This window comes from Lacibacter sp. (assembly GCF_035299325.1).
GTDB lineage: Bacteria > Bacteroidota > Bacteroidia > Chitinophagales > Chitinophagaceae > Lacibacter.
Genome location: NZ_DATGWT010000038.1, coordinates 1 through 57,671, shown reverse-complemented (window position 1 = coordinate 57,671; position 57,671 = coordinate 1). Strand labels below are relative to the sequence as shown.

At 41.1% G+C, this 57,671-nt stretch carries 40 protein-coding genes and 2 tRNA genes (1 of these 42 running past the window's edge); 26 read left to right on the top strand and 16 right to left on the bottom strand.

Annotated elements, in window-relative coordinates; genetic code table 11:
- The 3 genes from infB to VK159_RS20420 all read right to left on the bottom strand — a co-directional run.
- Positions 1 to 2,530, bottom strand: the 5' portion of a protein-coding gene (gene infB, locus VK159_RS20430; protein ID WP_324232024.1) for a translation initiation factor IF-2. Its footprint begins 359 nt before the window's first position; only the first 2,530 of its 2,889 coding nucleotides appear in the window; the start codon lies at positions 2,528 to 2,530; its stop codon lies beyond the left edge, outside the window.
- Between the two features lie 85 nt (positions 2,531 to 2,615).
- Positions 2,616 to 3,863: a transcription termination factor NusA gene (gene nusA / locus VK159_RS20425; RefSeq protein ID WP_324232023.1), complete on the bottom strand. Its 1,248-nt coding sequence runs from the start codon at positions 3,861 to 3,863 to the stop codon at positions 2,616 to 2,618.
- Between the two features lie 49 nt (positions 3,864 to 3,912).
- A complete protein-coding gene (locus VK159_RS20420; protein WP_324232022.1) occupies positions 3,913 to 4,386 on the bottom strand; it encodes a ribosome maturation factor in 474 nt (157 codons plus the stop codon).
- 175 nt (positions 4,387 to 4,561) lie between these two features.
- Between VK159_RS20420 and VK159_RS20415 the strand changes: the two genes are divergently transcribed.
- Positions 4,562 to 4,798 (top strand): hypothetical protein, encoded by a 237-nt coding sequence (locus VK159_RS20415; RefSeq protein WP_324232021.1) that lies wholly within the window; start codon positions 4,562 to 4,564, stop codon positions 4,796 to 4,798.
- A 63-nt stretch (positions 4,799 to 4,861) separates the two neighbouring features.
- On the opposite strand, the gene VK159_RS20410 is transcribed toward VK159_RS20415, so the two are convergent.
- Positions 4,862 to 5,578 (bottom strand): HAD family phosphatase, encoded by a 717-nt coding sequence (locus tag VK159_RS20410; RefSeq protein WP_324232020.1) that lies wholly within the window; start codon positions 5,576 to 5,578, stop codon positions 4,862 to 4,864.
- A 34-nt stretch (positions 5,579 to 5,612) separates the two neighbouring features.
- Between VK159_RS20410 and VK159_RS20405 the strand changes: the two genes are divergently transcribed.
- From VK159_RS20405 to VK159_RS20385, 5 genes are all read left to right on the top strand, one after another.
- Positions 5,613 to 5,686, top strand: a tRNA-Ile gene (locus tag VK159_RS20405).
- A gap of 149 nt (positions 5,687 to 5,835) precedes the next feature.
- Positions 5,836 to 6,579, top strand: a complete 744-nt coding sequence (locus tag VK159_RS20400) for an outer membrane beta-barrel protein (RefSeq protein WP_324232019.1) — start codon at positions 5,836 to 5,838, stop codon at positions 6,577 to 6,579.
- 104 nt (positions 6,580 to 6,683) lie between these two features.
- Positions 6,684 to 7,874 (top strand): GTPase HflX, encoded by a 1,191-nt coding sequence (hflX, locus tag VK159_RS20395; protein ID WP_324232018.1) that lies wholly within the window; start codon positions 6,684 to 6,686, stop codon positions 7,872 to 7,874.
- Positions 7,874 to 8,236 carry a Rieske (2Fe-2S) protein gene (locus tag VK159_RS20390; protein ID WP_324232017.1) on the top strand — a complete coding sequence of 121 codons (363 nt, stop codon included), beginning with the start codon at positions 7,874 to 7,876 and terminating at the stop codon, positions 8,234 to 8,236. The genes hflX and VK159_RS20390 overlap by 1 nt, the downstream gene beginning before the upstream one ends.
- A gap of 142 nt (positions 8,237 to 8,378) precedes the next feature.
- Positions 8,379 to 8,452 (top strand) — tRNA-Asn (locus VK159_RS20385).
- Positions 8,453 to 8,521: 69 nt separating this feature from the next.
- Here the strand turns inward: VK159_RS20385 and VK159_RS20380 are convergent.
- Entirely contained in the window at positions 8,522 to 8,728 is a 207-nt protein-coding gene (locus VK159_RS20380) for a helix-turn-helix transcriptional regulator (RefSeq protein WP_324232016.1), read from the bottom strand.
- A 3-nt stretch (positions 8,729 to 8,731) separates the two neighbouring features.
- Positions 8,732 to 9,280 (bottom strand): DUF2975 domain-containing protein, encoded by a 549-nt coding sequence (locus VK159_RS20375; RefSeq protein ID WP_324232015.1) that lies wholly within the window; start codon positions 9,278 to 9,280, stop codon positions 8,732 to 8,734.
- 229 nt (positions 9,281 to 9,509) lie between these two features.
- Between VK159_RS20375 and VK159_RS20370 the strand changes: the two genes are divergently transcribed.
- Positions 9,510 to 9,947, top strand: coding sequence for a hypothetical protein (locus VK159_RS20370; RefSeq protein ID WP_324232014.1), 438 nt, complete (start codon positions 9,510 to 9,512; stop codon positions 9,945 to 9,947).
- A gap of 28 nt (positions 9,948 to 9,975) precedes the next feature.
- The gene (locus VK159_RS20365) at positions 9,976 to 10,449 is read left to right on the top strand and encodes a thermonuclease family protein (protein WP_324232013.1); all 474 of its coding nucleotides are present in this window, start codon (positions 9,976 to 9,978) and stop codon (positions 10,447 to 10,449) included.
- Positions 10,450 to 10,544: 95 nt separating this feature from the next.
- Here VK159_RS20365 and VK159_RS20360 read toward each other — a convergent pair whose 3' ends face one another.
- The 10 genes from VK159_RS20360 to VK159_RS20315 form a co-directional block, all read right to left on the bottom strand.
- Positions 10,545 to 11,561 carry a WYL domain-containing protein gene (locus VK159_RS20360; RefSeq protein WP_324232012.1) on the bottom strand — a complete coding sequence of 339 codons (1,017 nt, stop codon included), beginning with the start codon at positions 11,559 to 11,561 and terminating at the stop codon, positions 10,545 to 10,547.
- A 124-nt stretch (positions 11,562 to 11,685) separates the two neighbouring features.
- Complete coding sequence (uxuA, locus tag VK159_RS20355; protein ID WP_324232011.1) at positions 11,686 to 12,849, bottom strand: mannonate dehydratase; 1,164 nt, start codon at positions 12,847 to 12,849, stop codon at positions 11,686 to 11,688.
- Positions 12,850 to 12,945: 96 nt separating this feature from the next.
- Positions 12,946 to 14,274 (bottom strand): xylose isomerase, encoded by a 1,329-nt coding sequence (gene xylA, locus VK159_RS20350; protein WP_324232010.1) that lies wholly within the window; start codon positions 14,272 to 14,274, stop codon positions 12,946 to 12,948.
- Between the two features lie 54 nt (positions 14,275 to 14,328).
- Positions 14,329 to 15,807, bottom strand: a complete 1,479-nt coding sequence (locus VK159_RS20345) for a xylulokinase (protein WP_324232009.1) — start codon at positions 15,805 to 15,807, stop codon at positions 14,329 to 14,331.
- 107 nt (positions 15,808 to 15,914) lie between these two features.
- Entirely contained in the window at positions 15,915 to 17,153 is a 1,239-nt protein-coding gene (locus VK159_RS20340) for a hypothetical protein (protein ID WP_324232008.1), read from the bottom strand.
- Between the two features lie 599 nt (positions 17,154 to 17,752).
- Positions 17,753 to 19,828, bottom strand: a complete 2,076-nt coding sequence (locus tag VK159_RS20335) for a thioredoxin domain-containing protein (RefSeq protein WP_324232007.1) — start codon at positions 19,826 to 19,828, stop codon at positions 17,753 to 17,755.
- A 63-nt stretch (positions 19,829 to 19,891) separates the two neighbouring features.
- Positions 19,892 to 23,245 (bottom strand): VCBS repeat-containing protein, encoded by a 3,354-nt coding sequence (locus VK159_RS20330; RefSeq protein WP_324232006.1) that lies wholly within the window; start codon positions 23,243 to 23,245, stop codon positions 19,892 to 19,894.
- A gap of 22 nt (positions 23,246 to 23,267) precedes the next feature.
- A complete protein-coding gene (locus tag VK159_RS20325; protein WP_324232005.1) occupies positions 23,268 to 24,731 on the bottom strand; it encodes a vanadium-dependent haloperoxidase in 1,464 nt (487 codons plus the stop codon).
- A gap of 125 nt (positions 24,732 to 24,856) precedes the next feature.
- On the bottom strand, positions 24,857 to 26,641 hold the full coding sequence (locus VK159_RS20320; protein WP_324232004.1) for a RagB/SusD family nutrient uptake outer membrane protein: 1,785 nt from the start codon (positions 26,639 to 26,641) through the stop codon (positions 24,857 to 24,859).
- Positions 26,642 to 26,659: 18 nt separating this feature from the next.
- Entirely contained in the window at positions 26,660 to 29,818 is a 3,159-nt protein-coding gene (locus VK159_RS20315; RefSeq protein WP_324232003.1) for a TonB-dependent receptor, read from the bottom strand.
- 577 nt (positions 29,819 to 30,395) lie between these two features.
- On the opposite strand from VK159_RS20315, the gene VK159_RS20310 reads away from it, so the two are divergent.
- From VK159_RS20310 to VK159_RS20225, 18 genes are all read left to right on the top strand, one after another.
- Positions 30,396 to 31,424: a LacI family DNA-binding transcriptional regulator gene (locus tag VK159_RS20310; protein ID WP_324232002.1), complete on the top strand. Its 1,029-nt coding sequence runs from the start codon at positions 30,396 to 30,398 to the stop codon at positions 31,422 to 31,424.
- Between the two features lie 36 nt (positions 31,425 to 31,460).
- Positions 31,461 to 32,489 (top strand): LacI family DNA-binding transcriptional regulator, encoded by a 1,029-nt coding sequence (locus VK159_RS20305; RefSeq protein WP_324232001.1) that lies wholly within the window; start codon positions 31,461 to 31,463, stop codon positions 32,487 to 32,489.
- Between the two features lie 19 nt (positions 32,490 to 32,508).
- Positions 32,509 to 34,647 (top strand): alpha-glucuronidase family glycosyl hydrolase, encoded by a 2,139-nt coding sequence (locus tag VK159_RS20300; protein ID WP_324232000.1) that lies wholly within the window; start codon positions 32,509 to 32,511, stop codon positions 34,645 to 34,647.
- A gap of 27 nt (positions 34,648 to 34,674) precedes the next feature.
- On the top strand, positions 34,675 to 35,421 hold the full coding sequence (locus VK159_RS20295; RefSeq protein WP_324231999.1) for an SDR family oxidoreductase: 747 nt from the start codon (positions 34,675 to 34,677) through the stop codon (positions 35,419 to 35,421).
- Between the two features lie 73 nt (positions 35,422 to 35,494).
- Positions 35,495 to 38,056, top strand: coding sequence for a glycosyl hydrolase 115 family protein (locus tag VK159_RS20290; RefSeq protein ID WP_324231998.1), 2,562 nt, complete (start codon positions 35,495 to 35,497; stop codon positions 38,054 to 38,056).
- A 30-nt stretch (positions 38,057 to 38,086) separates the two neighbouring features.
- Entirely contained in the window at positions 38,087 to 39,199 is a 1,113-nt protein-coding gene (locus tag VK159_RS20285) for an endo-1,4-beta-xylanase (protein ID WP_324231997.1), read from the top strand.
- 28 nt (positions 39,200 to 39,227) lie between these two features.
- Positions 39,228 to 40,664 (top strand): MFS transporter, encoded by a 1,437-nt coding sequence (locus VK159_RS20280; protein WP_324231996.1) that lies wholly within the window; start codon positions 39,228 to 39,230, stop codon positions 40,662 to 40,664.
- Positions 40,665 to 40,694: 30 nt separating this feature from the next.
- Complete coding sequence (locus VK159_RS20275; RefSeq protein WP_324231995.1) at positions 40,695 to 41,732, top strand: glycoside hydrolase family 43 protein; 1,038 nt, start codon at positions 40,695 to 40,697, stop codon at positions 41,730 to 41,732.
- Between the two features lie 13 nt (positions 41,733 to 41,745).
- Positions 41,746 to 43,413 (top strand): glycoside hydrolase family 43 protein, encoded by a 1,668-nt coding sequence (locus VK159_RS20270; RefSeq protein ID WP_324231994.1) that lies wholly within the window; start codon positions 41,746 to 41,748, stop codon positions 43,411 to 43,413.
- Positions 43,414 to 43,484: 71 nt separating this feature from the next.
- Positions 43,485 to 46,103: a glycoside hydrolase family 3 C-terminal domain-containing protein gene (locus VK159_RS20265; protein ID WP_324231993.1), complete on the top strand. Its 2,619-nt coding sequence runs from the start codon at positions 43,485 to 43,487 to the stop codon at positions 46,101 to 46,103.
- Positions 46,104 to 46,121: 18 nt separating this feature from the next.
- Complete coding sequence (locus VK159_RS20260) at positions 46,122 to 47,300, top strand: Gfo/Idh/MocA family oxidoreductase (RefSeq protein ID WP_324231992.1); 1,179 nt, start codon at positions 46,122 to 46,124, stop codon at positions 47,298 to 47,300.
- A gap of 43 nt (positions 47,301 to 47,343) precedes the next feature.
- The gene (locus tag VK159_RS20255; protein WP_324231991.1) at positions 47,344 to 48,741 is read left to right on the top strand and encodes a Gfo/Idh/MocA family oxidoreductase; all 1,398 of its coding nucleotides are present in this window, start codon (positions 47,344 to 47,346) and stop codon (positions 48,739 to 48,741) included.
- A 43-nt stretch (positions 48,742 to 48,784) separates the two neighbouring features.
- A complete protein-coding gene (locus tag VK159_RS20250) occupies positions 48,785 to 50,722 on the top strand; it encodes a sialate O-acetylesterase (protein ID WP_324231990.1) in 1,938 nt (645 codons plus the stop codon).
- An 8-nt stretch (positions 50,723 to 50,730) separates the two neighbouring features.
- Positions 50,731 to 52,287 (top strand): hypothetical protein, encoded by a 1,557-nt coding sequence (locus tag VK159_RS20245; protein ID WP_324231989.1) that lies wholly within the window; start codon positions 50,731 to 50,733, stop codon positions 52,285 to 52,287.
- A gap of 17 nt (positions 52,288 to 52,304) precedes the next feature.
- On the top strand, positions 52,305 to 54,767 hold the full coding sequence (locus VK159_RS20240) for a glycoside hydrolase family 95 protein (RefSeq protein WP_324231988.1): 2,463 nt from the start codon (positions 52,305 to 52,307) through the stop codon (positions 54,765 to 54,767).
- A 293-nt stretch (positions 54,768 to 55,060) separates the two neighbouring features.
- Positions 55,061 to 55,981 carry an alpha/beta hydrolase gene (locus tag VK159_RS20235; RefSeq protein ID WP_324231987.1) on the top strand — a complete coding sequence of 307 codons (921 nt, stop codon included), beginning with the start codon at positions 55,061 to 55,063 and terminating at the stop codon, positions 55,979 to 55,981.
- Between the two features lie 88 nt (positions 55,982 to 56,069).
- On the top strand, positions 56,070 to 57,233 hold the full coding sequence (locus VK159_RS20230; protein WP_324231986.1) for an alpha/beta hydrolase-fold protein: 1,164 nt from the start codon (positions 56,070 to 56,072) through the stop codon (positions 57,231 to 57,233).
- 7 nt (positions 57,234 to 57,240) lie between these two features.
- Positions 57,241 to 57,671 (top strand): hypothetical protein (locus tag VK159_RS20225; protein ID WP_324231985.1); only part of this gene is annotated, 431 nt, incomplete at its 3' end.

The window sequence follows — 57,671 nt, the reverse complement described above, 5'->3', positions numbered from 1 at the left end:
CAATCGCATTGTAGATGATGGAGTAGTTCTTGATCTCTACACCTTCCTGCTCAGCCAGACGTGATGCCTGCAATGATGGACGAACGTTAAAGCCGATCAGGATCGCATCAGATGCACTTGCCAATGTTACGTCGGCTTCGGAGATCTGACCAACTGCCTTGTGAACGACGTTCACCGCAATTTCTTCAGTTGACAATTTCTGCAATGAATCGGTTAAGGCTTCTACTGAACCATCCACGTCACCTTTGATGATGAGGTTAAGTTCTTTAAAGTTACCGAGTGCCAAACGACGACCGATCTCATCGAGCGTAATATGTTTCTTGGTTCTGATACCTTGTTCACGCAGGATCTGTGCACGACGGCCTGCAATTTCTTTTGCTTCAGCTTCGTCTTCATACACTTTAAATTTCTCACCCGCCTGTGGTGCACCATTTAAACCAAGTATCTGAACCGGTGTTGATGGACCTGCTTTTTCAATACGCTGGTTGCGTTCGTTGAACATGGCTTTGATGCGTCCGTAGTATTGCCCGGAAACGATCAGATCACCTTGTTTAAGTGTTCCGTTCTGTACCAGGATTGTTGCCACATAACCACGTCCTTTATCCAACGATGCTTCAATGATCGATCCGGTACCTTCCTTATCAGGATTGGCTTTCAGATCAAGCAATTCAGCTTCCAGCAATATTTTTTCGAGGAGCTTATCTACATTCAATCCTTTCTTGGCAGAGAGTTCCTGGCTTTGGAATTTACCGCCCCACTCTTCAACAAGAATATTCATTTGTGATAACTGCTCGTATATCTTTTGCGGATTAGCTCCGTCTTTATCGATCTTGTTTACTGCAAAGATCATTGGTACACCAGCTGCCTGCGCATGGCTGATGGCCTCTTTTGTTTGTGGCATCACGGCATCATCCGCAGCTACAACAATCACGGCAACATCCGTAACCTTGGCACCACGGGCACGCATAGCCGTAAACGCTTCGTGACCCGGTGTATCGAGGAAGGTGATCTTTTTACCTGCAGCATTGGTTACTTCATACGCACCAATGTGCTGGGTAATACCTCCGGCCTCTCCAGATACTACATTTGCATTACGGATATAATCGAGCAATGATGTTTTACCATGATCAACGTGACCCATGATGGTAACAATCGGTGCACGTGGCTGCAGGCTGTCAACATCATCTTCATCATCTTCTTCCTCCATTTCGGCCTGCTTCTCCATATCAATGAACTCTACTTCAAAGCCGAATTCACCTGCCACCAATTCAATCAATTCTGCATCGAGACGCTGGTTGATAGAAACCATCATACCCAAACTAAAACATTTTGCCACAACATCAGTTGCCGATACATCCATCAGGCTTGCCAATTCAGCAGCACTGATGAATTCTGTTACCTGCAGCTTATTGTCTTCGCTACCCTCAGGCATATTATCAGCCATTTCATCACGCTTGAGTTTGCGGTATTTAGCTTTTAAGCTCTTACCACGACCACCCTGGCCTGAAAGTTTGGCTTGTGTTTCACGAAGTTTTTCCTGGATCTCTTTTGCATCAATCACTTTGTCTTCACGACGTGTGATCGCCGGGCGACTACCTGCTCTTTGAGGAGGTCCGATCCTTGATCCGCCTTCTCTACGCTGACCACCACCTTGCTGCTGGCCACCTCTGTTTTGGAAGCCGCCACCCTGTTGACCACCCTGGCCTTGTTGCTGACCACCACCTTGCGGAGGTTGACTGCCTTTCTTATCGATCGGGATACGTTTACGCTTACGCTTTTCTTTATCCTTATCGCTAATTGTTGGCTTAGGTCTTGTATCTGAATTAACAGGAAGTTCAATTTTACCGAGGATCTTAGGTCCTTCAAGTTTATCAGCTTTAATGTTTTCAATTACCACTTCTTCATCTTCTTCCGCTACTGCTTCTTCGGTAACTGCAACCGGCACCACAACTTCTTCTTTTACTTCAGGAACCACCACTTCTTCTTTGGGTTCTTCTTTCTTTTTCTTTTCGATCTTCTTCGGTCTCGTAGAAGAATCGATTTTATCAAGATCTATCTTGGTTATGATCTTCGGACCTTCCACTTCCGGTGCTTCCACCTTCGTTACTTCAGGCTCTGGTTGTGGTTGTACTAATACCTCTTCAACTTTTGGCACTTCTGCCACCACTACTACAGGTGGTTGTTCTACCACTACCGGCGGCTCAACCGGTTTTACTTCTTCAACCTTTGGCTCTTCTTTTACAACCTTCTTTACTTCCTTCCTGATAGAAATGTCCTCTTCTTCTTTTTTCTTCTTCAAATCAGACATACCACCCTTCGGAATTTCAATCTGATCACTTTTTGCTTTCGCCAGTTTATCAGATGAGAATTCTGCCTGCAAGGCACGGTACATTCCTTCCGTAAGCTTTGCAGTGGGCTTAAGATCGTCTTTATTGAAGCCTTTGTTGGCCAAAAAATCAATAAGGGTGTCCTTACCGATATTGAATTCCTTGGCGGCGGCCATTAAACGTGGTGTATTACTTTCTGACATAATGAACTTCCCTTGCCATACCTCAGTACGAGGGAATATCTTGTTTAATTGTTTATATAAATCTTATCTAAATAACTTTTTACGGTTACTCTTTTTCAAATTCTTCTTTCAATACACGACGTACTTCTTCAATTGTTTCTTTTTCCAGATCTGTACGACGCTCTAATTCCTCTGCTGTTAATTCCAATACACTGCGTGCTGTATCGCAACCAATGCGTTTCAACTCATCAATCACCCAACCTTCGATCTCATCTGTAAATTCATCCAGATCAATATCAAATTCGTTGGTTTCTTCTTCTGTATCACGATAAACATCAATTTCAAAACCTGTTAATTCGCAGGCGAGTTTAATGTTTACACCACGCTTACCAATTGCCAATGAAACCTGGTCGGGTTTCAGATACACTTCTGCATGTTTTCTATCCTGATCAATATCCATACTGGTGATCTTGGCAGGCGTTAATGAACGTTGAATAAGCAGGTTGATGTTTGCTGTGTAGTTGATCACATCAATATTTTCATTCTTCAGTTCACGAACGATGCCATGGATACGGCTACCTTTCATACCAACGCAGGCACCCACCGGATCAATACGATCATCAAAGCTTTCAACTGCAACTTTCGCTCTTTCTCCCGGTTCACGCACAATTTTTCTGATAACGATCAAGCCATCAAAAATCTCCGGCACTTCAATTTCGAGCAATTTAGCAAGGAATAACGGACTGGTTCTTGACAAAATAATCACAGGTGCATTATTTTTTAATTCCACCTTCTTGATCACTGCACGGATGTTCTCACCTTTCTTGAAATAATCCTGTGGGATCTGTTCGCTTTTTGGCAGAAGTAATTCATTTCCTTCTTCATCGAGCAACAATACTTCCTTCTTCCAAACCTGGTATACTTCTGCACTCAGAATTTCACCAATACGGTCAGAATATTTTTTTACAAGTACATTCTTTTTAAGATCGCCAATACGGCTTGCGAGTGTTTGCTTTGCAGCAAGAATAGCACGACGGCCGAAATCATGAATATCTACATCTTCATATAACTCTTCACCCACTTCATAATCAGGTTCCAGCTTTACAGCATCTGTATATGCAATCTGCGCTAACGGATCTTCCACTTGCCCATCTTCTACAATGGTACGACGACGCATGATCTCAAGATCACCCTTCTCCGTATTTACGATCACATCGAAGTTATCATCACTGCCATATTTCTTACGAAGCAATGTTTTAAACACATCTTCCAGCACTTTCATCATCGTGGGGCGGTCGATATTTTCCGCATCCTTAAACTCCTGGAAACTCTCAATAAGATTGATACTTGCCATAACTCTTTTTTTTAAATAGTCCGGTTGTTTTCACTGTCAGCAACCGTAATCAGTTAAATACAATTTGAATTTTAGTTGATTTAATATCTGCATAAACCAGGTTGTGTTGTATCACTTCCTGTTTCTTACCTTTTCCTTTTGTTTCTTCCAGCGTTACTTCCAGTTCACCTGCTGCCAGTAATTTGCCTTCAAGTTTGCGGCCATCTTTCATAATTATTTCCACTTGCCGGCCGATATTTTTGAGGTACTGACGATGCAGTTTCAATGGCTCTTCAAGACCGGGTGATGAAACTTCGAGTGCAAAATCACCATCATTAAAAAGAGCAGCCTCTTCAATCTTCTTGTAAAGAGCCCGGTTATACTGGATGCAGCGGCTGATTGGCAATCCGGCATCGGCATCTACAAATACCTGGATATTGTTACCCGGTACCATTTTTATATCTACCAGGAAACAATCAGGATCGTTGCTGATCACTTCCTCCATCATTTGCCTGATGCTTTCTGTCTTTTGTTCTAAGTTCATGTAAGGAAAATAAAGAAGGGAACGTTTTCCGTTCCCTTCCACTGTTTCTTTTATCCGACCGCAAATGTAAGAGAATACAGGGTAATGGAAAAATTTTTTTCAGCCTGTATTCAGCGGCAAGCTTTAGGGGAATCTTCACACAAAGCGAAGCGGTTTAATTTATCTTTGCAGCATCATGTTACTACGTTATTTACTCTACGGACTCCTGATCTATTTTGTGTTCCGTTTTATTTTCAGATTTGTTATTCCTGTAACAAGGGCTGCACGTGATATGAAAAGCAAGATGAATGAATTTCAGACACGTATGCAGGAACAACAACAGCAACAGGCTGCTGCACAACGGCCTCAACCTGTAAAAGAACCGCTCACTCCTAAAGAAGGTGATTATATTGAGTTTGAAGAAGTGAAGTGATAAGGCACAAGATCCAAGGAGCAAGGCACAAGAAGAAGAATCTGATATCAGAAATCATACATCCTACATCAGACTTAGTTCTTCCACTTTCATCCCCGCCTTCAAATGAATTGTTTGCAAACCCAGCTGTTGAGCTGCTTCAATATTATTGATACTATCGTCGATAAATATTGTTTCTGCAGCAATTAACCCATGTTTCTGTAATACATATTCAAAAGCGGAAGCATTTGGTTTGCGATGCCCGATGCGGTGTGAATAATAAGCCGCATCAAACAAATCATCAAACACCTGTCCCGGCCTCCATGCCTCATACCTTCGCTGAAACTCCTGCAAATGAATTTCATTGGTGTTACTAAGCAAGTATAATTCGTACTTATCTCTTAACTGAGGTAATACAGCAACACTTTCAGGTCTGAAATCGAGCAGCAATGCATTCCATGCATCTCTTATCTGTTCATCACTTAATGATAAACCGGTTGCTGTACGCAGATCATCATAAAACAAATCATCCTCCATTCCTGTTTCCAATCGACGGAACAGATCATTACTGTGAAACTGATTGAAAAAATCGGAGAAGTTGGTAACGCCCAACTCCGTAAAAGCTTTTTCGCTCAATTTGAAATCAATATCGAGTAGTACACCGCCCAGATCAAATATGATCGCTTTTGTTTGTTGCATACTGCAAAGAAACAAGACTGTTTCAAATGATGAATCAGGTGCAGAATTTCTTTCTTTTGAAGGCCAAAAAATATCTCTTGAAATTATAGCAGCACGATACATCGATTTTTCTATCTTTGCCCCCGCCCAAAAGGCCGGATCCTTAGCTCAGTCGGTTAGAGCATCTGACTCATAATCAGAGGGTCGTAGGTTCAAATCCTACAGGATCCACGAATAATAAATGCCGGTAAGGCAGAAAGACGGGAGATGAGTTGAACCTAAAATTTACTTCTCGCCTTTCCGTCTTCCCGGCTTTATCATAAAAATGGCTTTAACCTTTGCTTAACCGATAAGCAAATACATTTGCCTCTTTACAAATTATGAAGAAACTAATACTGTTTACGCTCATCCTCGCCACCGGCTTTTCATTGTCGGCCCAGGAAACAGAAAAGAAGAAAAAGAAAGACTGGTCGAAAGTAAGTCTTGGCAACCGTCCGAAAGATCATCTCATTTTTCAAATAGGTTATCTCACCTGGCTGCAAAAACCCGATAGTATTGCTACAAAAGGTTTGGCAAGAACTGTGAATGCTTATTTCTCATTCGACTTCCCTTTTAAAACTGATCCACGTTTCAGCGTTGGTTTAGGTGCAGGTGTTGGTGCCGATAATATGTATTTCGATAAAAATGCAGGACGCAACCTCAACATCATTAACAGTAATTCATTCCAGTTTGCACCTCACCAGGGGAAAGACACATTGAATAAATACAAATCAATGAAACTGGCTACAGTTTATCTTGAAGCACCGGTTGAATTGCGTTTTATGGTTGATCCCACGCAACCTAACAAGAGTTTAAAATTTGCATTGGGTGTGAAAGTGGGTACATTGATCAGTGCCAACGATAAAACAAGATTTACATCGGATGCAAACGGCAATGTTGCTTATGTATCAAAAGAAAAAGACAAAAAACATTTCAATACGTTGCGTTTGGCGGCTACTGCCAGAATCGGCATGGGTAACTTCGCCATCTTTGGTCAGTACCAGTTGAATGATTTTATTAAAGAAGGACAAGGGCCTAACCAGATCCGTCCGGTAACGTTTGGACTTACCTTAACCGGATTATAATACTATCGAAATAGAAATTTGAAAGCGTGGCGGTTTACGTCACGCTTTTTTCTTTACACATGGCAAATAAGTTCAATTACCTTTGCCTTTGAATTTTTAATAAAGTGATTGAACGCAAACAGGAAATACAACAGGAAGAACGAGCCATTATTGTTGGCGTAGTGCAAAAGGGTCAAACAGAATTACAGGTGCAGGAATACATGGACGAATTGGCATTTCTTGCCGAAACTGCAGGTGCAGTTACTGTGAAACGCTTCATGCAAAAACTGCCCCGCCCCGATAGCAAAACATTTGTAGGAAAAGGCAAACTGGAAGAAATCAAAAACTATGTGCAGGGTCACGATATTACACTCGTGATTTTTGATGATGAACTTACCGGTGCCCAGATCATGAATATTGAAAAGGAAGTGGGCATTTACACCATCGACCGAAGTGATCTCATCCTCGATATTTTTGCACGCCGTGCAAAAACAGCACAAGCTAAAACACAAGTTGAGCTGGCGCAATACCAATACATTTTACCAAGATTGAAAGGTATGTGGAAACACCTTGAACGGCAAGGTGGTGGTGTGGGTACAAGAGGCCCGGGTGAAACAGAAATTGAAACGGATCGTCGTATTGTAAAAGATAAGATATCCCTGCTCCGCAAACGTTTAGCTGAAATTGATAAACAGGCCTTCACCCAAAGAAAAGATCGTGGTGAATTTATTCGTGTGGCGTTGGTTGGTTATACCAACGTGGGTAAAAGCACACTCATGAACATCCTCAGTAAACGGGATGTATTTGCAGAAAATAAATTATTTGCAACGCTTGATACAACAACCAGTAAAGTAGTGCTTGAGAACACTCCTTTTTTATTAAGTGATACCGTAGGTTTTATTCGCAAACTACCCCACCATTTGGTGGAAAGTTTTAAAAGTACGCTTGATGAAGTGCGTGAAAGTGATGTGTTACTTCATGTGGTGGATATTTCGCATCCGCAATACGAAGAGCAAATGAATGTGGTGAACAAAACGCTACAGGATTTGAAATGTCATGATAAGCCGGTGATTACCATCTTCAACAAAATGGATCTGTACGAAGAAAAGCATTTCGATGAATGGCTGGGCGATGATATAAAAGAAACCATTCTAAAGGAATTGAAAGAACGTTGGGAAAACGAGACGCAGGGCAACTGTGTGTTTATTGCAGCAACAGAAAAAAGAAATATCCCTGAGCTACGTGACCGGTTGCTCGATCAGGTTCGAACAAATTATAAAATACGTTATCCTTACAAAACAGAATTTCTGTATTAATGGCTGCTGAAAAGAAATACAATTGGGTGAAGATCGGAGAAGCCATCAACGATTTTTTCTGGCAGGAAAATGATCTTTGTGAGATCAATGTAAAAGGCAAAACCATCTGCATTGCTAAACATGGGGAGCAGTTGATGGCCTGCACACACAAATGTCCGCATGCCGGTGGGCACCTGGCTGATGGGTTTATTGATGCGTTGGGTAATATTGTTTGTCCGCTCCACCGTTACAAATTCAATTTACAGAACGGTCGCAATACAAGTGGCGAAGGATACTATCTCAAAACCTATCCTGTGGAAACAAGAAGCGACGGTATTTATATCGGGTTGGAAGAGAATTCGTTCTTCAGCTTTTTTAAGTAAAAAAAGTTATACAGAAATAGAGTGTAAAAAACCAAATTCCCCTATTTTTGCAACCCCAATGGTGAAAATACAATAACCAAAACCCAAAGCATTAAGCGTGGACATTGGATTTTGGATTTGACCCCTTGGATTTTAAAAACATTCCTCCTTAGCTCAGTTGGTTAGAGCATCTGACTGTTAATCAGAGGGTCTCAGGTTCAAGTCCTGAAGGGGGAGCGAAAAGCCTCGCAGAAATGCGAGGCTTTTTCATTTTCGCCATATCAGATGAATTATTTCATTAAAAACTTATTCGTCTCTATACTCCAGTATATCTCCCGGTTGACAATCCAACACTTTGCAGATCGTTTCAAGTGTGCTGAAACGAATGGCTTTTGCTTTTCCTGTTTTGAGAATGGATAGATTGGCCAGGGTTAATCCCACTTTTTCGGAAAGTTCATTCAAACTCATTTTCCGTCTTGCCATCATCACATCAAGGTTTACAATGATTGCCATAGGTTATACAGTTAATTCGTTTTCGTTTTGTAACTCGATACCCTTTTTAAATATGAAGGCAATTACGAACAGCACAATTCCCATAAACCACCACACATCAGCACCAGCCAAACGCATGTAACGGAGGTCGGGCATGCTTACTCCTTTTTGCGTAAGCCCTTCAACAAATCCTGTTCCCCAAGATGAGAAGAAAGCGATACCCAGCGACAGGTAGCCCATGTTTAACACAAATCGTTTTGTTGTTTCATTAAAAGGCTTCGCCAGGTTGAAGTTCTTATTGTAAAAGAATTTTATGATCACGTAAAACATCAAGGCCTTTAATATCGTGGCAATAATGATGAGGGATGTAAGTGTAACAAAATAGCTCTCACTGTGATTGTACACGGCTGTCAGGTCAACCTCCTTCCACATTTTTGCTGCCTGTGCAGGTTCAAGCATGAGTGTAAGGATAGTATAAACGATAAAGATACCCGCATCAAGACACAGGCCTATAAACACGATCCATGAAAGCACGTTCAGCGCTTTTAAGATGTAATCTGTTTTAATTGACATAGAATTATTTTTACTGAAACACAAAAATAGATAAATATTTATTTATAAACAATAAATATTTATAAAATATCAGAAACTTTTTTTTGCCCTCTCCTTTGCCTTTTGGAATTTGGATTGTGGATTTTTACCCTTGTGCCTTGTTTCTTCTTGAGCCTTGTGCCTTTTTTAGTTACTCCACAAATAGGCTGCAAAGTGAGTTTGTTCTTTTACAGTATTAAAAGAACAGTTTATGCAACAGCTTTCATTTCCATTCAGCAACAAATGTTATTTCAGTGTTTGTGACGGTAATCGCAGCTATGCGCCCGTTGAAGCCGAAGAAGCGATAACTACTGCTGAAATTTATCAATCACTCAACTACCGTAACCAGTTCCAGTTTCGCAAACCATTGGTACTGCATTTCCCTGGAGTGGATCAGCAAACTGCAGTATGGTTTGGTTATAGTTTTGATGTAGAGGTGATCTTGGTTGATGCCACAGGAACCATCAGCAAAACATTTACCATGCCGAAGCGAAGAGAGGGTGATGCGCTATTTGTACAATTCTTTATTGATTGTGCATATGCTATTCTTGTTCCGGTTGGCTTTTGCAAGAAGTGGAATATACGTGAACAACAGCATACAGTAAAACTTACTTCTTTTGCATTTCTGCAAAAACAAAAGATCAGTTAAGTCGTTAAGAAGCTGAATGAATAATTATATGCTCCGTCTTGTTTTACTTTCTTTTTTGCTGTTACCGTTGCTGGCCTTTGCACCTAAACCTGTTTACACATTAAAAGGAAAAGCTGTTCGCATTATTGATGGTGATACGTTTGATCTTTTAGCAGGATCAACAACTCATCGTATTCGATTGGCGGGCATTGATGCACCTGAAAAGAAGCAGGAGTTTTCCGACGCATCAAAACAATTACTTGGGCAGTTGTGTAACGGCCAGGTATTAACGGTTGTGGTAACAGATACAGATCGTAACAAGCGAAAGATCGCCGAAGTATATACGCAACAGAAAGTCTGGATCAACAAAGAAATGATCAGTAAAGGAATGGCCTGGCATTTTGTAAAATACTCATCTAATAAAGAACTGGCTTCAGCCGAACAAAAAGCACGAAAGCAAAAGATTGGGTTGTGGAGTATAAATTATCCTGTTGCACCTTGGGATTGGAGGAAAAAGAAATAGACCGCTGATGATACTGATAAGACTGATGCTATTGATAAACACAGATAGGACTTATCATTTCTTCTGTGAAAATCTGCGTCTTCTGTGAGCAACTATCAATAATACCCCATCGCCTTCCGCAACTCTTCTTTCATTCGTTTCTTCAGTGTTGCTGGTTTTATTACTTTCATTTCGTTACAAATACCAAGCAACTGGTGAATAAACTCTTCTGTTACGGTTACTTCCAGTTCAATCAGCAATTTATCGCTTGATTCTTTGATGATCTGCTGGGTGTGATGCATGGGGCTCACCTGCAACATACGTGAAGCAGGACCATATACTTCCAGCACTACTTTCTCTTTGGGCTTCGGACCCTCCATGATACCCGTTGAATATTTAAAGAAATCATCAGGATTAAAATCACGACGGTACTTGAATGCTTTTATTCCCTTATCCAAACCTGTAATCCGATCAAGAGCATACGTAGTGAAGTTGTTATGCTTATTCGTCCAGCCAATGAGGTACCATTTGTTACGCACCTCCTTCAACAGGTAGGGTTCCAGTTCATGAGTGCGTGTTTCGTTCTTATAAATATTGAAATAAGTAAACGTAATGGGTAAACGATTGACGATTGCTTCATACAATGGTTTGATCCAATCCTTTCCTTTTTGTGTCACCGGTTTTTCAAACTGTACATATTGATTAATGGAAGGATCTTCAAGATTTGCAGAGAGGGATAAACGTGTGTTGATCTTTTCAATCGCCTCTTTCAGATTTTCAAACAAAGGCACATCAGCAAATAAACTCAGCGTATGTGCGGCACTGCGTAACGCTTCACTCTCCTCTTCATTCAACGACATACCATCGATGCTGTAATCTGCATCTTCATAAAAATAACCTTTGTTTAAACGGTCATATTTAATGGGAGCAAAATAACCAAGTCCCGCATCTTCACGCATGGCCACAATATCTTTTTCAATAGTTGATACAGAAATATCATCGGCCATATCGCCATACAATTCTTCCATGCATCGCTGACGGATATATTCTTTGGTGGGATATTTATGTTGCCGGTTACGCAAACAACGATCAATTATGCGATAACGGATTGCGGCACTTTTATTAACAGGCATACTTTGCTGGTTCTTTCACCGAAAGTAAGAAGCTTTTGATGATAGAAAGACGGATAACACAGACGCAGCAGATGGAAACAGATTTTCCCTTAATATAACGCTGCCATCAAACTATGTCTGAGATTTAAAGTGCTCTGGCCAATGCATACTCCACTCCTCTTAATTCAGCCAATCCTTTCAACCGGCCAATTGCAGAATAACCAGGATATGTTTTTTTCTTGAGATCATCGAGCATTTGGTGCCCATGATCGGGACGCATAGGAATAGAAATATTTCTTCTGCGCTGCAGCAATACAACTTCTTTGATGACATCATACATTTCTGTATCACCAGCTAAATGATCGGCTTCATAAAAATTTCCTTCTTCATCACGTTTGGTATTGCGCAAATGAAGAAAATGAATATGATCACCAAAGCGTTTCAGCATAGCCGGAATATCATTATCCTTTCTTGCACCAAAAGAACCGGTGCAGAAACATAATCCATTTGCTGGTGATGAAACAGCAGCCAACAGATCAGCCGCATCCTGTTCTGTACTCATGATGCGTGGTAATCCCAATACTGAATAAGGAGGATCGTCCGGGTGAATCGCCATCTTTAAACCACACTCCTCTGCTACCGGAACAACCTGCTCTAAAAAATAAAACAAATGTTCTTTGAGTTTTGCAACACCTATGCCCTCGTATTTTTTTAACTCGGTTAATACCTGCTCAGGAGTAAATGCATCATCACTTCCAGGCAAGCCCAACATCATATTACTGAAAAGCTTTGAACGCTGTTCTTTATCCATCGCACCAAACCGTTCATTCGCTCTTGCAATTTCTTCCTTTGAATAATCTGCAATCGCATCAGGGCGCTGCAATAAGAACAAATCGAAGATCACATAATCAAGACGGTTGAAATATAAAGCTGTACTTCCATCGGCCATCGGGTATGCAATATCGGTACGTAACCAATCAAGTACAGGCATAAAATTATACGTGATCACTTTTAAGCCACATGCAGCCACATTACGCAGACTTATTTTATAATTCTCGATGTGGTACATATAGTTGCCCGACTGTCGCTTGATATCATCACTAACCGGCAAACTTTCAATCACTGTCCATGTCATTCCTGCATCCTCAATCATTTGTTTGCGGATGAGGATCTCATCGGTTGTCCATATATCACCAACAGGCACATGATGAAGTGCGGTAACAACGCCTGCACAACCGGCTTGCCTGATGTCTGCTAAACTTACCGGATCATTTGGCCCGTACCAGCGCATGGTTTGATGCATCAACATAATTCATTCGTTTGTGCAAATGTACTTTGCGGAAATAAAAATGCTTACAATAAAAATTTTACTTCATATTGTAAGCAAGTTCCAAGCCATTTATTTTTAAATAAACCTGTTCACAATATTCTCCAGGTATTCCTGTTTGCCACTGCGGACTGCAGGCTCACCATTTTCTAATGCATAAGCACGCAAATCTTCCAATGACAGTTTACCTTCTTCAAATTCTTTTCCCTTACCGCTATCAAACGAAGCGTAACGATCGGTTCTGATTTTTTTGTAATCAGATTTCTGTAAAATATCATCTGCAATAATGAGTGAACGTGCAAATGTATCCATGCCACCAATATGTGCATGAAACAGATCTTCAGGATCGGTACTGTTTCTGCGGATCTTCGCATCGAAGTTGATACCTCCACCTGCAAGACCACCGGCTTCAACAACCACCAGCATTGCTTCTACCAATTCATTTACATTATTCGGGAACTGATCAGTATCCCAGCCGTTTTGATAATCACCACGGTTGGCATCCATTGAACCAAGCACACCTGCATCAGCAGCTACCTGTAATTCATGCTGGAACGTATGACCGGCTAATGTTGCATGGTTTACTTCAATGTTGATCTTAAAATCATTCAACAGATCGTACTGACGTAAAAAGCCAATCACTGTTTCACAATCATAATCGTATTGATGCTTACTTGGTTCACAAGGTTTTGGTTCAATAAAGAACGTTCCTTTAAAACCATTCTTGCGTGCATAATCTTTTGCTGCATGGAGGAAACGTGCAAGATGTTCTTTTTCACGTTGCATGTTAGTGTTGAGTAAACTCATGTAACCTTCACGTCCGCCCCAGAACACATAGTTCTCGCCACCCAATGCAATGGTTGCATCCAACGCTGCTTTCACTTGTGCTGCTCCGTGAGTAAGCACATGAAAATCGGGATTGGTAGCAGCACCATTCATGTAACGGCGGTTTGAAAACAGGTTGGCTGTACCCCATAAAAGCTTTACACCACTTGCTGCCTGTTTCTCACCGAGGTATTGTGTTAATGCCTGAAGTCTGCGATCATTTTCATTGATGTCGTTGGTATAATCTACCACGTCCACATCATGAAAACAATAATAAGGCAGATTCAATTTGGTGATGAATTCAAATGCAGCATCAGCTTTATCTTTTGCACGCTCAACCGCATCGCTCTTCGAATCCCATGGGAAAATATGCGTGGGTTCACCAAACGGATCAGCACCACTGCCTACAAAGCTGTGCCAGTAAGCACATGCAAAACGTAACCACTCTTTCATGCTCTTTCCTGCTACGATCCTGTTCTCATCGTACCAACGAAAGGCTAATGGGTTATCGGTTCCTGTTCCTTCAAATTTGATTTGAGGAATACCCTTGAAAAATTCTGTTTGTCCTGTTACTACTGTCATTGGTTGTTTATTTGCCTGCTGTTGTGCAGCAGTGTTATCGATTGATTGTTCAAGTTAACTCAGTTGTTTTTGCAGCAAGGTCTTCCATTCTTCATATAAAGCATTATACTGCTGTACTGTACCATCGGGTTCAACCACAGCTAATGGTGTTGCATTGCTGAATGCTTCTTTCGGATGTTTATAGATACCTGCACCAATACCTGCACCCAACGCTGCACCTACACTTCCATCACAATTGTGCAGCTCTACCGGTATATTCAATGTATTTACAAATGCTTTGGTAAACACATCGCTTAAAAACATATTTGCTCTGCCCGCACGAATGATCGACGGATTCATTTTATTCTCCCGCATAATATCCAGACCATAGCGGAATGCGAATGCAATACCTTCCTGTGAAGCACGGTACAGATGTGCATTTGTGTGAATATTGAGATCAAGTTGCTGCACATGTGCGCCTGCAATTTTATTTTCAAGCATTCGCTCAGCGCCATTGCCAAACGGGAGTACGAATAAACCATTGCTGCCAATCGAAACCGTTGCTGCAGCTTCATTCATTTCTTTGTATGATTGATTGCCGGTTGTATTTTTTACCCAACGGTTGAGAATACCGGTTCCATTGATGCAAAGTAACACCCCAATACGCTTTTGTGCTGCGGTATGATTGACATGTGCAAAACTATTGATACGTGATTGCGGATCAAACGTAAGTTGATCGCTCACACCATAAATTACTCCACTTGTACCTGCTGTAGCAGCTACTTCGCCTGCTTCAAGTACATTCAGTGAGAGTGCATTGTTTGGTTGATCACCTGCCTTGTAGGTAACGGGGATTCCAGGTTTTAATCCCAGTGTTGCTGCGTTTGCTGGTGTAAGCTGCCCGTGTTCGGTAAATACATCTTTGATCCCAGGGATAACTGATTTACTAAAACCATAATGCCTGAACACATCTTCCGACAATGCATTCTTCACAAAATCCCAGAACACACCTTCCGACAATGCAGAAATACTTGTTGTGGTAGAGCCGGTTAGTTGCAATGCAATATAATCGCCCGGCAACATGATTTTACTGATCTGTTCGTAAAGAGCAGGTTCATTTTGTTTTACCCAGGCAAGTTTACTCGCTGTAAAGTTTCCTGGCGAGTTTAATAAATGTTGTAATGATTTTGATGGACCAATTGCATCAAATGCCTGGTTACCGATCTCCACTGCACGACTATCGCACCAGATGATACTGTCACGTAAAACGTTGTTGTCTTTGTCAAGCACTACCAATCCATGCATCTGGTAGGAGATGCCAATTGCAGCAATATCGGCGGGGTTATATTTCTTCGTTTCGTTCGCTTTTAAAATTGCCTGCTGTGTATGTTCCCACCAATTGAGAGGAGACTGTTCGGCCCAGCCCGGTTGTTTTGAAATGATCTCTGTTTCTGTTTCGGGATAACTCACCGACACAATACGTTGCTGCGTTTGCGCATCAACAACAGACACTTTTATAGATGAAGTACCAATATCGATTCCTAATAACAACATAACGAAATGTTCATTTTGGTTTTAAAAGAGGGGGAATGAAGACACATCCCCCCGTTGTTGATTATGACCCTTAACAAACTAACATGATTATGATTTTATATTTTTTGCTATTGTTCTACAAACGTTACCACACTATTGGGCGGCAATGTAAATTCAAAACTGTTATTAGCTGATGCCACTGCTGTGCCTTGCTCAACGTTCTTGGTTGAGGTAGTTACATACGGCACAAATGAAGCTGCAGTTGCACCATCAAATGTAATTTTCTGTTTCACATTGTACGAGCCTACATTGATGGCCACTATCACTTTTTTCAATCCGTTTTTATAGGCCGACAGCAATACATCCAATCTTGAATTTGCCGACATGCCTACTCTTACTGCACCGGGTTTAATGAACCTTGCAAAATGCGAAATGATATATCCACGACGTGTAACAAGTCCATCCTGTCCGATTGGTCCGTAAAAACGTTTACCATACCACCAGATATAAGCATTGAAATTTGCTTTTGTTAAACAATCGTGTATTTCAACAGCTGTAGTAATACCCGATGGATAGGTTGAAAGCGTATCCAGGTGTTCTGTCATCCAGATCTCCTTTCCTTTACTTCTGATCTGCGGGTTATCGATAATGCCACCACCATAAATATGCGTTCCGAAAATATCGAGGTTGGCAACGGCAGCATCGTCGGCTAAAATTGTATTGATATAGGTTTGATTGTTATTCACCAGTTCAGGCGCCATTAATTTAGTTGCAGTAACAGCAGCGCCATGGTTTTTTAAAAAATCTCTCATTTCCGTTCCCGTCCAAACACAACTTTCATAATTGGTATCCCAATCAGGTTCGTTTTGCACAGACACTGCATGCAAGGGAGCGCCGTTGTTCGCCATATACAGCGCAAAATCATTCAGGTATTTTGCATATGCAGCCGCACTATCCGGAATCAGTTTGCCACTGATAATGCTGTTGTTTGTTTTCATCCGGGACGGCGGGCTCCACGGACTGGCAAGAATAATTGCTCCACGTTGTATGGCAGCCTTTGCATAGTTCAGTTCAGTTGCTCTCCAGGCATCATCAGAAGCTATTCTTATTCTGAGAATATTCAATCCCACTTGTCCGTTTGCTGAACCAAACAGCCGGTCAAACTCTTCTGACGTTAATGCAGATGTGTTGGGTGGCGTAAAAACGGTTGCACAACCAAACCCCTGAATCACCTGTTTATTTTCATTTGCAAGAACAGTAGCTGCAGCATCAAGTGTTGCGATGACGGGAGTTGTATTTTTATTCTCACCCTTCTTGCAGGAAAGCAGAACCAAAAACAGAAATGGGAAAATTTTATTGATGGTCATGAAAAGTAAATTTGTTGGCTGTGCTTTGTCGAATACTTATTTTGAAGAAGTTGAGATAGTCAATTAAAATTTGTTGTGTGTTGTGATGAGAAAAACATCAGTGAAACAGCAACAGCATTTCTGTATACATACAGAATGCTGAGACAGTGTAGCAAATGGTGCCGGCAAAACAATCAATTCTATCATAAAACGCACTGATATTAAGTAAAAGCCTGAATCCGTGAAATGAAGAAATTCAAAATTGTAATCGGTTGCACAATTCTCGACACAAAACAGATTACTTTTCCAATTGCTTACAAATTTTTGCTATGTTGTTTTTAACATCATTCAACCACTTACTCGCCCCCTATACTAGGCGAAAATTCGCACCAGTCACGGCTACTAAACAACTAACATGGACGTTTGGCAGGACCTATTTAAAAGCTAATGTAGGAATTTTTTTTTAAAATGCAACCGATTGCATTTTTGTTTAAATTTTATTGAAATCCGCTCCGTAGGAACTGGGTTCAGTGACCAAAATTCACTAAGATCTTTGACGGGAAGGCTGGTTTCATCGTGCGAGCAAAATGATACTGGTTGGCAGTCCCTGTTCCTCAGCCTTAATTTCGTTTGATTTGATTCCATGCTTTCGCTACACTTTCCACCGGAAGTTTGCAGGTAGCATTGGTACATACATAGATAATTGTTTTATTGGCGGGTAATTTATCCTGCAGTAAAGGGAGGTTCTCTTCGTTTGTTGAACCCATAAACAGACAATCGGGTAGATATTTCTTCTGCAATTCCCGATTCCGGGTTTGTGCTTCGCTTCCCATCACAGCTACCTCGAAAGTGCCGTAAGTCATCAACCCCGACAGCGAACACCATTGTGCATACCAGGCAGGTTGTTCATTCATTTTTCCGGCAGCAACAGTCAGCATGCGTGTGCTTTTGTTCAGATAGTTACTGTCAGATAAAAAAGTAGCAAGCGAATAAAGAACGCCGGCCATCACTGCATTGGATGAAGGAATCACATGATCCTGAATATCAATTTTCCGTACAACCAGATTGGCTGCATTCGTTGCTGTATAAAAAAACATGCCCGATGATGGATCGTAAAAATGACCCAACGAATAATCGGTGATCAGCTTCGCCTGCATGAGCCAGTGTTTATTGAACGTAACCTGATATAATTTTAAATAGGCAGATGCCAACCATGCATAGTCATCAAGAAAAGCATCAACCGAAGCTTTGCCATCTTTATAACTACGCAGCAAGCGCCCGTCTTTTCCCAACATATTTTTTTCGAGGAACTCCGCATTTGTAGTTGCTTTTTGCAAATACGTTTCGTTGCCCGTTGCTGCAAACGCATCGAGATATGCTTTGAGCATAATGGCATTCCACGAGGTTAAAATCTTATCATCAACAGCAGGTTTCTTTCGCTTATTCCGTTCTGCAAATAATGCTTGCCGGGTTTTATTCAACTGCGAACTAAAATCAGAAATAGTTATTTTGTTGGAAACTGCAAATGTAGCAGGCCGTTGAGTTGTATAAAGAATGTTTCGTTTCTTTTCCCAATTTCCCTCTGGCTGTACATGATAATAGGTAGCAATTGATGCAGCATTTTCTTTGCCGGTTGTTTTTACAAACTCATCATGGTTCCATGCATAAAATGCACCTTCATCTCCATCCGTTTCTGCATTTAACGAGCTGTAAAAACCTCCTGCAGGCGATGTAAGTTCCCGATCAATAAAATCAATTGTTTCTGTAAAAACAGTTTTATAGAATTCATCATTGGTCAATTGATAGGCGTGTGCATACAGGCTGATCAACTGACCATTGTCGTACAACATTTTTTCAAAGTGAGGAACACGCCATAAACTATCGGTACTGTATCGGGCAAACCCACCACCAAGATGATCATACAATCCACCCAATGCCATTTTTTCAAGTGTAGTCGTGGCGGTTTTTAATGCAGTAGTATCACCGGTGAGATAATGGTATTGCAATAAGAATTCCCAAACGGACGGAGTGGGAAATTTTTGTTTTCCTTGCAGACCTCCGTTAACAAGATCAATTTGATCGATCGCTGTTTGAAACATTGCCTGATAGCCGGCTTTGTTTCCTCGATCCGCTGTTGTAATATTTTTAAACAGAAGACTATCACTGTCAATGATACCATAGGTAAGCGAATTTGCCTGTAACACAACCTTGCTGTATTTATTCTTATAACTATCACTGATTTGTTGGAGCAGTGTAAGCCAGGTTTCTTTTGTGTAATAGGTGCCTGCAAAAAAAGGTTTGCCGTCAGGAAGTGCAAATGCATTGAGTGGCCAACCTGCTTCTCCTTTATTCAACAGTTGACAAGCATGCATGTAAATATTATCAAGATCGGGACGCTCTTCTCTGTCAACTTTGATGCATACAAACGACTCGTTCATTACTCTGGCAACTGCAGTATCCATGAACGTTTCACGTTCCATTACATGACACCAGTGACAGGATGCATAGCCAATGCTGATCAATAAAGGTTTGTTTTCCTGTTTTGCTTTGGCGAGTGCTTCATCGCCCCATTCATACCAGTCAACAGGATTATCGGCATGTTCTTTCAGGTATGGACTTGACGCATGCTGCAAACGGTTTTGTGTTTGTTTCTTTTGCAGGTTTGTACAACCTGACACAAACAAGAACAAAAACATGATCCCATAACACGAATTTCTACACAACTCTTTTTTTGTTTTTGCAAGCATGAAATAATTCAATTAGTTGCGCTTTTCAAAAACACGCAAGCGGTCATTGTTCGAACTTACAAGAATGGCCGAGCGATTTCCTGTATTGATCAACTGAATATCCTTTACATTATAGGGAACAAAAAATCCACTTGCCATTGGCATGTAACTTTTGAATTCGATATTGCCTAAACCTTTCAGAAAAACACCTGGTGAAGCATCTGCAGGAGTAGTTTCCACTTCCACATCAAATTTATTTCCTGACATCAGGATGTCTTTGATGCCATCGCCATCAAAATCTTTTACAATGATGCCGTTTACGGTTGAAAGCTGTGCTTCCATTGGTAACTTCTTTGCTGTGAACTTTCCTTTGTCGTTCACAAATACGACTGTAGAAAAAAGATGAGCCTGGTGGTGCAGAGCCGATTTTAAAGCATCATCACCTAAAATTCCTGTGAGATCACTTTCTGCAAAGGATAAGTAGGTTGGAAACTTTTCTGTGATCATCGGGCATTGTTGCGATGTACATTCTCTTCCACGGATCGGAACCATTTTATTGCTCAGATGCTTGGCAAGAAAAATATCGTTGGTACCATTGCCATCAAAATCTTTTGCATATACTTCAAATGGTTTTTCAATACTTGCCTGGAACTTATAATTTTCTCCAAGGTTACCCGCAATTAAATCAACATCACCATCACCATCAATATCATCTGCTACCAGTTTGTTCCACCAACCTGCTGTTTGATCAACGCCGTAGTTGCCGGAAACATCTTTCATTTTTCCTTTTGTGTATTCAAATACTCTAACAGGCATCCATTCCCCGGCCAATATTAATTCAGCTTTTTTATCGCCATTTAAATCGGCACCAATCGCTGATTTAACCATTCCGATATTCATCAGATCCGGTGCCACTTCGTTTGTCTTGTCAACAAACTTTCCTTTTTCGTTGATCAACAAATAGCTTGTTGGCGGATAAGGATATTTATGTGCCATTACTTCTCCTCCTCTGAACAAATCAAGATCGCCATCAGCGTCAACATCAAATGCAACTACACATGATCCACTGCTGATAGTGGCAGGCAAAACTGATTTTGTAAAATTTCCTTTACCATCATTGATGTACAATCGATCCTGATACATGCCGGAACCTTCATTAAATTCACTGCCGCCGCTTACTACATAGAGATCCAGATCTTTATCACCGTCTGCATCAAACAGCAACGTACCCATATCTTCAAATTTTTTATCTGCTTCAAACGCAGCAACGGTTTGTTTTACAAACCGTCCATTTAACTGCAAATACAAACTGCCCGATTGATCTTTTGCACCGCCAATGAAAAAATCTTCTGTGCCATCAGCATTTATATCACCAGTAGCAACAAAGGGACCACTGCGGCTGAATTCATGCGGAAGTAAAACCTGGTCAACATATTCATCCAGCTTATTTTCTGTATGTAGAAACGGCGTTGAAAGAAATTGATTGGTTACTTCAGCAAATAAAGGATCGTACACATAACGATGATTCCCGGATTGAACAGCCTGCTGATAATTTACTTTTACAACCTGGTTTGTAGTAAGATTTTGCAGGCTATTTGATTTTCCATCGGGCCATACAATTACTGCACTATCAATCTTAGCAGTTTTGCCAACGCCAAAATGAACTACAGGATCGTTTGACGAAAGATATCCCCGCACTGTTTTTTGTTGAAAGAATTGTTGCAGCTTGCCTTCGTAATACAACGAGATCTTTGCACCAATACCATCTCTGTTTTGTGCCGGACCTTCCATCTTCAAGCGTAGGTAATTATTTTTCTTATCAGTTACATTCTCGTACAGATCAGATTCTCCATCAAGATTATTGATCACAAGATCGAGATCACCATCATTGTCAAAATCAGCAACAGCAGCTCCGTTTGAAAACGTACTGTCTTTGAAGCCCCATGCTTCAGAAACATTTTCAAATTTCAGTCCGCCTTTATTTTTGAAAAGATAGTTCCGCACTTTAATAGGATCGTAGATACTCATGTAATCTTTAAACCCTTTTTCAAACATTTCCTCAGCAGAGTTGTACCTGCTCATATTTGCACGGATATACATTTCCTGCTTTTGCTGAATATCTCCATCGAATAAATCACGTCGGTATCCGTTGGCAACAAAAATATCCCGGTATCCATCGTTATCAAAATCAGAGGCAAGGGTTGACCAGCTCCATTCTGTTTTCGAAATACCCGCCATTTGCGATACATCACTGAAAAAGCCATTGCCATGATTGAGGTGAAGCACATTGTGCATGTATTGTTTATGAAAACCGCTGTCAACAATGGCCCAAAATCCCTGCACATCCATACGTGGCATTGACACTTTGGAACGCTTATAATTTTCAGGCAACATTTCCATCACCAGAATATCTTCAAAACCATCGTTGTTGAGATCGGCGATATCAGCGCCCATGGAAAACAGTGAAAGATGATTAGTCATCGATTTCACTTCATCTTTAAAGGTTCCGTTTTTTTGATTGATGTAGATATAATCATTATCGGCATAATCGTTGGAAACAAAAATATCTTCCCAACCATCGTTATTGAGATCGGCAGTAACTACCGACAATGCATAGCCGAAATTATTTTTGATACCCGCCTGTTTCCCGATTTCAGTAAACCTGCCGTTATCATTCCGGTACAATTTATCTCTGCAAAGATCCGGAGGGTTTCGTTTGCCGGATACCATTCGTGAAAGACCTAAATAGAATGAATCGGGACGGTTGGTGAGATACATGTCCAGATCATTATCATTATCCATATCAAAAAAAGCAGCATGGATCGAATAACTCTTATCGTCCAGTCCGTATTTTTTTGCCTCTTCTTTAAATGTGAGATCACCATTGTTAACGAATAACAGGTTTCTCCGTTCTTCATCAGTATCCTTATAGCCACCTCTGCAAACATAGATGTCCATAAAACCATCGCTGTTGATATCAACAAACGTTACACCGTTATCCCAACCCTTACCGCCATCCACATTTGCGGTAGTTGTAATGTCTTTAAATTTCATTCCCCCTTGGTTGAGGTATAGTTTGTTGGGCACTTCATTTCCTGTAAAATAAATATCCATCAATCCATCGTTGTTCACATCTGCTGTGGCAACACCGGCACCATTGTACACATACGCAAACGTGTCGAAATAATTACGATGGTAATTTTCTTCTACCATGTTGGTAAAACTGATGCCGCTTTCCGATGTATTCACTTTATTGAAAACAGGATCAACAGAAGACGTAACAGTAGCATCTCCCGTTGTGTTTTTTTCTTTACATCCGGTTGAGAGGACGATCATGCACATACCGATGATACAGGCAGTGCATACGAGTACAGTTTTTTTTGCCATCTTATTTCGTTTTACTTCGTATTCAGTTTTTTTCGCCGATGTGGTATAAATATTTCTGCCAAACGAGTGCAGCAACATTTCTTCCCAACTTCAACCCTTCTTCATTTTCACATTGAATATGATATCCTCCTAACACTCTTGAAAGACCGGCCATATTCGCTGTTTCAGTAAATGTGGGGAATGATAAAGTTACTTCAGCACCCACACGATCCGGTTCAGTCATTTCGCCCGGTTTTCGTTTTACTTCCACTCCAAATTTATCGCTGCCGGTAAAGAGCCGCAGAATTTCAGCACAAGCACCACTAATACTGCTATGACCGGAAATATAACTTGGGAAAGGCGGACATAAAAATGTTTCGGGTGAATAAGGTCTCCATTCCTGTCCCGGCATTTCAATCATTCCTTTGTCTGGACCACCCCAACCTTTGATTGTTTTATCTTTAAAATAATAATGCACCAGTGTATATGGCCGTGCAAAATCATATTCCATTTTTGTATCCCAGCAAGCAATAAAACCATCCATAGCTGCAGCTTCAACAACAAAATACATTTTTACGTCCTGATCTAATGTATGGTTATCACGTACCGAAACATCCTGTGCAAAAATGAGCCAATGCCCTGCCTGTTGAACTGATTTTGGTCCATCACGCATAAACTCAACCAACGCTTTTTGTTCATTGGTAAGTGCAGCTTGTAATTCCACTACTTCTTTTACTTCCCTTTCCAATTGTGCAGAGCCGATGGCAGGCGGAGGTTGGCAACGAAACTGATTGCCGGAATCCAATAACAACGGCTTTACTTTACCCCAGTGTGGCGTTAAACAGGCGGGAGCAAATTTGCCGCCTTTCCCGTCTGCAAAATATTTTGGTTGCCAGCGTTTAATATCAATGAGTGTATCAGCACTGTTAACGGGCATATAACCTGTATAATCGGAGTATACTTTTCCATTGGAGCCGGGCATTGTCCCTGTTTGATTGGAACCATCGTTCAGTCTTGCTTCGATAACTGTTTTTGCAGCGAGATTGCCAATGCCTTCGGGTGTAGTTGGATCGGTTGATTGATTGTCCGGATCCAAACCAAATTCTTTCATTTTGTTGCGAAGCATAACTGAATCGCTGTAAAAATATTCCAGCATAGCTCGGTAGGCTGCATAGCTGATCGCAATTTCTTTGTTTTTTATTGTCCGTTCTTCTTGCGGTACCCGCTCAACCTGTTGCAGGTATAATGGACGGGCCATTTCATCGTACCTCGACCATGCATCGAATACAGCCGTCCACACAAGTCCCAACATTCGTGCTGTTACAGTAGGGCGTGGCCGAAATGTTTCGGTATCATTGGCAGTTGCTTCTAATGAGATTTTCCCCCATTGGTACGCTCTGTTATTGGCACCTCTTGGTTCTTCTGTAAGTTGTTTGTTATTGCCGCTGCAAGAACAGAGAGCAACAACAAGAATAAAAAGTTGGATGTAGCGACTCTTACCCTTCATAATAGCAATACAATTAAAGTAAAATTTTTGGCAACAGGCTCTCTTTTTTAGAACAAACCGGGAAGCAGACGAACTGGTTCCCGGTTTGCAAAGATTCTGATATTATCGTTCAAAAAGACTATTTCTTATTGATATCCTGGATTCTGCGGATATTTTGGCCCTTCCGATACGAGGTTAATCTGCGTTTGAGGTATAGGTCGCAGCATATTAAATGGCTGAACACCGGCAGCACCTTCCGGATTGTGTAGCTTAACACGATCAACAAGTTTCTGTGTCCGGGCAAGATCCCACCAGCGGGTATCTTCTGCATACAATTCCCTGCTTCGTTCATCCAGTATAAAATCAAGCGTTATCTGGCCGGCGGTAACCTGCTGTGCAATAACTGCGGCAGCATATTCGGCAGGCGTCTGATTTAATTTCAATGCAGCACGAGTACGTAATACATTGATCATGTCTGCTGCATCCTGTAAAGTAGCACCACCTTTCAACGCAGCTTCTGCGGCAATGAGGTATACTTCAGAGAAACGGAAGAGGATGTATGGCCTGTCTGAATAGTCATTCAGATTTCCTCTTGTTGAATCATCAAATTTCCGAACATTCGGATAGTAGCTAGCAGTGTAAGGAACTGTAGCTCCAGGTAAGTGATTTGGTTCAAACATGATTCCTTTAAACGCAGCTCTTTCTGCAGGTGTAACAAGGCGGTCACGCATCCAGATCGATGTATCAATACCATTGATCAATTGACCTCTTGGAGTTACTGCACCATTGGATCCTCTTACAGACATTTCTGTACTATTCGACAGCCAAACAGTCTGGAAGGTTCCTTCATAACGTGCATCCGTTGCTCTGTTAGCAAAAGCCACATCCATGATATAACGGGTATTCGGACGAATGCGTTGGAATGGACGTCCGTTATTAATATCACGAACCGTAACATTGGCACCACCACCTGCCGGATAATTTGCATTAATAGTAGGATAGTTCGGGCGCCAGAAGAAGTTGGATTTGTTTTCTGCACCATTGGTAGCACCTGCACCTACTGCAGAGTTTTGGCCGAATTTCAGATCTTTTGTGTGATCAATGACCATCAACACTTCAGAACTGTACTCCTGTCCTTCTCTGAAAACATTACCAAAATAAGGCAACAGGTTTAAGCCGTAGGTGGCTTTGTTATCGATGAGGGCTTTTGAAATGGTATATGCCTGCTGAAAATCATTTGGCTGTGCTACTGTAGACCAACCTCTCCAGAGATGGGTTTTAGCCAGCAGGAACAAAGCAGTTGATTTGGTTGCCGGTTTGCCTAAACCAGCTGCGGGTGTGTTGGGCAAATCAGCAGATGCCTCTGTTAGATCTTTAATGATCTGTGCATACACATCTGCAATGGGAGATGGTGCATCGGCAGCAGAGGCAGAAGTATTGAATTTTGTTTTTAACGGAACGGATCCAAAAGTGGTTACTAAATAATAGTAACAGAAGCCACGCAGGAATTTCGCTTGTGCTAATAACTGTGTTTTCTGAGCTGCAGGAATATTAGCAGCAGCACCATATTCCAATACGCCGTTTGCAGTATTGATATTGATGAACATACTGTTCCAGAAACCTAAATAGTTATCGGTGTTACTCTTAATTACCGCATTGTTATACTCAAACCAGTGTTGCACATCGGCAGCAGCTCCTTTTTGAGATTCATCTGTACCTGCGTTAAAAAGCTGTGTGAAAATTTGCGTACCCCAATGTCCACGAAAGCTGGAATAGATACCTGCAATTGCTCCCTGGATACCATCAGAGGTAGAAAAAAATGATGGCGTAAACCCTGTTCGTGGCTGTTCCTCCAATAATTTCTTACAACCGGTAGCCGCAAGAAGAATGGAGCCCAGAAACAGACTGAATATTATTTTCTTATGTTTCATACTATAGAATTTAGAAGATTAAAATCGAACATTAACTCCAAAAATGATTTGACGTGAAGGAGGAACACCCATACCTACAGTGATCGCACGTCCCTGAACAGGGTTTAAGCCACCACCTTGCGAAGCCACGGCATTACCATTTCCGTTTCCTTCAGGATCAATACCCAATCCGTCTCTAACCAACGGAGCCCATAAAATGAATGGATTCTGTGCAGATACATACACTCTGAGTCCGCTGATTTTTGCTTTGCTCAAAAGTTTATCTGGAATGTTATATCCGAAATCAATTGTTCTGAGTTTAATAAAGGAACCATCACGATAAGTAAGCGTTGAAGTAAAGAGCAGGGCATCCTTACTTGCATCCGGCTGAGGGAATGCATTGGTTGGGTTGGTTGGAGTCCAGTAATCAACTTTCAACTGGTTTACACGGCTGTTCAGGAAGAAGGGATAACCGGCGCCGCCACCATCAGCAGAAAGGTAGGTGGCAACCACTGTTTGTCCGAAACGACCAAACATCACGATGTTCAAATCAAAATTCTTGAATTCAAAACGGTTTGATAAACCTGCTACAAGTTTTGGTTGGAAATTACCAACGATCTGCCTGTCAGCATCATTGATCACGTTGTCTTTATTCAAATCTTCAATCTTGATGTCGCCGGGAGCAACCCCATACACTGCAGCCTGAGCAGCTTCCGATGTTTGCCAGATGCCTACTTTTTTGTAGTCAAAAATGGTAGTGATAGGTTGGCCTACAAACCAGCCGTTCGCTCTGTCTTCTTTCAGACCTAATTGTAGTGCTACAATTTTCTCACGGTTGAAGAAGCCGTTGAAATCAGTGGTCCATCTGAATCCGTTTTTGCTTTCGATATTTACACTGCTTACCGAGAACTCTAAACCGTAGTTTGCAGTCTCACCTACATTCACCAGGATACTGTTTACACCATTACTACGTGGTAACTGACGGTCCAACAGGATGTCAGTTGTGTTATTTCTGTAAAAATCAACGGAACCTGTGATACGATTCTTGAGCAAACCGAAATCCAGACCGATGTTGATACCTGTTGTTTTTTCCCAGGTAAGATTTGGATTAGGGCTGGTATTGATCAGGTAACCATTTACATAGTTTACGCCAATGGCTGTACCTGATCCGAAATTATAGAAGTTGTTGCCTAGGCTGCCCAATGTTGTGTAAGCCCTTATACCAGCGTTTGAGCTGATACCCCAGCCTGCTCTTAATTTAAGACTTGATACAGCTTCCAGGTTCTGCATGAACTTTTCGTTGGCAATATTCCACCCTACGGAAACCGCAGGATAAGTTACCCACTGATTACCCGGAGCTAGTACAGACGCACCATCTGCACGCACAGTAGCGGTAAGTAAAAACCGGTCATCGTACGAATAAACAACTCTACCCATATAGCCAATCAGAGCGGATTCATCGAAAGCGGTACCTTGACCAACGTTTGCAGGCGTAATTGTATTTACCTGCAAAAAGTTATAATCCTGTATAAAGTCAGCAGGTACACCTTGTCCGTTAAATGTTTGTTGTCTGAACTGATTTTTTTGTACTTCCTGCAACGCTAACACCGTCACTTTATGCTTACCGGCAAAGGTTTTATTGTACTCCAGTGAGTTATTAATCGTGTATTGCCAGCCTTCAGAATTACCCTGGCTCAAGTTAGAACCGGCAGGAGTTGCATTGATATTAAATACAGTATTGGGTCCGGTATAGTTGCTCGAAAGTGTTTGCGACCAACCATATCCAAAGGTGGATTTGAATTTCAAATCTTTCAGGATCTTGATCTCCGCATAAAAATTATGCTGGAACTGATATCTTCTGTTAAACGCCTTGATCAGGTCGTTATTACCAATCGATGTAAGCGGATTGATCTGTGCGTTATCAACTCCTTGTAAAATAGCGGGTTTAAAGTTAATTGTACCGTCGTCGTTATATGGTTTGTACAATGGCCCTAACCTTGTACCTGCACCATATGCGTTTGTACCAAGTCTGTTAGAACGCAATAAGGTATTAAAGCTGGTAAATCCTACTTTGATACGATCTGAAACTTTATGGTCGATGTTAACATTAAATGAATACCGGTTCAGATTCTGATCGTGGATAATGCCAGTTTCATTGTAATAACCAACACCAAAAGAGTATTGTGTTCTGTCGGTACCGCCTCTCACACTCAAATCATGACTTGTACGAATTCCTTGTGTCAATAACAGATCCTGCCAATCGGTGCTCACACCCGCTGCAAGGTTTGCCTGCTCCGTTGCATTTAATGCATATGGATTGTTATTAGCAGGGTTCGGTTGCCCTTCCTTTGCATCTTGCTTAAACTTTGCATATTCTGCGCCGTTAAACAAACGATAGGTATCAATTGCATTTACCACACCCACATAACCGTTATATGTTGTAGTTGCTTTTTGCGAAGTACCACGTTTTGTAGTGATGATGATTACACCATTGGAACCACGTGAACCATATATAGCTGTTGCTGATGCATCTTTTAAGATGTCCAGACTGGCAATATTATCGGGGTTGATATCATTCACGCTACCACCGTACACCATTCCGTCAACCACTATCAATGGGCTATTGTTATTGCCAATCGAACGGTTGCCACGAATACGGATTTCACCGCCGGACCCAATCTGGGTGCTATTATTCACAATATCCACACCCGGCGCTCGACCTTGTAATTGGTTGAAAATATTCGGCGCTTTGATCTCGTTCAAGGTTTCACCTTTAATTGTAACAGTAGATCCTGTTACGTCTTTTTTGCGTTGTGTGCCATAACCAATCACCACAACTTCACCGAGTGCTTCGCTGTCAACAACCAGATCAATGGTAATTGTAGCCTGGTCACCAATGCGAACTTCCTTTTCAGCATACCCAACGGCTGAAACTACCAGGGTGCTTCCCCTGGAAGCACTGATCGTAAAGGCACCATTGTTATCGGTAGTGGTTCCTTTGTTGGTTCCTTTAAGAGTAATGGATGCACCTCTTAATGGAGTGCCATTTTCACCGTTCACTGTACCTTTTACAGTAATGTCTTGAGCTGATACCTGATTTGGTATCAGCAACACCTGTAACAGTATCGCAAATACAAAAGCAGGAAAATTTGCCGTCAGTTGTTTGAATAGAGGCAAACTGATTTTTTTCTTTGGCATAGTCAATTCTAGTTTTGAGTTTAACAGTTAATTTATGAGCAGTGTGGAGAGAAACAATATTCAGAATCTAGGGATCCGGAGGAGGAAAATGTGTGAAATAAACAAAGCGTTGATGTGGGAAGTTATAACTGACAGGCGTTCTATATAACAAACAAATAATTCCTGAACGCAAAGACTTCAACTTGTCTTTGGCAAAGGCAATCGTGAAAGTTACACGCATGGCAATCAATCTTCTCATATCAGCAGTTATCGTTAAACTTCATCCTTATACGTCAGGAGAATGAAGTGATTTTAAGTTGCAATCGGTTGCATAAACTTATAAAAAAATAGCACTAAATTCTGTCAATGCCTTTAAGAATATTTTTCGACATCCAATCCTTATTGATTTGATTAAATGAAAAAACCATCTTTTTATAAATGCAAATGAAGCTGCAGAGTAATATTGAAATCGACCCTGCTCACTTAAGTTCACAAAGCTAATGTAGGAAATATTTTTAAAAATGCAACCGATTGCATTATTTTTTTAAAATAATTTCTACCTTAGAGCGATCAACCATGTTTGCCTTCTTCCTTCAAGATGCATAAAGATGTAACCATTTACGACCTTGCCCGAGAGCTTAATTTATCGCCTGCTACCATTAGCAGGGGATTAAAGAAAAGCGATGCAATCAATAAGGATACTGTTAGCAGAATACTCTCGAAAGCGGAAGAAATGGGATATCGGCATAATAATTTTGCCAGCAATCTCCGAAACAAACGAACCCAAACCATTGGCATTATTGTTCCCCGATTGAACAGTTATTTTATGACCTCCGTATTGGCAGGCATTGAAGATGTTGCCAGCAAGGAACGTTATAATATTATCATCAGTCAGTCATTGGAGAAAAAAGAACTGGAGAAAAGCAATGTCAATACCATGTTTAATAAACGGGTGGATGGCTTATTGATATCGCTTGCATACGATACAACAGACATTTCGCATCTGCAGCCTTTCTTTGATAAACATATACCTGTTGTGTTTTTCGACCGGACTTTCCAAACCGAAGAAAGTACCTGTGTTGTTATTAATAACCGGGACGCAGCCTATAAAGCAGTAACACATCTAATACAACAGGGATGTAAGCGCATCATGCACCTTGGTGGTAGTTTATTGAGAGATACTTATAGCGATCGCTTGAAAGGCTACAGGCAGGCACTGGAAGATAATAATATATACTATGATGACACCCTTGTGCAGATAAGTAAACTTGGTGAGCAGGATGGTATTGATGCAGCCAACTATATTCTTTCTTTGAATAAAAGTGAAAGACCGGATGCTGTGTTTTGTGCCAACGATATGTCCGCCGTTTATTGCATGAGTCATCTGAAAGAACAGGGAATAAAAATACCTGATGATATTGCATTTGCGGGATTCAATAACGATGCTGTAAGCCGGGTGATTGAGCCAAAGCTAACAACAATTGATTACCCGGGTTATAACATTGGCGAAGCCGCAGCAGCAGGATTACTCAATATTTTGAAGGGCGATGTAACGACAATGAAAACAACCAGGCTTGTGTTGCAATCAACACTTTTAATAAGAGATTCATCGAAACGACGATTGTAAGGTTACAATTGTATTATTCATAACCGACCAGAAGCCATGAAAGAAAAAAAAGAGGTAACTATTTATGATATCGCAAGTCTGTTGGAGCTTTCAACAGCTACCGTCAGCAGAGGGCTTAAGGATCATCCTGCCATCAGCAAAACTACCCGAAAGAAAATTCAGGATGCAGCGAAAGAAATGGGTTACCGCCATAATAATTTTGCCAGCAATCTCCGCAAGCAAAAGACAAACACCATCGGCATTATTGTACATGAATTGAACAGTAACTTTATTACCTCTGTACTGGCCGGCATTGAAAAGATCAGTACTGAAGCAGGTTACGATCTAATTATTACCCACTCATCAGAAAGTTTTAAGAAGGAATCGGCAAACGTACTCAACTTGTTTCATAAACGGGTAGATGGTATTATTGCCTCACTTTCATTTGATACAAAAGGATTAGATCACTTTCAACCTTTCTTTGATAAGAATATTCCGGTTATCTTTTTCGATCGTGTGGAAGAAAACTCCGACAATGCCAAAGTTGTAATTGATAACTATAAGAATGGTTACCAGGCAACTCAACATTTGATTGAACAGGGAAGTAAACGCATCGTTATAGTTACTGCGAATCTTAACCGAAACGTGTATGCCCAACGTTATAAAGGTTATAAAGATGCGTTGTTCGATAATAATATTGCCTTCGATGAAAACCTTGTACTCATTAAAGACCTGAGTGAAAAGTGCGGCCGTGAAGCGGCTGAGCAGATCCTGACCATGAAACCCATGCCGGATGCTGCATTTATCACCAATGATTTCTCGGCAGCCGTTTGTATGCAAACATTAAAGGAGCATGGTGTACGCATACCGGAAGATATTGCCATTGTTGGCTTTAACAACGATGCTATCAGCAAGATTGTTGAACCGCAATTAACCACCATCAACTATCCAGGCATTGATATCGGCGAAATTGCTGCACGTAATTTAATTGCACACCTGAAAGGTGATATCAAAATCACACAGACAAACACCATCATTGTAAAGTCAGAATTAATTATCCGCAAATCATCTTTAAGAAAAGGATGATGCTGTAACGATTACTTACATGAAGAGATTAAACGTATTGCTGCTGTTATTGATCTGTGGTTCGTTTGTACGGGCTGAGAATGGGTATGATCTATGGTTACGTTATGTGCCCATCAAAAACTCAACGCTTCTACTTCAATACAAAAAGCAAACTGCCTCGCCAGTTATATTGGGTGCCTCTCCCACTGCAGATATTGCACGGAAAGAATTAAAAACAGCATTGACTGGTTTAACAGGTAACCGATACATTGTAAACAGTACAATCGCTGCATCAAGTGCGTTCATAGCAGGTACTGTAAAGTCATCTGCCGTTTTATCTGCACTTGTTACAAAAGAAGAATTGAATCGTATTGGTGATGAAGGATTCATCATAAAAGCAAAGCCGGGCAAAACATTTATTACCGGCAATACAGATATAGCTGTACTCTACGGAATTTTTCATTATTTGCGATTATTACAAACCAATCAGCAGGTTAGTAATCTCAATATTGTTTCAGTTCCAAAACTGAAATTACGCATGCTCAACCATTGGGATAATCTCAACCGCACAGTTGAGCGTGGCTATGCAGGATTTTCGATTTGGGATTGGCATCGGCTTCCTACGTTTATTGATCAACGTTATATTGATTATGCAAGAGCGAATGCATCTATCGGCATTAATGCAGTTGCGTTAACCAACGTCAATGCAAATTCCATTATCCTTACGCCTGCTTATCTTGAAAAAGTAAAAAAACTGGCGGATGTATTTCGTCCGTACGGTATAAAAGTATTTTTAACTGCACGCTTCAGTTCACCGATTGAACTCGGCAGGTTGAAAACAGCTGATCCATTGGATGCAAGTGTACAACAATGGTGGACGGCAAAAGCAAATGAGATCTACTCACTCATTCCCGACTTTGGTGGTTTTTTAGTAAAAGCAAACAGCGAAGGACAACCCGGCCCTCAGGATTATAAACGCACACATGCCGACGGTGCAAATATGTTGGCCGCTGCCGTAGCTCCGCATAAAGGAATTGTGATCTGGCGTGCATTTGTGTATGCAGCAGAAAATCCTGTTGATCGGCACAAGCAGGCAAACGATGATTTTGTTCCGCTCGATGGAAAATTCAACAGCAATGTAATGGTGCAGGTAAAGAATGGTGCCATTGATTTTATGCCACGTGAACCCTTTCATCCGTTGTTTGGTGCCATGCCCAAAACGCCGTTGATGATGGAGTTCCAGGTAACACAGGAATACTTAGGGCAGGCAACCAATTGGGTTTTTCTTGCACCTTTATTTAAAGAAGTATTAGACAGTGACACTTACGCAAAAGGAAAAGGAAGCACGGTTGCGAAAGTGATCGATGGCAGTTTAGATGATCATGCATTGAATGGTATGACGGGTGTTGCAAACATCGGCAACGATATTAATTGGACAGGACATCCAATGGCGCAGGCCAATTGGTATGCATTGGGACGACTGGCATGGGATTACAATGTAACCAGTGATGTAATTGCAGATGAGTGGCTGCGTATGACTTTTTCCAATGATGCTGCGTTTGTACAATCAACAAAGCAGATCATGTTACGCAGCAGAGAAATTATGGTTGACTATATGAACCCGATTGGGTTGCATCATATCATGTCAACTGGTCATCACTACGGTCCCGCTCCATGGGTAAGTAATCTCAATCGTCCGGAATGGAATCCTGTGTATTATCACAAAGCAGATAGTGTTGGGATTGGTTTTAATCGCACCGCTGCCGGCAGTAATGCAATTGGACAATATCATCCCGAAGCACGGAAACAATGGGAAAACATTGCAACCTGCGATGAAAAATATTTGTTGTGGTTTCATCATGCTTCATGGAATCATAAAATGAAAAGCGGCCGCAGCTTATGGAACGAACTTGTTTACAGATATTATAGAGGTGCAGATAGTGTAAAATGGATGAAAGAAGAATGGTTGAAACAACAATCAAAAATTGATGAACAACGATTCAGAGAAGTAAGCATGTTGCTCGATACGCAACTGGACGAAGCAAAGTGGTGGCGCAACGCATGTTTGCTCTACTTCCAGACCTTCTCCAATCAACCAATTCCTTCGAACTACGAACAGCCCGATAAAACATTAGACTATTATAAAAGTTTACGTTTCCCGTTTGCACCGGGCAACTAACTTGCAGTCCAAACTAATATTTGCATTATGAGTAACAAACAAAAGTTAGCGATTGTAACGGGAGGTGGATCAGGATTAGGATTAGCAATTGCGAAAGCATTTACAGCCAACAACGTCAAAACAATTATTGTTGGACGGGATGAAGAAAAGTTAAAAGCCGCAAAAGCTGAATTGGGCGAAAATGGTTTTTATAAGACCTGCGACCTGAGTGACCTTTCATCTATTCCTGCTTTGATTGAAAATATTCTTGCTGAGTTTGGACAAATTGATATTCTGGTAAATAATGCAGGCATCAATCAAAAGAAAGTATTTGAAGAAGTAACCGATGAAGAATTTCAACGCATTCTTACAACAAATGTAACGGCTGTATTCAGCATCAGTCGTGAAGTGGTGAAAGATATGTTGAAACGAAAAAGCGGATGCATCATCAACATCAGTTCAATGGCTGCACAGTATGGGTTGCCAAAAGTAATTGCATACAGTGCAAGCAAAACAGCGATCGATGGAATGACGAGAGCAATGGCGGTTGAACTTTCACCAAATGGTATTCGTGTAAACGCAATTGCACCCGGATTTATTTATAGTGCGATGACGGAAAAAGCATTGAACAGCGATCCCGAACGGAAAGCAAAAGTATTTAACCGCACACCAATGGGCCACATGGGACAACCGGAAGATATTGGTGCTGCTGCGTTGTACTTAGCAAGCGATGGCGCAAAATATGTAACCGGTGTTGTACTGCCTGTTGATGGTGGCAACAGCATTGGTTTCTAAATTAATAAGCGATTGATCTCAACCTGTTCTGCATTGCATGCAGTGCAGAACAGGTTTAATATAGAAAACAGGTATGAAAAAAACGATCTTGCTTGTCGTACTTATTGGTGCATGCATAACGGGTACCAAGGCACAACAACTGCTTGCAGAAAATGCGGGGGCCACCTCGTATGCGTTGTCTGGCGCAACGATCCTTGTTGACAAGAATGATTATACAGTTATAAACAAAGCCGCACTTTTTTTTGCAAGTGATATGCAATCGGTTACATTGAAACAATTGCCGATCAGCAATACCGTTTCAAATGCAACAGGTACAGCCATCATTATTGGTTCTGTTGACAAATCATCTTTCATCAAACAACTCATCCAACAAAAGAAAATCTCAGTTGCAGATATCAAAGGCAAGTGGGAAGCGTATAAGATACTTACTGTAAAAAATCCGGTAAAGGGAATTGAGCAGGCGTTGGTAATTGTTGGGAGCGACAGAAGAGCGACTGCATTCGCTGTATTTGAACTGAGCAAACAAATTGGTGTATCTCCCTGGTATTGGTGGGCCGATGTTCCCATACAAACAAAAAAAGAAATCTACATCAATGCAAATGCAACGATCAGCGATGCACCAAAAGTTAAATACCGTGGCATCTTTATTAACGATGAAGCACCGGCACTCAGTAATTGGAGCAAAGAAAAATTCGGCGGTTTCAATTCGAAATTTTATGCAAAGGTGTTTGAGTTGATGCTTCGTTTAAAATCCAACTATATCTGGCCTGCCATGTGGGGCAATGCGTTTTATGATGATGATTCACTCAACATCAAAGTGGCCGATGAATACGGCATTGTGATCGGTACATCGCATCACGAGCCATTGATGCGTGCACATGCTGAATGGGCCAGGTATGGCAAAAAACAAAAATGGAATTACGATAGCACAGAAGCAGGACTGAAAGAATTCTGGCGTGGCGGAATGCAGCGTGCATGGAACGAAAAAATTGTAAGCGTTGGTATGCGTGGCGATGGTGATGAACCAATGAGCCGTGAAACAGCAACTTCCCTGCTCGAACGTATTGTAAAAGATCAACGAAAAATTATATCAGATGTAACGGGTAAGCCAGCAGAACAAACGCCACAACTCTGGGCTTTGTATAAAGAAGTGCAGGATTACTTTGATAAAGGCATGCGTGTGCCGGATGATGTAACCTTGTTATTGTGCGATGATAATTGGGGTAATCTACGCAAGCTTCCAAAAGTTGAAGAGAAGCCCCGTAAAGGTGGTTACGGTATTTATTATCACTTCGATTATGTAGGTGGTCCACGTAATTACAAATGGCTTAATACAAATCCGCTGCCACGTATTTGGGAGCAGATGCATTTGGCATACGAGCATAATGTAAAAGATATCTGGATCGTAAATGTGGGCGATATCAAACCAATGGAATTGCCCATCTCCTTCTTTCTTGATTATGCATGGGATCCAACTAAAATTGATGCAAACGATATTCAGGCATACACAGTTAAATGGGCTGCACAACAATTCGGAACAAAACATGCAACTGCTATAGCTGAACTGCTTGCGAAATATGCGAAGTACAATGGCAGAAGAAAACCTGAATTGCTGGATGACAGAACATACAGCTTATTTTATGGCGAATGGGAAAATGTGGTGAATGATTTCAATGACTTACTTACCAAAGCAGAAGAGATCAATAGTGAATTAACAGCAGAACAAAAAGACGCCTTCTTTCAACTGGTGCTGCATCCTATTAAAGCCTGCGCTAATCTCAACGAAATGTATTACAACGTTGCGATGAATAAAGAAGCGTTTAAAGAAAAGTATGAATCAACTGTTGAATATGCTGACAGAGTAAAAGAGCTATACAACAGAGATTCACTGATTACAATTGAATACCACAAACTCAATAACGGCAAGTGGAACCATATGATGAGTCAAACGCACATTGGTTACACCTATTGGCAGCAACCTCCGATTAACAGAATGCCGAAAGTAAATTATCTGCCGGAAAGCACTGTATTTAAAGATGAGATCATACAGATAGGTGCTGTACCCGCAGCAAAACCACCGGCTGATGCAAAGCCAAATAGTTTTATCGAACGATTTGCTGTTGTATCAATTGAAGCAGCGCATTTCAGCAAAGCAAACAATAGTAAAATAATTTCATGGAAAGTATTACCAGATCTTGGCAGAACAGGTGATGCGGTTACAACAGTTCCTGTAACAGCACCTGAACAGCAACCTTCAGCATCAACTCCGTTTCTGGAATATGAAATTTATACGTACAGTAAAGACAGTTTCACAATCCATGCATACTTCTCTCCTTCATTGAATTTTCATAATACAGAAAATGGTTTGCAGTATGCCATTTCTGTTGATGATGAAGCGCCACAAATCATCAGCCTGAATAAAGAAGATAAAAACAGCATCAGCGGTATCTGGAATAAATGGGTGGGCGAAAGCATTATCATCAAAACAAGTAAACATAAGATCAGCACACCCGGTAAGCATGTGATCAAATACTGGATGGTAAACAGTGGCGTGGTATTGCAAAAGTTGGTGGCTGATTTTGGTGATATGAAGCCAAGTTATCTCGGTCCGCCTGAAACAAGAATCAACAAATAATATTTATACATCTTGCCTAAATCAAAAAACATGAAAAAGTTCATTTCAAAATTCGCTGTTGCTGCGGCTATTCTGGCTTGCTTTGCTTACTGTACAAGCACAAGCAGAATGGGTGCTGCCGGTAATTCGCTGAAGGATGCTTATAAAAACGATTTTCTTATCGGCACTGCATTAAACACGCAACAGATCGAAGAGAGAGACAGTAAAGCAAATGCGTTGATCGTACAACAGTTCAATGCTATTACCCCGGAAAATATTATGAAGGCTGAGATCATTCATCCTGAATGGGACAGATATAATTTTGACTTAGCCGATAAAATTGTTGCGTATGGTGCAAAGAACAACATGAAGGTGAATGGCCATACATTGATCTGGCATAGTCAGTTACCACAATTTGCAATAAGAATAAAAGATGTTGATTCCTTTAAAACATTTTTCACCAATCACATCAACACGGTTGCCAGTCGTTACAGCGGTAAGATCTTTTCATGGGATGTGGTAAACGAAGCATTGAACGAAGATGGTACTATGCGTAAATCAATTTTCCTTGATAAAATGGGAGATGGTTTTGTAACCGAAGCTTTCCGTCTTGCAGAAAAAGCATCACCCGGTACTGAACTTTATTACAACGATTATAATAATGAACAACCGAAAAAACGTGAAGGCTGTCTTGCATTGGTGAAAAAAGTACAAGCTGCCGGTGTGCGAATTGATGGTGTAGGTATTCAGGGACATTGGCATATTGGCCGTGTTCCATTTAAGGACATTGAAGAAAGTATTCTTGCCTATCATGCACTCGGATTGAAAGTGATGATCACTGAGCTCGACATTGAAATGCTGCCCCGCAATTTTCAAGGTGCAGACGTTAATCAACGCCAGGCTTCCAATCCTGAATTGAATCCATATGCAAATGGAATTCCCGACAGCTTGCTGCAAAAACAGGCAAACGATTATGCCAACCTGTTCAAATTGTTTTTGAAACACAAGGATAAAATTACCCGTGTAACTTTTTGGGGAGTTGATGACGGACAAAGCTGGCTCAACGGTTGGCCGGTACGTGGCAGAACGAATTATCCTTTGCTGTTCGATCGTGCATTTCAACCCAAACCTGCATATCATGCAGTAATGGCTTTAAAAAAATAATTCATTGGCCGATCAACAAACAATACACATGGAATCATCATCACAAAAATTATCAGTAAAAGAAAAAGTTGGGTATAGCTTGGGCGATCTTGCAGCTAACCTTGTATTTCAAACTCTCGTAACTTATCTGGCTTACTTCTATACAGATATCTACGGACTCGACACCAATCATGCATCGGCACTGATGTTAGTGGTAGGCTTGATTGCTGCGTTTGCATTTAATCCCATCATTGGTGCCATTGCAGACAGAACAGTTTCCAAGTGGGGAAAATTTCGTCCATGGATCTTGTTTACAGCTGTGCCTTTGGGTGTGATTGCATTACTTGCTTTCAGCACACCTGATTTTTCGTATAAGGGGAAAGTGATTTATGCAGTAGTTACTTACACGCTCTTGTTGTTATTGTATGCTGCCAACAATCTTCCTTACTCTGCATTGAGTGGTGTGATTACCGGCGATATGAAAGAACGCAACAGTTTATCGGCTTATCGATTTGTAGCGGTGATGTTTGCACAGTTTTTTGTGCAGGTATTTATGCTGCCCATTATTGTAGCAGCTGGTGGAGGCGATAAAGCCGTTGGTATTGAAAAAGTAATGACGTGGTTAGCCATCATCGGAACCGTGATGTTACTTATTACTTTCTTCACAACCAAAGAACGCATTGTACCAAAACCGGAACAGAAATCAAGTTTAAAAGAGGATCTGGCAGATATCTTTAAAAACAAGCCATGGATAATCATGTTGGTATTGACCATCCTTGTGTTTATTACGCTGGCGATGAAAGGTGGTTCCTATGTTTACTATTTTGAAAATTATGTTGACAAAGCCCGTTTAACCGAATTTATTACCCCCATCTTAAATGGCTTTTCGAATATTGGTATTAACTTTTTTGGTGAAGATCCTGTGTCAGCAGGTTTTGGTTTGTTTAATGCAGGCGGAATTATTTTCATGATTGTGGGCATTGGATTTTCCAAACGTCTTGCAGATAAATATGGAAAACGAGATGTATTTGGAGTAGCCTTGGTTATTTCAACCCTGTTTATCTTTTTATTTTATTTCTTCTCATCAACCTCGGTTGAGCTGATGTTTGGTTCACAAATTTTGCATGGCTTTTTCTATGGCATCACCATTCCGCTACTATGGGCCATGATCGCTGATGTGGCCGATTACAGCGAATGGAAAAACAACCGTCGTGCAACGGCCATCATTTTCTCAGCCATGATGGTTGGGTTGAAAACAGGATTAAGTGTTGGCAATGCACTGCTCACATGGATATTGGGACTGTTTGATTATGCTGCCAACAGTGAAACGGCGCAAACAGCAACGGCCATAGAAGGAACTAAACTTTTAGTGAGTGTATTCCCATCGATTCCTTTTTTACTTGGAGCAGGCTTGTTATTCTTTTATGAGATCAACAAGAAGATGGAGACTCAGATTGAAAACGATTTGAAAGCACGCCGGGCTTAAAACTTATAACCTGAAACTTAAAACTTTTTTATGCCTGAAGACAGCATTGATCATATCGACTTCGACGAATTAAACAAGCGAGCCATTTCGCAACCATTAGTGAAACATATTTACACAGCCGATCCTTCGGCACATGTGTTCAATGGAAAAATTTATATCTATCCATCACATGATGTGGACGCTGGCGATGCGTTTGATGATCTCGGAAGTCATTTTGCCATGGAAGATTATCATGTTCTTTCCATGGATTCGCCAACAAGCGAAGCCGTTGATAATGGCCTTGCATTGCATGTAAACGATGTACCGTGGGCTGCAAAACAAATGTGGGCACCCGATGCTGCAGAAAAAGATGGCAAGTATTACTTATTCTTCCCGGCAAAAGATCACGAAGGTATTTTCAAAATTGGTGTGGCAGTAAGTGATTCACCTGTTGGGCCGTTTACGCCGCAATCGGAAGCAATCAAAAACAGTTTCTCCATTGACCCTGCTGTGTTTAAAGATGATGATGGAAGTTACTACATGTACTTCGGTGGTATCTGGGGCGGACAATTACAACGTTGGCGCACTGGAAAATTTAATGCTGATCAACCGGAAAGCCCGGTTGCATTTTTACCGGAAGAAAACGAACCGGCATTGTGTCCAAAAGTTGCAAAGCTCACTGATGATTTATTAGAATTCGCCGAAGATGTAAAAGACGTGCTGATCACGGATGAAAACGGTCAACCACTTTTACAAGGTGATACTGACCGACGTTTTTTTGAAGCAAGTTGGCTCCACAAATACAATGGGAAATACTATTTCTCGTATTCAACCGGCGATACACACTATCTCTGCTATGCCATTGGCGATAATCCTTACGGGCCTTTCAAATATGCAGGAAGGATATTAGAACCTGTTGTTGGATGGACATCACATCATTCCATCTGTGCATTTGAAAACAAATGGTATTTGTTTTATCACGACAGCAGTTTAAGTAAAGGTGTTACACATTTACGCAGTGTGAAAGTAACCGAGCTTATTCATGACGAAAATGGTTTCATCAAAACAATTAAGCCTTACAACGATTAAATAATAAAATCAGATGAAGAAATTTCTCTTAACCCTTTCTTTTGCGATTGTGTTGTTATTTACAAACGCACAAACCTTTAATAATCCCATACTCGCAGGGTTCTATCCAGATCCAAGTATTTGCAGAGTGGGGAATGATTATTATGTAACCACTTCTACGTTCGCTTATTTTCCCGGTCTGCCGATTTTTCACAGTACTGATTTGGTGAACTGGAAACAGATCGGTAATGCCATGGATCGTGAAGAGCAATTGGATCAAACCAATGCAGGTGTATCAAGAGGTTTGTTTGCTCCAACTATTCGCTACCACAAAGGAACGTTTTACATTCTTTGTACATTGATCGATAAGAAAGGAAATTTCATCATCACAGCAAAAGATCCGAAAGGTCCATGGAGCAATCCCATCTGGTTACCGCAGGTACGTGGTATTGATCCATCGATTGATTTTGTAGATGATAAAGCATACGTTGTTTACAATAATGATGCACCTGATAACAAACCATTGTACAATGGTCACCGTACCATTCGCATGTATGAATTTGATATTGATGCGATGAAAGTAGTGGGTGAAGAAATTTTATTGGTGAATGGCGGAACCGATCTTTCAAAAAAACCAATCTGGATCGAAGCGCCGCATATTTTCAAGAAAGATGATTGGTATTATTTGATCTGTGCAGAAGGTGGAACAGGATATAATCATACAGAAGTTGTGTTCAGAAGTAAATCGGTAAAAGGGCCGTATGTTTCGTATGAGAAGAATCCGATTCTTACACAAAAGCATTTAGATAAAAAACGACCCAATCCTATAACTACAACAGGTCATGCTGATTTTGTAGAAACACCTGATGGAAAATGGTTTGCCGTTTTTCTTGCCTGTCGGCCTTACGATGATGATTTTTATACAACCGGTCGTGAAACTTTTTTATTACCTGTTGAATGGAAAGACGGCTGGCCGCATATACTCGAAGGAGATGAAACAGTACCGTATACATTGCCTGTTCCAATGCCTGCCATTACCAAAAAAGTAAACAACCCGTTTGGCGGTAACGTTACGTTCAGAGATGACTTCAAGAACGATCAATTTGATTTCCGTTATCTCTTCTTACGAAATCCAGAAAAAGATGCCTACAGTTTAACAGCAAAAAAAGGATCGCTGCAATTAGCATTACGTCCGCAAACTGCTACTGAACGGAAAAGCCCTTCTTTTCTTGGCTACCGTCAGAATAATCTGAAAGGATCTGCTTCTACCTGCATCAATTTCACAGCAGCATCAGAAAAAGAAAAAGCAGGCATGCTGATTTTTCAGAGCGAGAACTTCTATTACTTCCTCTGCAAATCTGTTGAAAACGGAGAGCCCGTTGTACAGTTATTCAAATCTCCGGCAAGAGGTAAAACAGAAGCTGAACTGTTGGCATCACAAAAACTAACTTCATCAAAAGAACTGTTTCTAAAAATTGAAGCAAGAGCAGATACCTATGCTTTCTTTTTTGGAGAAAAGAAAAACCAATGGAAACTGTTGAAAGAAGGTGTTGATGGTTCGTTCCTTACAACAAAAGTAGCAGGTGGATTTGTAGGGAGTCTGTTTGCATTATACGGTACGTCCAACGGTGCGCCTACATCATCACTGGCTTTGTACGATTGGTTTGAGTATAAAGGAAACGATGACGCTTTTAAAAAATAAGCAGTTACATCATTAGAGAGGTAATTGGCTTTATATTTTGTTCAATTAAACCAGGATCAAATCATATTACAATGAAATCATTTCTTGCCATTCTTACAACTGTTGTTTGCTTAACAGCAACAGCGCAGGATTACAAATCGTTCCCGATGTGGAATACAAAACTCTCCATTGAACAACGGGTGAATGATGTTGTAAGCCGTTTAACACTGGAAGAAAAAGTAGCGCAGATGCTCAATGCAACACCTGCGATCCCCCGTCTCGGCATCCCTGCTTATGATTGGTGGAATGAAGTATTGCATGGTGTGGCAAGAACGCCTTTCAAGACAACTGTATTTCCACAGGCGATTGGTATGGCAGCCACATGGGATACCAATTCATTGTATCGCATGGCCGATTACTCAGCATTGGAAGGACGGGCTATTTACAGCAAAGCAGTTGAACAGGGACGTACTGCAGAACGTTATCTCGGTCTTACTTACTGGACACCCAACATCAACATCTTCCGTGACCCACGTTGGGGCCGTGGACAGGAAACATATGGCGAAGATCCATTCCTAACGGCAATGCTTGGGCGCTCTTTTGTTCGTGGCTTGCAAGGCGAAGACCCGAAGTATTTAAAAGCAGCCGCTTGTGCAAAACATTATGCAGTGCATAGCGGACCTGAACCTTCACGCCACTCCGATAATTTTAATCCAACTGCTTATGATTTGTGGGATACCTATCTGCCTGCATTCAAAGAGTTGATCGTTGATGCAAATGTGGCCGGTGTAATGTGTGCGTACAATGCGGTTGATAAACAACCTTGCTGCGGTAATGATCAGTTGATGAATGATATTCTCCGCAAACAATGGAAGTTCAATGGTTATGTAACCAGCGATTGCTGGGCAGTAGATGATTTTTATAAATATCACAAAACACATAAGGATGCAACAACATCAGCTGTAGATGCAGTGATCCATGGAACAGATTTGGAGTGCGGTGTTACAGTGTATAAAACATTGGTAGATGCCGTAAAAACCGGAATGATCACAGAAGCACAACTCGATATTTCACTGAAGCGTTTATTTACGATCCGTTACCGTTTGGGCATGTTCGATCCCGTATCAATGGTGAAGTATGCACAAACTCCTTCTTCTGTATTGGAGAGCGCACCGCATCAGGCACATGCATTAAAAATGGCACAACAATCGATCGTGTTGTTGAAGAATGAAAACAATACATTGCCACTCAGCAAAAAAATAAAGAAGATCGTGGTGCTGGGTCCGAATGCCGACAACAGCATTGCGGTTCTTGGCAACTACAATGGTACGCCATCGGAAATCGTAACCATTCTAAAAGGAATTCAAAACAAGGTTGGCAATACAGTCGAAGTGGTTTATGAAAAGGCCATCAACTTTACCAACGATACTTCTTTGGTATATGCCGATGTGAGTGATCAGTATATGTATGAAGGCAAAAAAGGATTCAAAGCAGAATATTATTCGAATAAAGATCTGCAAGGAGAACCTGCTGTTGTACAAACAGAAGCAGGCGTTGATCATTTCTGGCAGGAAGGTCAGCAGGTATTGGGAAACATCCGTGCAAATAATTTTTCTGCTCGTTATACAACCAACTTCACTGCGGCAGCTGATGGATCTATTCTGTTTGAAGTGGAAGCAGATGATGGTTATAAACTTTCCGTTGATGATAAAGAAGTATTGAATGCATGGACAAGAAACCGCTGGGGTGCAAGAACCTATAAACTAATTACAGTAAAAGGGAAAACCTACAAACTGGTGTTGGAATATTGGCAGGGTGAAGGAAAAGCCAATGTAAAATTAAAAGCCGGCAACTTACAACAACTGAATTATGCTGACCTGCTCAAAAAAGTAAGCGATGCTGATGCAATTGTTTATGCCGGTGGCATCTCTCCGCAATTGGAAGGTGAAGAAATGCGTGTGGATTATCCGGGCTTTAACGGCGGCGATCGTACAACCATTGCGTTACCAACTGTACAAACTGAATTGATGAAAAAGCTACATGCAACCGGAAAGCCTGTTGTATTTGTCATGCTCACAGGTAGTGCTATTGCTACGCCATGGGAAAGTGAAAACATTCCGGCTATTGTGAATGCATGGTATGGTGGACAAAGCGCCGGCACTGCTGTTGCAGATGTTTTGTTTGGCGATTATAATCCTGCAGGTCGTTTACCTGTTACATTTTACAAGAGTGATAATGATCTTCCCGGTTTTAGTGATTATTCAATGGAAGGAAGAACTTATCGTTATTTCAAAGGCGAAGCATTGTATCCCTTTGGTCATGGTTTGAGTTATTCAACGTTTAACTACAGTGGTTTGCAGTTACCTAAAACCATTGCAGCAAACAAACCTGTTACTGTTACAGTAACTGTGAAAAATACAGGAAAGCGTGATGGCGATGAAGTAGTACAGTTATATGTATCACATCAACAAACAAAAAGCAAAGCACCTCTTCGTGCATTGAAAGGATTTAAACGCATTGCATTGAAAGCAGGTGAAAGTAAAACCATCAGCTTTAAACTTACTCCTGAAGAGTTAGCATTGGTGAATGAAACAACCGGTAAGTATTATCAACCGAAAGGAAAAGTACAGATTAGTGTAGGTGGCGGGCAACCGGGTGTGAAAAATAAAACAACAAGTAATGTAATAAGCTCACAGCTTCTTATTCAATAACATTAAACATCAGGCATTATGAGCAGCAATAAATCAGGCAGAAGAAAATTTTTGCAAGACGCAACAAAAGCTTCCGGCTTAATGCTGTTTGCGCCAATGGCAGGCAAGTTCAAATCGATCCAATCGACAGAAAAGAAAAAGGAACTTGTTATTCCACCGGGCAAAATAAAATTTGCAGTCATCAGTATCAATCATCCGCATATTTATGGAATGACGGATGCAATCAAAAGAGGTGGTGGAGAATTAGTAGCTGTGTATGCAAAGGAAGCTGATTTACTGGCTGCGTTTTCTAAAGCATATCCTGAAGCCAAACTTGCAAAAAATGAAAATGAAATTCTAGAAGATAATTCCATTCAGTTAGTGTTAAGCTCAGGTATTCCGGATGAAAGAGCTCCGCTCGGCATTCGTGTGATGCAACATGGTAAAGATTATTTAACTGATAAACCCGGCATTATTACGTTACAGCAACTGGCGCAGGTAAAGAAAGTACAGAAAGAGACAAAGCGAATCTACTCGATCATGTACAGTGAAAGACTCGAGAACAAAGGCACCGAAAAAGCCAGTCAATTGGTAAAAGCCGGTGCAATCGGTAACGTGATACAAACAATAAACTTAGCACCACATCGAATTAGCAACAAGTTTGGCACTTCGGGATTAGCTGTAAGACCCGATTGGTTTTGGGACAAAAAACGCTACGGTGGAATTTTAACTGATATTGGCTCACATCAATTTGATCAGTACTTACATTTTACAAATACAACTGAAGCAACTGTGTTGATGTCGCAGGTAGGCAATGTACATTTTCCCGAAGCTCCATTGTTTGAAGATTTTGGAGATGTGATGTTGAGTGGAAATGGTGGCGTTGGTTATATACGGGTTGATTGGTTTACACCCAACGGCCTCGATAGCTGGGGCGATGGACGATTAACCATTTTAGGTACTGACGGATATATTGAGGTAAGAAAGAACATCGACATTCTTTCCGGCAAAAAAGGTGGTAATCAATTATACCTGGTCAATCAAAAAGAAACGCTGCATATGGATTGCAACAATGAAGCACTTCCGTTTGGGCCATTATTTGTTGATGATGTTTTAAACCGGACTGAAACTGCCATGAGCCAGGCGCATTGTTTTTTAGCAACAGAGCTTGCTTTAATAGCACAGAAAAAAGCAAAGGTGCTCAATTTGAAAAAATAATTCGCTGTATTTACCATCGATATGTTTCATTAAACAGTTTGCCATGCAAAAAGAAAAGAAACCGGGTATCGGAAGAAGAAAATTTCTAAAAGATACCATGAAAACAGCAGCAGGCACGGCCGTTGCGCTGCATGTTCCATCCATTGTTCCTGCCAGTGTGTTTGGAAAAAATGCACCAAGCAACCGCATTAATATTGCAGCAATTGGTACGGGACGTATTTCACGTGGGCATGATATGCCGGGGGTTTGGAAACACAACTATGCACAGATCATGGCTGTTTGTGATGTTGATCTGAAGAGAGCTACAGAGGGCAAACAATTAGTAAATGAATTTTACACGAAGAGAGATAACAAACCCTACGATGGCGTAAAACTTTACACGGATTTCCGTGAGCTCTTATTGAATAAAGATATTGATGCCGTATTGATCAGCACACCCGATCATACTCATGCAATGATTGGTGTGGCAGCTGCACGTGCAGGCAAGCATATGTATATGCAGAAGCCAGCTTCGTTAACCATTGCTGAAGGAAGAATCATCAGCAATGTGGTACAGAAAACTGGAGTGAAATTTCAAATAGGTAGTCAACAAAGAAGCAGTGATCAATTCCGCTATGCAGCAGAGCTTGTTCGCAATGGACGCATTGGTACACTAAAAACAGTGTATGTTGGTTTGCCGGGTGATCCACCCGGTGGTAGAAAAGAAGAGATGCCGCTTCCTGCAAATTTCAATTACGACATGTGGCTGGCATCAACACCTGAAGTGTATTATACAGAAGACAGAGTTCATCCGCAAGATGGTTATGGTCGTCCCGGTTGGTTGCGTTGCGAACAGTTTGGTGCAGGAATGATCACAGGTTGGGGTGCGCATCATATCGACAGTGCACATTGGGGCATGGGTATGGAAGCAAGTGGCCCTGTAGAAATATGGGCTCAACATGTTGAGTTTGCAAAGGATGGTTTGTGGGATGTGCATGGCATTTTTAAAACAGGTGCAAAATATGCAAGCGGTGTTTCAATGATGGTGAGTAATGAATTTCCGAACGGGATAAAATTTGAAGGAACCAAAGGATGGATTTTTGTTTCAAGAGGCGATTACCAGGCCACATCAAGCGATCCCAATGCAGGAACTGTACAAGCCAAGAAGATTGATGCAAGCGATCCCAAACTACTTACATCTGTTATTGGTGAAAATGAATTTCATTTCACCGTAAGCAACGATCATCATGGTAATTGGCTGGAAGCAATTCGTGATAATAAAAAAACGATCGCACCTGTTGAAGAAGCACATCGTGCATGCTCCGCTTGTTTGTTGCACCACATCTCCATGAAGCTGAAACGGAAATTGTATTGGGATCCTGCAAAAGAACAATTCAAAAATGATGCGGAAGCAAACGGCATGTTATCCCGCCCGCAACGGAAAGGATATGAAGTGATATAGTCTCCAAATGAAAAGTGTCGAATCAAAAAATAAACAATCCATCATGAAACAGCTGGTCATTGCCTGTGTTTTCGTTTTAGCCGTTGTAAATACTTACAAACTACACGCACAGATAAAGTTGCCGCAGATCGTAAGGGACAGTATGATTCTGCAAAGAGATATTCCGGTAAACATCTGGGGATGGAGTGCAGTGAATGAAAAAGTAAGTGTAAAGTTTAATGGGAAAACATACAAGACAAAAGGTAATGCCGAAGGTAAGTGGCTCATCAAACTGCCAGCAACAAAAGCCGGTGGACCTTATACGATCGATATAACTGCAAGCAACAAGATCAGCCTCAAAGAAATTTTGTTTGGCGATGTTTGGTTTTGCAGCGGTCAATCGAACATGGTGCATCAACTCAACATTCATGATGTAACCTATGCAAAAGAAATAGCCGAAGCAAATGATCCGCAGATCCGTCAGTTTTGGGTGCCAACACTCACCAGCTTGCAAGGCCCGCAACAAAATTTACCAAGCGGTTTCTGGAAAGCAGCAGTGGGTGAAGACATTCGACCGTTCTCTGCAGTTGCTTATTTCTTTGCCAAACACATACACGAAAAATATAACGTACCCATCGGCATTATCAATGCAAGCGTGGGCGGCACACCGATAGAAGCATGGACGAGCGAAGAAGGATTAAAAGATTTTGCTGCATTGCAAACAACGATCAACAAAAATAAAGACACAGCCTATCTCAACAGTCTTACCCGCAGACCTCCCAGTGGGCCAAGACCAGCACCACAAGTTGATGCAGGTTTAAGCGGAACAACAAAATGGTTTGATGTAAACTTTGTTCCTAAAGGATGGCGTTCAATCAACATCCCAGGTTATTGGGAAGATCAAGGTGTAAAAGATTTGAATGGTGTTGTTTGGTACAGAAAAGAAATTGACATCCCTGCATCCATGGTTGGCAAGGCAGCGAAGGTTTTTCTCGGACGAATTGTTGATGCAGATGAATTATACATCAACGGTGTGCGTGTTGGCATTACAACCTATCAATATCCGCAACGCAGATACACTGTTCCTGCAACAGTACTAAAAGCGGGGAAAAATGTTTTTGTTGTTCGTGTTACAAACAATGCAGGTAAGGGTGGTTTTGTACCCGATAAACCGTATTGCATTTTTGCTGGCACTGATACTGTTGATCTGAAAGGAACATGGCAGTACAAAGTGGGTATGGTAAACCGTCCATTTGCCGGAGGTGGTTTTGGTGGTGGCGGTGTCAATGCACAAAATCAACCGGCGGCATTGTACAATGCAATGGTTGCTCCTGAAATAAATTATACCATCAAAGGATTTTGTTGGTACCAGGGCGAAAGCAATGCAGGCAGGCCACAGGAATACGGCGCTTTGCAAACTGCACAAATTCGTGACTGGCGCAACAAATGGAACCAAGGTGAATTGCCTTTTCTGTATGTGCAATTGCCGGGCTTTATGGATTATAATTATCTCCCTTCCGAAAGTGGTTGGGCCACGCTTCGTCAACAGCAATTACAAACACTTGCTGTTCCCAACACAGCAATGGCTGTTGCAATTGATCTGGGTGAGTGGAACGATATTCATCCGGATAATAAAAAAGATGTGGGTATTCGTTTGGCATTAGCAGCACGCAAACTGGCCTACAATGAAAACCTCGTTTACTCAGGTCCGTTATTTCAATCTGCACAAATCGATGGCAATAAGATCGTTGTTTCATTTCAACATACAGGCAGCGGCTTAATTACAAATGATGGAGAAGAGCTGAGTGAGTTTGCTATTGCAGGTGCTGATAAAAAATTTGTATGGGCCAAAGCAAAAATTGATGGCGATAAAGTAATTGTGTGGAGTGATGAAGTGAAAGAGCCAATGTATGTGCGCTATGCCTGGGCCGATAACCCGGTGCAACCAAATCTCTATAATAAAGAGGGATTACCTGCTTCGCCTTTTACAAATGAAAAATAAATCATCATATGAACTTGAATAAGCTTGTATTCCTGTTAGTGACAACGTTCGGAGTTAACTCGATTGCAACGGCACAGGTAACTACAATTGACAGCAGCAAGTATCCAAAGCTTACGGTGTTTACTGTACAACAGGATCAGGCGAATATGATGCAGCAATTAGGAATTAAAAAATTACGACCGGGTAAAAGCGGAAATGTACAGGATCCGAACTCAGCAAATTATGATGAAGCATTGGCAAACCCTTGTCCGCAATTGCCCGATGCACTTACATTGAAAAACGGAAAGAAAATTACAACAGCTGATCAATGGTGGAAACAACGTCGTCCTGAATTGGTAGAAGAATTTGAACGGGAAGTGTATGGACGAATTCCAAACAATATTCCCAAAGTAACATGGACAGTAAAGATCCTTGACAGAGAAGTGGTGAATCGTATTCCTGTTATTGCCAAAGAAATTATTGGTCATGTAGATAACAGTGCGTATCCCTTGATTAATGTTGATATAAAGATGGTGTTGGTTGTTCCAACAAATGTAAAAGGGCCTGTACCTGTATTGATCATGTTTGGTCGTCCTGTTTTGCCTGCTCCTGCACAACCATCACCTGATGACCTGGAGAAAATAAATGCAGCATACAAAGAAATGATGATCAAGTCTGATCCTGCAATGAAAGAAATTTTTGAAAAGTATCCCGCTTATCAACCAATCACACGTCTCCCCGCACCTAACTTTTTTGCACCGCCAAAAAATGATGAAGAGTTAACGCCACAGGAAAGATTATTGGCTGCGGGCTGGGGTTATGTTACTATTGATCCTGCAACCATCCAACCCGATAATGGTGCAGGCTTAACAAGAGGCATCATCGGGTTAACTAATATGGGACAACCACGAAAACCCGATCAATGGGGTGCATTGCGTGCATGGGGTTGGGGCGCCAGTTGTGCATTGGACTATTTGGAAACAGATGCATTGGTCAATGCAAAGCAGGTTGGCATTGAAGGGGTTTCACGTTATGGAAAAGCAGCATTGGTGACCATGGCATTTGATCAACGTTTTGCAGTTGGGCTAATAGGTTCATCAGGAAAAGGTGGAGCTACATTACATCGTCGTGTGTTTGGTGAGACAGTTGAAAATTTAACTGGTGGTGGCGGTTATCATTGGATGGCAGGTAACTATTTGAAATATGGAACAGAAGAATCAAGCTTTGGCAAAAAAACTGGTTGTGATCTGCCGGTTGACTCACATGAACTGATTGCTTTGTGTGCACCACGTTTAACATTCATCAGTTATGGCATTCCTGAAAAAGGTGATGCGAACTGGCTCGATCAAAAAGGAAGTTACCAGGCAACGATCGCTGCAGGATCGGTATTTAAATTACTCGGTGCAAAAGATCTTGGTGTGAGCAATGATTATATGAATGAAAAAATGCCACCCATGTTAACTGATATGCTGGATGGACATTTAGCATGGCGACAGCATGATGGCGGGCATACCGATGCGCCGAATTTTAAATTCTTTATTCCGTGGGCAAACAGAATGCTTTCTTATACCAAGGCAACCCGTTAAAAAAACATTTCTGAAAAATGAAAAGCAGTTTCCTATTTTTTAGTTTGATCGTATCAATTTCCTGTTTTGCACAAACGAATCCGGGATTGAAGCTTTGGTATAACACAGCTTCCGGTAAAACATGGGAAAATGCATTGCCCATTGGCAACGGACGATTAGGTGCGATGGTCTATGGCAATGTATCTACAGAAACCATCCAGTTGAATGAGCATACACTGTGGAGTGGAAGCCCGAACCGAAATGATAATCCGCTTGCATTGGATTCGTTAGCTGAAATGCGTAAGCTCATCTTTGAAGGCAAACAAAAAGAAGCTGAACGTTTAGCAAACAAAGTGATCATCAGCAAAAAATCACACGGACAAATGTTTGAACCTGCCGGTGAATTGCATCTTCGTTTTGAAGGCCATGATAACTACAGTAATTATTACCGTGAACTTGATATTGAAAAAGCAATTGCTAAAACAACGTACAGCGTTGGAGCTGTCAACTATACAAGAGAAGTGCTGGCTTCCTTTCCTGATCGTGTAATTGTGATGCATTTGACCGCCAGTAAACCCAACAGTATTTCATTCACTGCTTTCTATACATCTGTTCTTCCGAATACGCAACGAAAAACCGTTGGCGGAAAACAATTGATCATCGCCGGCACAACGGTTGATCATGAAGGTGTAAAAGGAATGCTTCGCTACAAAGGCATTTCACAGATAAAAACAGAAGGTGGTACTTCTTCCGCAACAGATACTTCTATCAGTGTTAAAAATGCCACCGCCGTTACCATCTATATTTCCATTGCCACAAGTTTCAATAACTATAATGATGTAAGCGGAAATGAAAACGAACGTGCAGCTTCTTATCTTAACAAAGCAGTTGTAAAATCTTTTCAGCAAATAAAACCTGCACATATTGCTGCCTATCAAAAATATTTCAATCGTGTAAAGATCGATCTTGGTACAACCGATGCAGCAATTCATCCAACCAATGAGCGGTTGAAGAATTTTAATACAGCCAACGATCCGCAGTTTGTTTCATTGTACTACCAGTTTGGTCGTTATTTATTGATCTCTTCTTCGCAACCCGGCGGACAACCTGCCAATTTACAAGGTATCTGGAATAATAAACTTCGTCCACCATGGGACAGCAAGTACACCATCAACATCAATACAGAAATGAATTACTGGCCGGCCGAAAAAACAAATTTGTCGGAGCTGCATGAACCGTTGTTACAAATGGTGAAAGAGTTATCGGTAACAGGTGTGCAAACGGCAAAAGATATGTATGGTGCAAGAGGTTGGATGGCGCATCACAACACCGATATCTGGCGGGCAACAGGTGCAGTAGATGGTGCATTTTGGGGAGCATGGGCCAATGGTGGCGGTTGGTTAAGTCAGCATTTGTGGGAACATTATTTGTACAATGGCAATAAAACATTTTTAGCAACAGCATATCCTGTGTTAAAAGGTGCAGCGTTGTTTTATGTTGATTTTTTGGTAGAGCATCCAACCAAAAAATGGTTGGTGATGAACCCGGATATGTCGCCGGAGAATGCACCCAAAGCACACCAGGGTTCTTCGCTTGATGCAGGTACAACCATGACGAATCAGATTGTGTTTGACGTGTTCAGCTCAACCATTCGTGCTGCTGAAATTTTAAAGAAAGACAAAGCATTTGTTGATACGCTGAAAAAAATGCGTGCCCGTTTGGCGCCGATGCATATTGGTCAGCATGGTCAATTGCAGGAATGGCTCGATGATATCGATGATCCGAACGACAAGCATCGGCATATTTCACACATCTATGGTTTGTTTCCTTCCAACCAGATTTCAGCTTACCGCACAGCACAACTACACAGCGCAGCAAAAATTACATTGTTGCATCGGGGCGATATTTCAACAGGATGGAGCATGGGTTGGAAAGTAAACTGGTGGGCAAAAATGCTGGATGGTGATCATGCATACAAACTCATCCAGAATCAATTAACACCGGTTGGCACTATAGAAGGTGGAGGTGGTACGTACAACAATCTGTTTGATGCACACGCTCCTTTTCAGATCGATGGAAATTTTGGTTGTACATCGGGAATTACCGAAATGCTGATGCAGAGTGCAGACGGAGCGATCGATTTACTTCCTGCATTACCTGCTGTTTGGAAAAGCGGTGGAAGTATTACCGGCTTACGGGCAAGAGGTGGTTTTGAAATTGTGCGAATGGAATGGAAAGACGGAACGGTTGTGAAAGCAGTGATCAAATCAACCTTAGGAGGCAATTTGAGAGTAAGGGTACCCAATCAAATGAGGTCAATGGGTGGCTCAGCTTTCAAAAATGCAGTTGGTGAAAACCTAAATCCCTTTTATGCAACAGAAACCATCAAAGAACCGGTTGTTTCTGAGAAGGCAACCATTACGCCTGCTGTGCTGAGTAAAACGTTTTTGTATGATATAGCTACGAAGCCGGGGCAAATTGTAACGATTATAGCAAAATGATTACGGAATCATTAAAAAAATTTCAGAGCAAAAAGGATAAAGTTGAAGCGTCAATTTTTATAGTCGGTTTACTAACAACACGTAGTAAATCTGGATGTGTTGTGTAATATTTTCCGCTGTGGTTTTTTGGAAGTTTAAGAATAGCGAGCTGTATAACTTGTAACGTTTAACATATCTTAACCAACCACAACAGAACATTGCTTGACATTCAATAAAGGGTTGCATTATTTCTTCAAATTTCAACAATGGTTTTTACAAATAAAGACGTCTAAAACACACAATCAGAAATTAGAATGGCAACATCTTTAATTCGGAAGCTTTTTTTTGCAGGAATTCATTTCTGTTTGATCTGTACTGTAAATAGTATTCATGCACAAGAGATTTTAGAAATATATCCGGGTAAAATTCCGGGTGCAACCGTTGCAGCTTCAAACGCAACAAATGACACTAAGTATCCGGGATTGATCAGACATTCTGTAATACCTACAGTTGAGGTTTTTCTGCCGGCAAAAGATAAAGCAAACGGTACTGCCGTTTTGATATGCCCAGGTGGCGGTTATAGTGTAATTGTTTATGAAGGCGAAGGTATAAGTACAGCAAAACGATTTGCAGAAAATGGTATTGCTGCATTTGTATTGAAATATCGTTTGCCCAATGATTCCTTTTCTGTTGATAAAAGTGTAGCTCCTTTGCAAGATGCTCAACAGGCTATCAAGTATATAAGAGAAAATGCGGGTAAATGGAATGTTGATATTCATAAAGTTGGCGTCGTAGGTTTTTCAGCCGGTGGTCATCTTGCATCAACCTTAGCAACTCATTTCAATAAGTCTTATATAGATAATCCGAAAAAAACAAATCTGCGACCCGACTTTCAGGTATTAGTTTATCCTGTTATTACAATGCAGGAAAATCTTACGCATAAAGATTCGAGAAAGAAATTACTTGGGGCAGAACCATCAAAAGAAAAAGTTGATTTGTTTTCGAACGAATTGCAGATAAGCGACTCTACACCTCCTGCATATTTAACACATACCGCTGATGACAATGTAGTAGATGTTGATAACAGCATAAATTATTTTGAAGCATTACGCAAAATGAAAATTGCTGTGGAGATGCATATTTATCCCAAAGGTGGGCATGGATTTATTTTCAGACAGCCGGGCTGGATGGATACGCTGTTGCTTTGGATGAAGAATAATAAATGGCTTAATTAACGAATCGATTTTATGTTACCTGCACAAGCTGTATCAATTGTAAGAATCAGTTTGTAATTATAACCATAGTGAATTAAAAACGATGATGATGACATATCAAAAATTGGCTACTTATACCTTAACCTGTCTGTTACTTGTAGCAACAACTGCGGGTATTGCACAACCACCACGTGGGCCGATTGTAATTTCTCCGCAGGTGCATGCAGATAAAAAAGTAACCTTCCGTTATCTCGCTCCATCAGCAAAAGAGGTAAAGCTCGGCGGTGGTCAGTTTGGTGCTTCACAAGTTCCCATGACGAAAGATTCCATCGGTATCTGGAGTATAACAGTAGGGCCAATAAAACCGGATATCTATCCTTACAGTTTTATTGTTGATGGCGTAACGGTAATGGACCCGGCCAACGTTTCGTTTTTTCCCAACGAACGGTTTAAAGCAAGCCTCGTGGATGTTCCGGGTGAAACGCCCTTGATCCATTCAATGCAAAATGTTCCGCATGGTACAGTTAGCTATGAGTATTATCCTTCCGTTGAGGGTTCGACTGGTTCGGTAGTGGTTTACACTCCGCCGGGCTATGATCAATCAGCAGGAAAAACATATCCTGTGTTTTATCTCATCAGTGGAACAACTGATACAGAAGAAACATTTTTCAAAGTAGGTAAAACCAATTTCATTCTCGACAATCTTATTGCAGAAGGGAAAGCTGTTCCGATGATCGTTGTGATGCCTTACGGTAATCCCATGGCTAGAATAGCGGAACAAAAAAAGCAACCAAAGCCAGGTGATATTGTTGGAAGAGATAGTGAAGATGCGGTTACTCGTGCTAAGCTGTTTGAAACTGATCTTGTCAGCAATGTTATTCCTTACATCGAAAAAAATTACCGCACCATCAGTAACAAAAACAGCAGAGCGATTGGTGGTTTTTCAAGAGGTGGCGGACAAACCTTACGGACTGCTTTCAGCAACACCGATAAATTTTCATGGATCTGTTGTTACAGTGCCTATCTGTCTCCGCAAGAGATGGACAGCAGGTATAAAAAACTTGTTGATAACCCAGCGCAAACAAATAAAGATTTCAAACTCCTTTGGATAAGTGTTGGTAACGAAGATTTTTTATACAAATCAACTGTGGAATTCATCGATTATTTGAAAGCAAAGAATATCAATCACAAAAGTTTGATCACATCAGGAGGACATACCTGGATGAATGTAAAAGATTATGTGGCGCAAACAGTACCATTACTTTTTAAATAATTAACCCATGAAATTCTTATTCATAATAACTGCATTTCTTTTTATTGGTAGCGCTGTGAATTCTCAACAAAGGCCACCTGTTATCAGTTCACCCGATGTTAATGCTGATGGCAGCGTTACGTTCCGCTATTATTCACGAACAGCACAAAGTGTAATACTGAAAGGCGAATTTCTTTCTGCTCCACTTCCGTTTGTAAAAGATACATCGGGCATTTGGTCGGTAACAGTGAAAGATATTAAGCCCGATATTTATCCCTACAGTTTTAACGTAGATAATGTTGAGATAGCAGATCCAAACAATACCTACATCTTCGCCAACGAACGGTTCAAGAGAAGTATTGTTGACATTCCCGGCAAAACGCCCTTGGTTCATTCATTGCAAAATGTACCACATGGAAAATTCAGCTATCGCTATTACAACTCGGCAACATTAGGTAC

Coding starts and splice junctions, on each gene's coding strand:
- nusA (WP_324232023.1), bottom strand. CDS start 3,863: ATGGCAAGTATCAATCTTATTGAGAGTTTCCAGGAGTTTAAGGATGCG.
- VK159_RS20420 (WP_324232022.1), bottom strand. CDS start 4,386: ATGAACTTAGAACAAAAGACAGAAAGCATCAGGCAAATGATGGAGGAA.
- VK159_RS20415 (WP_324232021.1), top strand. CDS start 4,562: ATGTTACTACGTTATTTACTCTACGGACTCCTGATCTATTTTGTGTTC.
- VK159_RS20410 (WP_324232020.1), bottom strand. CDS start 5,578: ATGTATCGTGCTGCTATAATTTCAAGAGATATTTTTTGGCCTTCAAAA.
- VK159_RS20400 (WP_324232019.1), top strand. CDS start 5,836: ATGAAGAAACTAATACTGTTTACGCTCATCCTCGCCACCGGCTTTTCA.
- VK159_RS20390 (WP_324232017.1), top strand. CDS start 7,874: ATGGCTGCTGAAAAGAAATACAATTGGGTGAAGATCGGAGAAGCCATC.
- VK159_RS20380 (WP_324232016.1), bottom strand. CDS start 8,728: ATGGCAATCATTGTAAACCTTGATGTGATGATGGCAAGACGGAAAATG.
- VK159_RS20375 (WP_324232015.1), bottom strand. CDS start 9,280: ATGTCAATTAAAACAGATTACATCTTAAAAGCGCTGAACGTGCTTTCA.
- VK159_RS20370 (WP_324232014.1), top strand. CDS start 9,510: ATGCAACAGCTTTCATTTCCATTCAGCAACAAATGTTATTTCAGTGTT.
- VK159_RS20365 (WP_324232013.1), top strand. CDS start 9,976: ATGCTCCGTCTTGTTTTACTTTCTTTTTTGCTGTTACCGTTGCTGGCC.
- VK159_RS20360 (WP_324232012.1), bottom strand. CDS start 11,561: ATGCCTGTTAATAAAAGTGCCGCAATCCGTTATCGCATAATTGATCGT.
- uxuA (WP_324232011.1), bottom strand. CDS start 12,849: ATGTTGATGCATCAAACCATGCGCTGGTACGGGCCAAATGATCCGGTA.
- xylA (WP_324232010.1), bottom strand. CDS start 14,274: ATGACAGTAGTAACAGGACAAACAGAATTTTTCAAGGGTATTCCTCAA.
- VK159_RS20345 (WP_324232009.1), bottom strand. CDS start 15,807: ATGTTGTTATTAGGAATCGATATTGGTACTTCATCTATAAAAGTGTCT.
- VK159_RS20340 (WP_324232008.1), bottom strand. CDS start 17,153: ATGACCATCAATAAAATTTTCCCATTTCTGTTTTTGGTTCTGCTTTCC.
- VK159_RS20335 (WP_324232007.1), bottom strand. CDS start 19,828: ATGTTTTTGTTCTTGTTTGTGTCAGGTTGTACAAACCTGCAAAAGAAA.
- VK159_RS20330 (WP_324232006.1), bottom strand. CDS start 23,245: ATGGCAAAAAAAACTGTACTCGTATGCACTGCCTGTATCATCGGTATG.
- VK159_RS20325 (WP_324232005.1), bottom strand. CDS start 24,731: ATGAAGGGTAAGAGTCGCTACATCCAACTTTTTATTCTTGTTGTTGCT.
- VK159_RS20320 (WP_324232004.1), bottom strand. CDS start 26,641: ATGAAACATAAGAAAATAATATTCAGTCTGTTTCTGGGCTCCATTCTT.
- VK159_RS20315 (WP_324232003.1), bottom strand. CDS start 29,818: ATGCCAAAGAAAAAAATCAGTTTGCCTCTATTCAAACAACTGACGGCA.
- VK159_RS20310 (WP_324232002.1), top strand. CDS start 30,396: ATGCATAAAGATGTAACCATTTACGACCTTGCCCGAGAGCTTAATTTA.
- VK159_RS20305 (WP_324232001.1), top strand. CDS start 31,461: ATGAAAGAAAAAAAAGAGGTAACTATTTATGATATCGCAAGTCTGTTG.
- VK159_RS20300 (WP_324232000.1), top strand. CDS start 32,509: ATGAAGAGATTAAACGTATTGCTGCTGTTATTGATCTGTGGTTCGTTT.
- VK159_RS20295 (WP_324231999.1), top strand. CDS start 34,675: ATGAGTAACAAACAAAAGTTAGCGATTGTAACGGGAGGTGGATCAGGA.
- VK159_RS20290 (WP_324231998.1), top strand. CDS start 35,495: ATGAAAAAAACGATCTTGCTTGTCGTACTTATTGGTGCATGCATAACG.
- VK159_RS20285 (WP_324231997.1), top strand. CDS start 38,087: ATGAAAAAGTTCATTTCAAAATTCGCTGTTGCTGCGGCTATTCTGGCT.
- VK159_RS20280 (WP_324231996.1), top strand. CDS start 39,228: ATGGAATCATCATCACAAAAATTATCAGTAAAAGAAAAAGTTGGGTAT.
- VK159_RS20275 (WP_324231995.1), top strand. CDS start 40,695: ATGCCTGAAGACAGCATTGATCATATCGACTTCGACGAATTAAACAAG.
- VK159_RS20270 (WP_324231994.1), top strand. CDS start 41,746: ATGAAGAAATTTCTCTTAACCCTTTCTTTTGCGATTGTGTTGTTATTT.
- VK159_RS20265 (WP_324231993.1), top strand. CDS start 43,485: ATGAAATCATTTCTTGCCATTCTTACAACTGTTGTTTGCTTAACAGCA.
- VK159_RS20260 (WP_324231992.1), top strand. CDS start 46,122: ATGAGCAGCAATAAATCAGGCAGAAGAAAATTTTTGCAAGACGCAACA.
- VK159_RS20255 (WP_324231991.1), top strand. CDS start 47,344: ATGCAAAAAGAAAAGAAACCGGGTATCGGAAGAAGAAAATTTCTAAAA.
- VK159_RS20250 (WP_324231990.1), top strand. CDS start 48,785: ATGAAACAGCTGGTCATTGCCTGTGTTTTCGTTTTAGCCGTTGTAAAT.
- VK159_RS20245 (WP_324231989.1), top strand. CDS start 50,731: ATGAACTTGAATAAGCTTGTATTCCTGTTAGTGACAACGTTCGGAGTT.
- VK159_RS20240 (WP_324231988.1), top strand. CDS start 52,305: ATGAAAAGCAGTTTCCTATTTTTTAGTTTGATCGTATCAATTTCCTGT.
- VK159_RS20235 (WP_324231987.1), top strand. CDS start 55,061: ATGGCAACATCTTTAATTCGGAAGCTTTTTTTTGCAGGAATTCATTTC.
- VK159_RS20230 (WP_324231986.1), top strand. CDS start 56,070: ATGACATATCAAAAATTGGCTACTTATACCTTAACCTGTCTGTTACTT.